The following is a 46,866-nucleotide window of genomic DNA, read 5'->3' on the forward strand; positions in this document are numbered from 1 at the left end:
CCTCGTACTGGCGCCGCGGCCCGGTGACGATGGCGGCGATCGCCGCGGTGGACATGGCGCTGTGGGACATCAAGGGCAAGCTGGCCGGCATGCCGGTGTACCAGCTGCTCGGCGGGGCCTCCCGCAACGGGCTGCGCGCCTACGGGCACGCCTCCGGTTCGGACATCCCGTCGCTGTTCGACTCGGTCCGCGAGCACCTTGAACTGGGCTACAAGTCGGTGCGGATCCAGACCGCGGTGCCCGGGATCAAGGCCGTGTACGGGGTGGCCGCGCAGGCCCAGGCCTCGGGGGAGCGGTACGACTACGAACCCGCCGGGCGCGGTGCGTTCCCGGTGGAGGAGGACTGGGACACCCGGGCCTACCTGCGGCACCTGCCGTCCGTGTTCGAGGCGGTCCGGAACGAGTTCGGCCCGGAACTGCCGCTGCTGCATGACGGGCACCACCGGATGACCCCGATCCAGGCCGCGAAGCTGGGCAAGGCGCTGGAGCCGTACGACCTGTTCTGGCTCGAGGACTGCACCCCGGCCGAAAACCAGGAAGCGCTCCGCCTGGTCCGGCAGCACACCACCACCCCGCTGGCCATCGGTGAAATCTTCAACACCGTGTACGACTACCAGAGCATCATCAAGGAACAGCTGATCGACTACGTCCGGGCAGCGTCCACCCACTTCGGCGGGATTTCGCCGTTGAAGAAGGTCATGGACTTCGCCGCGCAGTACCAGATCAAGTCCGGCTTCCACGGCCCCACCGATATTTCCCCGGTCGGGTTCGCCGCGCAGCTGCACGTGGGCCTGGCGATCCACAACTACGGCATCCAGGAATACATGCAGCACTCGGCCGCCACGAACGAGGTGTTCGAGCAGTCCATGACCTTCACCGACGGCTACCTGCACCCGGGCGACAAGCCGGGCATCGGCGTCGAATTCAACGAGGAAGCAGCAGCCGCCTACCCCTACCAGCAGGCCTACCTGCCCTACAACCGCCTCGTCGACGGAACCGTCCACGACTGGTAGCGCCAGTCCCGCGTTCCTGGGAAGCGGGTGGCTAGGCGCGGGGCTGGAGGCCGGGCACGCCGTCGTCGATCCGGAAGGACGCCTTGGTGCTGACCGCCGCGCCCGGGGTGTTGACGTAGTCCAGCACCCTGAAATATGCCGTCAGGGAATCCTTCGTGATGCTGGTCCGGACGTAGCCGCGCTGGTCGTTGAAGAACTTCAGGTGCTCGTTCCAGGCCATGGTGGGGTCCGTGACGGAGCCAGTGCCGTTGCCGGTGGACGTGACGGACGTGCACACCAGCTCGGAGCCCACCACCGGCGCGTCCGGATTCTTGTAGTCGACCTTGACGTCGTTGGCCCAGTTGCGGTGGACGTCTCCGGTGAGGACGACGGCGTTGCGCACCTTGGCGTCCACCCAGCCCTGGGTGATGCGGCGGCGGGAGGATGCGTAGCCGTCCCAGCCGTCCATTGATACGTCGTCGATGTCGGCGGCCTGGTTGCGGTCCCGCTCGGCGAAGAACACCTGCTGGCCCAGGAGGTCCCAGCGCGCCTTGGACTTCCGGAAACCGTTCAACAGCCACTGCTCCTGATCGGCCCCGGTGATGGTCCGGTTCTCCGCCAGGCGTTCCTTGACGTTCTTCCGCCAGCCGTCCCCCGCCAGCTGGTCGTCGCGATACTGGCGGGTGTCCATCATGTGGAAGTTGGCAAGCTGGCCCCACTGAACCGTGCGGTAGATCTTCATATCTGCCCCGGCGGGCATGGACGGTGCGCGGAGCGGCATGTTCTCGTAGTAGGCCTGGAACGCGGCGGCCCGGCGCTTCCTGAAGTTGGCCGCGGTGTCGTTCAGCTGGGCCGGGTCCGCGTTTTCCGGGACCTCGTCCGCCCAGTTGTTATCCACCTCGTGGTCATCCCAGACCACCAGCCACGGCGCCGCCGCATGCGCAGCCTGCAGGTCGGCGTCGGCCTTGTACTGGGCGTGGCGCTGGCGGTAGTTCTCCAGCGTCACCGTCTCCGGGCCCTCGTGGTCCCGGACGTTCCCGCCGCCGGTCACGTAGGAGCCCTTCTTGTACTCGTACTGGTAGTCGCCGAGGTGCAGCACCAGGTCCGGCTGGTCCTCCGCGAGGCGGCGGTAGGCCGTGAAGAAACCGTGCTCGTACTGGGCACAGCTGGCGAAGGACATGGACAGGGCGGCGGGCGTCTCGTACCAAGCCGGGCTGGTCAGTGTGCGCCCAACAGGACTGACATGGCGGCCGGCGCGGAACCGGTAGAAGTACTCACGCCCGGGCTTCAGGCCGCGCAGCTCCGCATGGACAGAGTGGGCGCTTTCCGGCAGGGCCTGCTCCACGCCGCGCTGCACCACGTTCCGCATCGCAGGGTCCTCAGCAACCTCCCAGGCCACGGCGACCACGCGGGAGGGCATGCCGCCCAGCCCGTCTTCCGCGAGCGGGTTGAGCGCGAGCCGGGTCCAGAGCACGAAGCCGTCGGGCCAAGGGTCGCCGGATGCGACGCCGAGGGTGAAGGGATCTGTGGGGAGGCTCGCCTCTGCGTTCCGGGGATCGGCGACGGCGGTGCCGGGCAGGGCGATGACGAGGCCGGCGCCGAGGCTGCTGGTGATGAGTGTTCTGCGAGTGATGTCCATGGCCCCGAACCTAACGGGGCAGCTTGGACAGGCGAGGACGCGCGAGTGAATCGCGAGTGAACGGTAACGCGCCTTCCGGGTAAGCGGCCGGATTGCACCTGGAAGGCTGCGCTTACTTGGAAGGCTGCGCTTACTTGGAAGGCTGGGGCACTTCGCAGGTCAGCTTGGGGTTGGCGCCCATGTAGTTCAGCGGCCCGGCGGCGATGGTGATCGCCACGGTTCCGGCCTCCGTGCACGAGTCCGGGGAGCCGCCGAAGTAGCCCCGCTGAAACGCGGCAAATACGCCGATGATCAGCCAGATGACCACAAGCAGTCCGATGATCCTCACGGCAGCCTCCGTAGCCCCGTTGCCACTTCAATGTGTGACTAATTATCCACCGGGCCTGCCAATCAGGACAGTGCTACCGGAACGGGCCCTGCCGTTCTGCGGAGGGCTCGGGCCCCCGCATCCGGTCAGCTGGGTTCGGTGGTGTCCACCGGTGTTTCCTCGACGTCGGGCGTGTCCTCAGCCGTGGCAATCTGGCTGCTGCTGGGCGTTCCGGCCCGCGGGCTGTCCTTGCCCTCTTCCGGTTCGAACGTGTTCGGCTCGCCCGCGCCCACCGCGACGCCGTCGCCGGAGTCGGGGACGCCATCCCCTTGGGTCTGCGGTGAAGTTCCGCTGTTCTGGTCTTCCTGGCCGGTTCCTTCAGCGCTCATGTCGTCTCCTGAGACCTCGTGGGGCTGGAAGTTTCACCGTAACAGCGGGGAGTGGCATCTGTAAGGGGGCTTAGGATTTCACTTCTAAGGCAGTTTTCCTCAGCGAACACAGGCGGTCTTTCAGGTGGCAGAAGAATCAGCGGACAAGCAGGGCTGGTGGCGCGTCTTTCACGACAAGTTCGTGGTTGAAGAACGCTACATGGAACCCAGCGCGCGGAAAGCGCTCTACGTGACGGCGATCGTCCTCGCCGTTGTGGGGGCAGCCGTCTTCTTCTTCGCACTCTCCGGTGTTCAGGACCATGACGGGTTGGCCAGTGCCGATGACGAGGCCTGGAGGTGGCTCCTGACGACGCGCTCGCAGGTGCTGACCATGGTGATGATTGTCCTGGCTGTAATCTTCGGGCCCGTGGCGCTGCCCATCATCGTCCTCGTTGTCACGGTGGCATGGGGCATCCTGGCGAAGCATGCCTGGCGGCCGATTCTATTGGCGGCAGCAATGCTCACCGGCGTGGGACTGGCGCAGCTCATCGGCAGGTCGGTCGACAGGCAACGCCCTCCCGTGGACCAGATGCTGTTCGGCGCAGACCACACCTTTTCGTTTCCGTCGGGCCACGTTCTGGGGGCCTCGGACTTCCTGCTGATAACGGCGTTCCTGGTCTTTTCCCGCCACCGGAGACCAAAGACAACAGTGGTCGGTTTTGTCTGCGCCATCATCGGCGTGATCCTCGCATCCGTCAGCAGGCTGTACCTTGGCTATCACTGGGTGAGCGACGCCGTGGCTTCCGTGGCACTCTCGCTGGTGGTGCTCGGTGCCGTGATAGCCGTCGACACCTGGCGCACCGCCCGGGTACCGGGCGAAGAAGTTACGGGCGAGCTTTCCAAGGCCGACGCCCCGGACTGAAAGCATGGCCACCGAAGCCGATGTCCGCAGGATCTGCCTTGCACTGCCGGGCGTGACGGAGCGCGTCAGTTGGAACCAGCCAGCCTGGTTCGCTAGAACCCTGATGGCCCGCATCTGGGAGACGGACGTGCTGACGGTCAAAACCGCCGAGCGCGAGGCGCTCACGGGCACGGACCCGGAGACGTATTTCTGGACGCCGCACCATGAGCGTTCACCGCAGCTGGTCCTCGTCCGGCTTTCAAGGGTCGACGGCGGCCTGCTCGCCGAGCTGCTCGAGGATTCCTTCCTGCTCGCCGGCGGCCGGCTGTAGCGGCAGCGATCAATCGCCGTCGTCCGGGCGGGCGTTCCGGGCCCTGGCAAGCTTCAGTTGCCGCCGGAGACGGGTGTTGTCCATTTCCAGTTCCAGCACCTTCGCCACGCCCGCCAGGTTTAGCCCTTCGTCCAGGAGTTCTCCGATGCGGCGCAGGACGGCCAGGTCGGATTCGCTGTACTGGCGGGTGCCGCCGTCGGTCCTTTCCGGTGTCAGCAGGCCGCGGCGCTCATAGAGCCGGATGTTTTGCTGGCCCGTTCCCACGAGCTCCGCCACCACCGAAATGGCGTACAATCCGCGTCCGGTGCTGTCCCGGTTGGCCATATGATTCCCCGTCCAGATTTTTCTCGATTACCCTTGCCCCAGTTTGTCACCGGTGCTATAAAAAATCTATACCCATCACCATAGATGCCGGTGATGGGTGGCTCTAGAACCTACATGCTGAAGGGAGTGGGAAATGATGCTAATCCGTACCGACCCGTTCCGCGAGCTGGACCGTCTCACCCAGCAGGTCTTCGGAACAGCAGCCCGTCCGGCGGCCATGCCTATGGATGCGTGGCAGGAAGACGGGGAGTTTGTGGTGGCCTTTGACCTGCCCGGGATTTCGCCGGACGCAGTGGATCTGAACGTCGAAAGGAACGTCCTCACTGTCCGGGCAGAGCGCCGGGACGCCACCCAGCCAAACGTCGAAATGGTGGTTTCCGAGCGGCCACGCGGCGTCTTCAGCCGGCAGCTCATTCTCGGTGACACGCTGGACGCGGACAACATCAAGGCCAGCTACGACGTTGGAGTGCTGACACTCCGGATCCCGGTCGCCGAGCAGGCGAAGCCACGGAAGATCGAGATCGAAAGCAAGGGCCAGCTGCATCAAATCGGGACGTAGCCGGCCACCGCGCTGGCAGGGGCGGCCTTCGCCTGCCCGAAGGCCGCCCCTGCCACGGCAACAGCAACAACCCACTTAACAGGCTTCAGTGATGACCACACCCGCACCGGACTACTATGCGGTGCTGCAGATTCCGCACCGCGCGTCGCAGCAGGAAGTCGCCCGCGCCTACCGCACGCTGATGCGCCGCCACCATCCGGATCTCGCCAACGGTGAAGCGGTACCAGCCGAACTGCAACTCGTCATGCAGGCCTTCTCCGTGCTTCGGGATCCGGAGCGCCGGGCCGCCTATGACCGTGAGGTCCTTCGTGCCGGGGCTCCCGACCCATCCGCCGGCCAGCCCCACAGCATTCCAGTCCACGTGGTCCAGCACCGTGAACCGCCGCTGCGCGTCACCCCCGTCCGGTGGGAGAGCGGACCGTGGGCCTGAACCCGACCTGAACGTCAGAGGAGAACCACAGCCATGAGCGATTGGCGCCGCTACGACTCCCACCTGATCCCGGCCTTCCATGAGCGCTTCGAGCAGCGCTGGGGCAAGGGCACAGCGCCGTTCCTGGACCCCGAGGCCCATGAGGAGCCACTTCCCCGTGCACAGTGGATCAATCCCACAACCGGTGCTGCCCTTGCCGTGGTGCCCATCTGGTCCGACGACGACCGCCAGCACCGTACGTTCGGAGTGTTCTACCTGCCGCCGGCCGGGGACATTTGGGTGCTTCGCCCTGGCCTCACCCAGTTCCTTGAGCCTGGCGAGGCCGGCTCTTCGAACCTGGTGGGCCTGCGGAATGACGCCTTCCGCAAAGCCGTGTCCCACGCCAACGAATTCCTCTTCGGGCCGCCACCGCTGGTGGACTGACCTGTAACTGGACCGGCCCGCAAGTGTGCCCGCAAGCTAACTGACAAGTAGCTGGACTAACCCGGCCCGGCGAAACCAACGCTGCCAAAGTCGGGCCCGGGAAAGAATCCTGGCCGGGGGAAACCCGGCCCGCCAATTCCCGGCCCAGGGAAGCTAGGGCCGCCGAAGCTGCCCTGCCCGTCCCCGCCGCCGGCGGGGCCGCTGCCCAGCAGGCTCCTGGTGAGGGTCTCGCCGTCGGCCATCAGTTCTTCCACCGCCCCGAGCAGGTGACTGTCCGACACGGGTGCGCCGTCCAGTGCGGCGCGCACGACAGCGCGGCGGACCAGTTCGCGCGCGAACGAGGCCGTTGTTCCTTCGGTACGGGCGGCGGCCTCCCGGACAGCCTCGGGACTGAACGGAATGCCGCGCGCATACAACGTCACCAGCCCGACGCGCTCGTCCGCGGCCGGCAGCGGAATATCCACGGCGAGGTCCACGCGGCCGGGGCGCTGGGCAAGGGCACGTTCGAGCATGTCCACGCGGTTGGTGGTGAGGACGAATGCGACGTCGGCGTCGTGGTCCAGGCCGTCCATGGCGTCCAACACCTCGAACAGCAGCGGCTGCGGCCCGTGCCCGAAGCTCCGGTCCTCGGCGATCAGGTCGCAGTCCTCAAGCACAACGATCGATGGCTGAAGGGCCCGGGCCATGGCGGCCGCCTCGGAGATCCTGGCCAGGGAACCTCCGGACAGCAGGATTGCGGTGATGCCGGCACTTTGGCTCAGCAGGTACCGCACCGTGTGGGTCTTGCCGGTCCCCGGTTTGCCGTACAGCAGGATGCCCCGCTTGAGGTGCTGGCCGTACTCGTTCAGCGACTCCCGGTGTGCGGCGATGCCGAGGGCGTGATCTGTCACTTTCTGGAGCAGCCCCTGGGGCAGAATGACGTCGGATGCGGTGAGCTCCGGCCGGGCGTGGAACGTCACGCCTCCGGTGCTGGGCCCGTACTCTCCCATGACCAGGGATATGACCTGGCCCTTCAGGACGCTGCCGCGCTGCATTCGCCGGCGGAACTCGGAGAGGAAGTCCGCGGCGTTCTTCGCATCGGCAGCCAGAACCTCAAGGCACGCCGTCTGCCGCCCGTACCGTGGCGCCGCGTCCCGCTGCAGGACAGCAACAGGGCTGCCCGCATGCCTGAACAGCCACAGGCCCAGCGCCACGGCCTGCCGCTGTTCATCCGGTCCCACAGCCAGGTTGATGTAATCGGGCTGCGACAACGGAAACTGCGGGAAGAACTGCGACTGCTGCAGCATGTCGCTCAGGGACTGGTGGTGGCGCTGGTCACCGCCACCTATGCCCACCAGCCGGAACTCCGGGTCCTCGGCGGCGAGCTCGGCCATCAGGATGTCTGCGTCCACGAACCGGTGCGCCGGCACCTCCTCCACCACCACAGCAAGTGATTCTGCCGGCACGGCCAGATGTTCGGTGATTGCTGTCAGTAGCTGCCGTCCGGCCTTTACGCGGTGCTGCCCGGACTGGGCGATCTGCACCAGCTGCGCGAAATCATCGATGAACTTCCCCAATTTTTCATCCATGCCGCAGACCCTACCAGCGCCGGTCAAGACCACCCCGGTTGGTGGCCGGACTGCGCCCGGCCTCCCTTCCGGGGCCCCTCGTCAGGGGCCCCGGCCTGTGCCATTCTGGGGGGTACCGCAGTCCAGAGGTACCGCCGTCGTCTTGAGCTGTTAATGGACCGGAGCTGTGGAAGGACCGGAGCCGTCGAAGGAGAAGGCCATGTTTGCGCCCAAGGTTTCGTTTTCCAGCTTCAGCGTTGACGACGTTGCGCGCGCCCGGGAGTTTTACGGGCAGACGCTGGGCCTGGCCGTGTCCGACGGCGCAATGGGCACGCTGGAGCTGTCCATGTCCGAGGGCCACAGGATTTTTGTCTATCCCAAGGACAACCATGAGCCGGCCACCTTCACCGTCCTGAACCTGGTGGTCGACGACGTCGAAGCGGCCGTTGACGAGCTCAACGCGGCTGGCGTCCACACCAATATCTACGACGATCCCGGCCTCCCCACGGACGAAAAAGGAATAGCCCGGGGGATGGGCCCGGATATCGCGTGGTTCAAGGACCCGGCCGGCAACGTGATTTCCGTGATTAATCCGGGCAGCGCGGCGCCCTGAGCGGTAGACTCCGGCAATCTGAAGTTTTTGGCCCACCGGCCTTTCACAACGTCACAGAGGTCTAGCGATGCATCCTTCCGCCAAAGAATTGGCCGCCATGGTTCCGACCGGATTCACCCTGGGGGTGGCTACAGCCGCGTTCCAGATTGAAGGGGCGCTCGATGAGGACGGCCGGGGACCCGCCGGCTGGGACGTCTTCGCCGCCAAACCCGGGACCATCGTGGACGGCCACAGTCCCGCCGTGGCGTGCGACCACTACCACCGCATGCCGCAGGACGTGGCCCTGATGAAGGAACTGGGCGTCGATTCCTACCGGTTCTCACTGGCATGGCCGCGGATCCAGCCGGACGGACGCGGAGCGGTGAACCGGGCCGGCCTGGACTTCTATGACCGGCTGCTGGATGAGCTGCTGGCCAACGGAATTTCGCCGATGGTCACGCTCTACCACTGGGACACTCCGCTGGCTCTCGATGAGGACGGCGGCTGGCTCAACCGGGACACCGCTTACCGGCTGGGGGAGTTCGCCGCCATCGCCGCGGCCGCGTACGGGGACCGGGTGGCCCGCTGGGTGACCATCAACGAACCCGCCACTGTGACCACCAACGGCTATGCCCTGGGCCTGCACTCCCCGGGGAAGGCCGACTTCGCCAACGGCCTGCCCACCGTACACCACCAGCTGCTCGGCCACGGCCTGGCCCTGCAGGCCCTTCGGGCTGCGAAGGTACCCGGCGAAATCGGAATGACCAACGTGTACTCGCCCGTGGTGCCCAACTCCGGCAACCCGCTCGACTGGATCGGTGCCGGAGCCATGGATGTGGCACAGAACCGGCTTTATGCCGATCCGGTGCTCACCGGAAAATATCCGGACCTGATCCGGGCGGCGAAGTTCTTCTCGTCCTTCGACCATCCGGACGAGGACATGGCCGTCATCTCCCAGCCGCTGGATTTCTACGGCATGAACTACTACATGCCCACCCGGGTGGCGGCGGGCGGTGGCGACAGCCCGGTTCCGGCGGCGATGGCGGAGGCGATGGGGGATGACCTCAAGGACGCCACGCCCGGTGCCCCGCTGCACATCGAACCGTGGCCGGACACCGAAACCACCGCTTACGGCTGGCCCGTGAAACCGGAATATATGGCCGTGGCGCTCAAGGAAATGGCCGAACGGTACCCGAACCTTCCGCCGGTGATCATCACCGAAGGCGGGGCGAGCTTTGTGGACGTTAAGATCCGCGACAAGTCCACCAACCGGACCTTCATCCCCGACGAGCGGCGGCTCCGCTACCTCTCCGACCACCTCGGCACAGCGCTCCGCGCCACGGCCCCCGGCGGCGAGGCCGAAGCGATCGACCTCCGCGGCTATTACGTCTGGTCCTTCATGGACAACTTCGAATGGTCGGGCGGGTACAAGCAGCCGTTCGGCCTGGTGCACGTGGATTTCGAGACGCAGGTGCGCACGCCAAAGGCCTCGTTCTATTGGTTCCAGGAACTGCAGGAGGAACGGAGGCTGGCGGCGTCCGCGGATGCCGCCGTCGCGGCTGCGGCAGCAGAGCCGGACGGAGCCGTGGCTGATGGAATGCTGACAGACGCAGGGATGTCCGACGGCGGAACGTCCGACGGCGGGCCGGTCACCTAAAGCAGTTGGTCACCTAGAGCAGTTCGGGCACCTAGAGCAGTTCGAGCTCCCTGAGCTGGCGGGCTATGCCCGCCCCGTCGGGGGAGTAGATCCACGGCACCGTTGAGGCGCTGTGGTCCCCGTCCTCGGAGTGGCCGCCGGCGAAGACGGCCTCGCTCACGGACAGTTGCCTGATGGCGATGGCTGCCACATTGTGCGCGTTGTGCTGTGTGAACTGCGAGTAGATCTGCTCGTCATGCTGGCCGTTGTCGCCAATCAGCAGCCAGCGCATGTGCGGGAATTCCGCCGCCAGCCGCTCAAGGTTGCGGCGCTTGTGCTCCTGGCCGCTGCGGAACCACCGGTCCTGGGTCAGTCCCCAGTCCGTGAGCAGCAGCGGGCCGGCCGGATACATGTTCCGGGTCAGGAACCGTGCGAGCGTCGGCGCTGCGTTCCAGGGGCCGGTTGAGAGGTAGATGACCGGCGCGTCGGGATGCTCAACCGTGAGCCGGTCCAGCAGCACCGCCATGCCCGGGGTGGCCATCCTGGCCCGCTCGCTGAGCACAAAGGTGTTCCAGAGCGCCAGGAACGGCCGGGGCAGTGCCGTGACCATGACGGTGTCGTCAATGTCGGAGACAATGCCGAACTGGGTACCGGGGGCAATTACAAAGATGCTTGCTTCCGCCGGTTCAGCGCCTGCGGAACGCAGTACGGCGGTGTGCCAGCCCGGCGCCAGGGATACCGGAATGTCGATGTCCACCAGCCCGCCCCGGTCCGCCTTAACCTTCGTAACGGTTCCGCCGATCTCGATCTCCACCTCGGAGCCGGGAATGGGAACGCTGGTGAAGGCGCGCCAGCCACGCACATTCTCCGTGCCGTTCCGGGCGGCATGGTCGGCGCGGCTGCCGGGCACCGGCTTGCTGGCCAGCACCACCCTGCCCAGAACGCGAACCCACTCCGTGGAACCATAGCCCTGGTACGCGACGGTCTTGGGTTCGAACTTCCAGCGCCGCGCGGTCTTCAGGCGCGCCGTATTGATCGCATCCGAGAGCCAATGGGCCAGGCGGAAGACGCGCCTTCCTGACAAACTCGTCCCTGCCAACGGTGATTCCTGTGACGCCATGTCCATGCCTTCACTCTGCCACAGGGCAGGGGCCCATGGGTTGCCGTCCTGCTCTCTGTTACTCCCCGCCGTCTCCCAGCATGCCGCGCAGGGTGGCGGCGTTACGCACGGCGTTGCCGCCGCCGTCGTTGTTGAAATACGCGAAGACTTCCCGTCCGGAGCCGCGCCACTCCCGGATTCTGTCCGCCCACCAGCCCAGTTCCTCGTCCGAGTAGGAGCCGCCGTACAGGTGCTGGTGGTCGGGCCCGTGCAGCCTGACGTAGACGAACGGGGCGGTCGCCTGCAGGTTGCAGGGCAGGTTGGCACCACTCATGACGGTGTACGCGGCCCCGTGCCGTTCCAGCAGCCCGTACACATCCGGCTGCTCCCAGCTCGGATGGCGGAACTCCACCGCCACCCGGATCCACCCGGGCATGGCGCCGAGGAAATAGTCCAGGCGGGCATCATCCCTCGCCATGCCGGGAGGCAGCTGGACTAGCAGCACGGCGCGCTTGTCGCCGAGTTCGTGCCAGCACCGCGAGATCCGTTCAATCCAGACTTCGGGAGCGTACAGCTTCTTGCCGTGGGTGAGGCCGCGCGGGGCTTTGACGGACAGGGCAAAACCGGCCGGCAGCCTGGTCCGCCAGCCGGCGAACGTGGTGTCACGCGGCCAGCGGTAGAAGCTGGCGTTGAGCTCCACTGTGCTGAACCGTGCCACGTAGTGCTGCAGCCGGTCACGGGTGGGAAGCCCCGGCGGGTACAGCACATTTTCCCAGTGGTCGTAGCTCCAGCCGGACGTTCCGATGTGCACCGTCACCTGGCGGCCGTCACTCGAAGTGGGTTGCCACGGGCCCGCCGCCGGCGGATTCCACGATGGCGGCCGCGACGTCGCGCAGCTTCAGGTTGCGCGTGCTTGACGCCGACTTGATGAGGTTGATGGCGTCCTCCTGGCTGCAGCGGTTCTGCGCAATGATGATCCCGACGGCGGTATCGATGATGGTCCGCGACTCCATCGCCCGCCTCAGGTTGTCGGCGTTATCGTTGCGCTGGGCCAGCAGGACCGCGAGCCGGAGGCCCTTGGACGCCTGGCGGACATAGCTGATGGCGCTCTCCACGGCGGCGGCGTCAAAGACGTTCGGCTTCTCGGAATACATGTTCAGCCCTGCCCGCGCGTCGTCGCCGGGCAGGTCGAACGGCACCGCCAGGACTGAACGGATGCCGTTCCTCAGCACGGTGTCGTTATAGTCGGGAAACTCCGAATCGAGCTCGAAGTCCGGCACATGGACCAGGACACCCTCCCGGCAGGAGCGAAGGCAAGGACCATCACCAAACTGGTACTGGATTTCGTCCACTGCCTGGGCGTGCTCGCTGCTGCTGGCCACGGTGGCCGCCGAACGGTGCCGCAGGAGAGTGATTCCGCAGTAAATCTGCCCGCGCGGCCCGGACATGCTCTCCGAAGTGAACCGTGCCAGCTCGTCCAAAAAATCCTGGACATCCTGCGTGTCCAGCAACAGGTCCTGGACATGCCCCACCACATCGGCTTCGTTCAAGCGACTATCCACGCGAGGCTCCACTTCCGCCCGTCACACCGGCTGCCGGAGTACTGGGCAAGGCTGGCTGGCAGGCTCCGGCGGCCGCTCCGCCTAAGTTCAGGCTACACCCGGCCGCCCCTCGTGCCGCGAGGCCTGCTGTGGCACTGTAAGGGCATGGTACGCATTGAAGATTATGCGGTGGTCGGGGATCTGCACACGGCGGCCCTGGTCAGCACTGAGGGTTCCATTGACTGGCTGTGCCTGCCGCGGTTCGATTCGCCGGCCTGCTTCAATGCGCTCCTGGACACCCCCGAATCCGGCCGCTGGCTCCTCGCCCCGGCAGCCGGGGGCGGCTGCACACGGCGCCGCTACCGCCGGCACACCCTCATCCTGGAAACCGAGTGGGAAACCGACGACGGCGCCGTCCGGGTTATCGACTTCATGCCGCCCCGCGACGAGGTGGCGGACATCGTGCGGATCGTGGTGGGGCTGCACGGACATGTCCGGATGAGAAGTGAGCTGGCCCTGCGCTTCGACTACGGCCACATCATGCCCTGGGTGCGCCGGGACAGCCACGGTCTCCACGCCATCGCCGGTCCTGATTCTGCCTATCTGGTGACCACTGCCCCGCTGCGGGGCGAACGCATGCACACCGTCAGCGACTTCACCGTGACGGCCGGCGAACGGGTGCCGTTCGTGCTGACGTGGGCGCCTAGCCATGTGCGCCGGCCCCGTTCCGTGGATCCGGAAGAAGTTTTGGACTCCACCGAACGTTTCTGGCAGGAGTGGGCAGACAAATGCAAGGTATCCGGGCCGTACAAAGATGCGGTCCAGCGCTCGCTGATAACCCTGAAGGCCCTCACGTACGCGCCCACCGGAGGCATCGTTGCGGCCGTGACCACGTCGCTGCCGGAGCAGTTGGGCGGGCCGCGGAACTGGGATTACCGCTTCTGCTGGTTGCGTGATGCCACCCTGACACTTCAGGCGCTGCTAGCCGCCGGCTACACCTCCGAGGCGGCGGCCTGGCGCGACTGGCTGCTGCGGGCCGTGGCAGGCGATCCCGCCGACCTGCAGATCATGTACGGGATCCACGGCGAACGCCGGCTGCCGGAAATGGAACTGCCGTGGCTGGCGGGTTATGAGAATTCCTCGCCGGTGAGGGTGGGCAACGCCGCCGCGGGCCAGCTGCAACTGGACGTGTGGGGTGAAGTGCTGGACTGCCTTGCCCTGACCCGCAACTCGCTGCTGAAGCATACCGACGAAGCCTGGGACGTCCAGGTGGCGCTGATGGAATACCTCGAAGGCGCCTGGGACCAGCCGGACAACGGGCTGTGGGAGATGCGCGGTCCGCGGCGCCATTTCACGCACTCCAAGGTGATGGCATGGGTGGCGGCGGACCGGATGGTCAAGGGGGTCCGGGATTCCCGGCTTCCCGGCCCGGCAGACCGCTGGGAGGCGCTCCGCGACACGATCCACGCCGAGGTCATGGCGAACGGCTTCGACGCCGGCCGGAACACCTTCACGCAGAGCTATGGGCGGCCCGAACTCGATGCCAGCCTGCTCCTTATTCCGCGCGTCGGCTTCCTCCCGCCCGACGATCCCCGGGTGATCGGCACCATCGAGGCCATCCAGCGTGAACTGACGGAGGACGGTTTCGTGCTCCGGTACCGGCCCCAGGCGAGCGACGACGGCCTGCCGGGGGATGAGGGGGTGTTCCTCGCCTGCTCCTTCTGGCTGGTAGAGGCGCTGCTTGGGGCAGGCCGGCGCAGGGAGGCCACGGAACTGTTCGAGCGGCTGCTGTCGCTGCGCAACGACGTTGGCCTGCTGAGTGAGGAATGGGGCGTCCAGAGCGGGCGGCACCTGGGGAACACCCCTCAGGCGTTCAGCCATTTCGCGCTGGTGACCAGTGCCTTGGAACTGAATCAGCACCGGCCCCGCCGGAGCGACAGGCCGCTCCCGTCCAAGGCCGGCACTGCCTGAGGGGCCCGCGCTGACCGAGGGGTCAGCGTCGTCGGCCTTGTTCGAGGAGTATTTGGGTGACACCTCTCACCTTTGGCGTTAGGTAAGTATACTTACTAAACACGTCACCCAAGGGTGAAGAAGGAGGAGAGCCAAATGGCTGGATATTTCGAGTTGGTGGACGCTCCCGACGGCGGTTACAGGATCCGGCTGCTCGACGGAACGGGGGCGCTGATGGCGGTGTCCGTCACCTTCCCGACGAAGCGCGCAGCAGTTGCCGGGGTTGCCCAGGCCAGGGAGATTGCCGGTACGGGCCTAATCCGGGACTGCTGCAAGGATGCCGTGAAGCGGCCGGCACAAAAGCGCCATGCCTGGCCGGTCCGGCAGCCAGTGAAGTCCATGGCGGGTGCAGGTCACGGGTCCCGGAAGACCGCACCGCAGCGGGTGCCCGCGCCACGGCTGGCCGAGCGCTGAGGTCGGCTGGAGTGTCAGAGGGCAAAGAGTGGCAGGATCAATTGTCGCAGGGGCAGCGCAGGGAGAAGGGTGTCCTGTTCGATGTTGACGGGACCCTGATCGACTCCGCTTATATTCACACCCTTGCCTGGTGGCAGGCGTTCCGCCAGTCGGGCTTCGATGTGCCCATGGCCCGGATTCACCGCTGTGTGGGGATGGGCGGGGCGCGCCTGGTCGACAATCTGCTGCCGGACTCCCGGAACAAGGACGTGGACGAGGCTATTCTGTCCGCCCATTCCGGGATCTTCGGCACGTACTGGCCCTCGCTCCGCGCCTTCGACGGTGCCCGCGACCTGCTGGCCAGATGCAGTGAGAGTGGACTGGCGGTGGCCCTGGCCTCGTCCGCGAGGGAGCAGGATCTCCAGGCGCTCCGCTCGGCGCTGGCGGCGGATGACTTCATCGACGCCGCTACGAGCTCCAATGATGCGGAAAACAGCAAGCCTGAGCCGGACATCCTTGTGGCGGCACTGGAAGCCGTCGGGCTGGAGGCCTCCGGGGCCGTCTACGTGGGCGACGCGGTGTGGGATGTCATGGCTGCCGGCAAGCTCGGCATCCCCACCGTTGCCCTCACCTGCGGCGGTACCAGTGAGGCGGAGCTCCGCGAGGCGGGGGCCGTTGAGGTCTACGATGGTCCGCGGGAGCTTCTGGACAACCTGGGCGGCAGCGTGATCGGGAAACTGCTGGCCGGCTAGGGGATCAGGGCTTGAGGCGTCCGGGCTTGAAGGGTCGTAGCGCAGTCAGGCCCCGGCCGTGTCCCCACTGGATTCGGTGTTCGTGGCCCCAGTGGTGGTGGACTCGGTGTTCGTGAACCCGCCACCCCGGGGCTCGTCGGCGTAGGTTCCCTTGTTCCACGACACCGCGACCGCCACGGAGCCGTCGTCGTTCCGGACCACCTCGGTGAGCACCTCCGAAACCGCCGCCCCCATGGCGAGGATTTTTGCTTGGTAGGTGGTCACCAGTTCCTCGAGGCTCGCCTCTGTCCATTCGCCTGGCCGCATGCGCGTTGAGATTTCCACCGGTTCGGGCTGGTACAGCGACATGATGGGCGCCTTTCCTTGGGGGCAAGAACAGTTCCTACGCTAGGAGCGTTCCGCGGCTGAAACAAGGGAAAAGGCAAGGAGGCTTACCTCCGCTTCCGGGGGCTAAATGAAATTGCTAAGCATACTGATCTTCACAATGCGACCGGGGCACGTTACGGTCGAAAGGACGCGACGTGCAGCTACAGGAAGGCACTCCATTGAAGGCACTGACTTGGCAAGGCAAGCGCTCGGTGAGCGTGAAGGAGGTACCGGATCCGGTCATCAAGGAGCCCACGGATGCGATCGTGAGAATCACGTCGTCCGCGATCTGCGGCTCGGATCTCCACCTGTACGAGGTGCTTGGCCCCTACATGCACAAGGACGATGTGCTGGGCCATGAACCCATGGGCATCGTGGAGGAGGTGGGGAGCGCCGTCACCAATCTGGCGAAGGGAGACCGTGTGGTCATTCCCTTCAACATTTCCTGCGGCCACTGTTACATGTGCTCGCAGGGCCTGCAGTCGCAGTGCGAAACCAGCCAGGTCCGGGAAAAGAATTCCGGGGCCGCGCTGTTCGGGTTCTCGGAGCTGTACGGTTCCGTTCCCGGCGGACAGGCGGAGTACCTGCGGGTGCCATTCGCGGACTACGGCCCCGTCAAGGTGGGGCAGGAGCTGCCGGACGAGCGGTATCTGTTCCTCTCGGACATCCTTCCGACCGCCTGGCAGGGCGTGAAATACGCCGATGCTCCGGCCGGTGGCACGCTGGCGGTCTTCGGGCTGGGCCCGGTGGGGCAGTTTGCCTCCCGGATCGGCACCTACTTGGGCCAGCGCGTGATCGGCGTGGATCCGGTTCCGGAACGCCGCGAGATGGCGGCGCGGCACGGCGTCGAGGTCCTGGACTATGCGAAGGGCGTGGCCGACGAACTGCGCGAGATGACCGGCGGCAGGGGACCGGACGCGGTGGTGGACGCCGTCGGCATGGAGGCGCACGGCTCGCCGGTGGCCGCATTCGCGCACCAGGCTCTGGGGCTCCTTCCCGACAAGGTGGCGCAAAAGGCCATGGAAACCGCCGGCGTCGACCGCCTCGCGGTGCTGCACACAGCCATTGACGCGGTCCGCCGCGGCGGCACGCTGTCCCTGAGCGGAGTCTATGGCGGCACGGCCAGCCCCATGCCGCTGCTGACCATGTTCGACAAGCAGATCCAGCTCCGGATGGGCCAGTGCAACGTCCGCCGGTGGACGGATGAGCTGCTTCCGCTGGTGGAGGACGACGCCGATCCGCTGGGTGTGATGGATCTGGTCACCCACACCGCGGGGCTGGCCGACGCCCCCGGGCTCTATGAGAAGTTCCAAAAGAAAGAGGACGGCTGCATCAAGGTGGTCCTCAAGCCCTGACTTTCAAGTGGGACACCGGGATATATAGACACCGGGCTTTAGCAGCGAGGTCCGGGACGGCGGCTGGCGGGCGACTCACCCGCCAGCCGCTTTCCGTTGCGGGGACTTGTCCGGCGGCTCGCCGACGGCTCGCGTCCTACTGCTCGCGCCACTCGTGGCCGGTGATGTGCGAGCCGGCCTGCGGCCCCATTTGGAGCATCCCGCCGTCGACCGCCCACGACGCCCCGGTGACATAGCTCGACGCCGGAGAGGCAAGGAACGCGATGACCGCAGCTACCTCCCGCGCATCGCCGGGCCGCCCGAGGGGAACGCCGGGCCGGTCCTTGGTGTGGGGATCTTCATCGGTCTGGCCCGTCATCGGCGTCGCGATTTCGCCTGGGGCCACGGAGTTAGCCGTGATGCCGTGGCTGGCCAGCTCCAGTGCAATGGTCTTGATCAGCCCGCCCAGCCCGTGCTTGGACGCGTCGTAGGCGGACGAGCCCACCCGCGGCTGCGTTTCATGAACGCTGGTGACGGCGATGATGCGCCCGCCCCGCCCGGCGTCGACCATTCGGCGGGCTGCCGCCTGGATGCAGAGGAAGGCGCCGTTGAGGTTGGTGTCCAGGGTCTTGGCCCAGGTTTCATAGTTGAGCTCGAGGAACTTGGTGCCGTCGCCCGTGCCGGAGTTGTTGACGAACACGTCGACGCCGCCCAGGTTCTCCGCGAGTCCGTCGATGACACCGGCGCACGCCAAGAGGTCCGTGGTGTCGAGCTGCCCGATCACCGCGTTCCGGCCCGCGGCACGGACTTCCTCCGCCGTCTGTTCGGCGCCGACCCGGTCCGAATGCCAGGTGACCCCGATGTCCAGGCCGGCCTGGGCCAGTGCTACCGCGGTGGCGCGGCCGATCCCTGAGTCGCTGCCGGTGACGATGGCCGTGCGGGGCGAGAAGTCGGGCGAGAAATTCATGGTGCGTCCTTCCGTGTGTCCCTCTTTATAGGGTCAGGCTGCCGCATCCACGACGCAGAAGCGGTTCCCGTCCGGGTCTTCCAGCACGATGAAATCCGGGTCATCCGGATACGAGTCCCAGTCCACCCGGGCTGCCCCGAGCTCGACGAGTCGTTCCACCTCGGCTGCCTGGTCATCGGCGTAGAGGTCCAGATGAAGGCGCGGATGGGACTGCACCGGAGTCTCGCTGAGCATGAGGGCGAGCCGGGCGCCGTCGCCTTTTTGCGGGACGAGCACCACCCACGTCTCGTCGCCGTCCTCCCGGGGGATGTAGCCGAGGGCGTCGCACCAGAACGCAGTGGCGCGGGCGACGTCGTCGACGCCGAGGACAGTCGTTCCGATCGTCAGCATGCCTTCATGCTTCCCTGCACGCAGTTGTGACGCAAGGGTTCGCGGAAAGCCGGAGTCGCCGGAGACGCGCGAAATCGCCGGAAGCTTCCTGTGTGTTCCAGCGTACTGGCAGGCTTCCGGCGATTTCGGCGGCAGTGAGGTCCGCGGTGGGTGCGGACTAGGTGAGGCGGACCTGGCGGTTCATGTCCTTGTAGAGCAGGTAGCGGAACTCGCCCGGGCCACCGGCATAGCAGGCCTGCGGGCAGAAGGCGCGCAGCCACATGAAGTCGCCTGCCTCCACCTCCACCCAGTCGTTGTTGAGCAGGTACATGGCCTTGCCCTCAAGGACGTACAGGCCGTGTTCCATGACATGCGTCTCCGGGAAAGGGATCACGCCGCCGGGCTGGAAGGTGACGATATTGACCTGCATGTCGTGGGCCAAGTCGCTGGAGTCCGTGAAGCGGGTGGTCTTCCAGACGTCGTTCGTATCCGGCATCGACGTCGGCTCAACGTCCTTCTCGTTGGTGACAAACGACTTGGCTTCATAACCCTCAAGCCGCTCGTAGGCTTTGCGGATCCAGTGGAAGGACACGACGTCGTCGGAGACATTCTCCAGGCCCCATTCCGAACCGGCGGCCAGGTAGGCGTAGCCGCCCTCCTCAAGCTGGTGCAGTTCGCCGTCGAGGGTGAGGCTGACCTTGCCGCGGGTCACGAAGATGACGCCTTCGACGCCGGCCTCGAACTCGGCCTTGGGTGCGCCGCCGCCCGGGCCGATCTCAACAATCAGTTGGGAGAACGTGGTGGCGAAACCGGAAATGGGGCGGGCGATAATCCAGGAGCGGGTGTTGCTGAATCCCGGCAGGTTGCTGGTCACGATGTCGGTCATGACGCCCTTGGGAATGACCGTGTAGGCCTCGGTGACGATGGCCCGCTCAGTGGTCAAGTGGGTCTGCGGCGGCAGTCCGCCGTCGGGGGAGTAGTACTTTCCCATGGGGAGATTCCTTACTTAGGAGTTGGAAGTGGTGGCCAGCCGCGGGTGGGCCAGGGCAGTCAGCTGGGGGATCCCGACGGCGGCGAGTGCCTGGACCTCTTCGGCCCCCACGGCACCACACTGGACGCCGCGCAGCACGAACGCGGCGAGCGCGCGGGCCGTCGCCGGCTCGTCCATGACCCCGCCTTCCGTTTGCTCCACGTAGTTCCGCAGCCGGGCCGCCGCGGCCGGCATGCCCTGGCGGTAGAACGCATACGTTGCCGTGAACCTGCTGGGCAGCTGGGCCGGGTGCAGGTCCCAGCCCTGGTAGAAGCCGCGCTCCAGGGAACGGCGCACCAGGCGGCCGTGCAGCTGCCAGGCGTTTTCCACGTTGTCGCCCACGGGAATGATGTTGGTGGATCCGTCGGACAGCCGGATGCCGGTGCCGGCCACGGCCAGCTGCATGACCTCCTTGGCGAAGTCAGCCACCGGGTGTTCCATCGACTGGTACTCGGCGGAGATCTGCAGGGACGCGGAGTAATCGTACGTGCCGTAGTGCAGGCCGCTGATCCGGCCGGGGACGGCATGCGGCAGCTGTGCCACCGGGGACGTCCCCTCCGGGCCGAGGATGAGCTGCGGCGTCTCCACCTGCACCTCGAACCGGAGCCGGCCGGCGGGGAGCGAGTGGACCTCCTCGAGCCGGGAGACCGCGTAATCCATGGCCTGCACCTGGGCCACGGTGGTGACCTTGGGCAGTGTCAGGACCAGGCCCTCGGGCAGTTCGCCCGCCGCAGCCAGGCCGGAGACGAACAGGTCGAGGGTGCGCAGCCCGCGGGCGCGGGTGGGGGCCTCGAAGCACTTGAACCGAATTCCGATGAACGGCGGCGCGGAGCCGGCCGAGACAGCGGCGGCCACGGCGGCTGCCGCGGCAACGGCGGCGGCATCCTCGGCGTCGTCGCCCCGGTCCCCGAACCCGTCCTCGAAGTCGAGCCGGAGGTCCTCGATCGGCTCGCTGGCCAGCTTCGTCTCCACCCGGGAAGCGACGGCTTCGGCGAGCTCGGCGTCCTGGCCCAGCAGCGAACCGAGCCGGGCCAGCCCGCCGTGGGCGGCCGCCGTCGCCAGCGCCTGGGTTCCCCAGTCGGCGGCGAGCGACGGCGTGAAACGGTCAGCGGGGACGTACACGGTGTGGACGGGCTGGCGGGAGCCGTCGTCGCCCGGGTAGCTCTGATCGAGCAGCCGGTCGGTGTCCGCCAGCTGCCCGTCGATCCGGGCCAGGTCCGCCGAGGTCAGCGATGTTTCGGGTACCGCCATGCCTCAGCCCACCAGTTCGTAGGCGGGGGTGGTGAGGAAGTCCGTGTAATCCTCCGAGAGGCAGATGTCGCCGATCAGGGCGCTGGCGGGCTGGTAGTAGCGGGCGAACGCTTCCTCGCCCACCTCGCCGCGCAGCTTGTCGGTTTCCTCGGCGAGGATCCGGGTGACCAGCTCCCGGGTGACCTTGTTGCCGGTGTCCGCGAGGACCACCTCGTTGCGGATCTGCTGCCAGACCTGCGAACGGGAGATTTCCGCCGTCGCGGCGTCCTCCATCAGGTTGTGGATGGCCACCGCGCCGTTGCCGGAAATCCAGACCGCGGTGTAGGCCACCGCGACGTAGAGGTTCAGGCGCAGGCCGGCTTCGGTGACCTGGCCCTCTGCGGAGGCGATGTCCAGCAGCTGGCCGGCGGTGACCGATACCTCCGGGCGCTGCTTGTCCAGCTGGTTGGGCCGGTCACCGAGCACGGAATCGAAGACCTCCTGGCACACGGGCACCAGGTCCGGGTGGGCCACCCACGAGCCGTCGAAGCCGTCGTTCGCCTCACGGGTCTTGTCCGCGCGGACCTTCTCGAAGGCCTGCGCGGTGACCTCGGGTTCGCGGCGGTTGGGGATGACCGCGGCCATGCCGCCCATCGCAAAGGCACCGCGGTGGTGGCAGGTCTTGACCAGCAGCTCCGTATAGGCCCGCATGAACGGCGCCGTCATGGCTACGGTGGCGCGGTCCGGCAGCACGAAGCTGGCACCGGCGTCGCGGAAGTACTTGATGATGCTGAACAGGTAGTCCCAGCGCCCGGCGTTCAGGCCCGAGGCGTGGTCCCGCAGCTCGTAGAGGATCTCGTCCATCTCGAACGCCGCCGGAATGGTTTCGATCAGCACGGTGGCACGGATGGTGCCCTGGCCGAGGCCGAGGAAGTCCTGCGCGAAGACGAACACGTCGTTCCACAGGCGGGCCTCGAGGTGGCTCTCCATCTTGGGCAGGTAGTAGTACGGGCCCTGGCCGTTGAGCACCAGCTGCTTGGCGATGTGGAAGAAGTGCAGGCCGAAGTCCACCAGCGCGCCGACGGCGGGTTCGCCGTCGAGCAGGAGGTGCCGCTCCTCCATGTGCCAGCCGCGGGGGCGGGCCACGACGACGGCCAGCGGTGCGTCGGTGCGCAGCCGGTACTCCTTGCCCTCCGGCGAGGTGTAGCTCAGCGTCCCGGTGGCGGCATCGCGGAGGTTGAGGATGGCGTCGATGACGTTGTCCCACGTGGGCGTGCTGGCGTCCTCAAGGTCCGCGAGCCACACCTTGGCGCCGGAGTTCAGCGCGTTAATGGCCATCTTGGCCGGCGAAGCCGGGCCGGTCATCTCGACCCGGCGGTCCTGCAGCGCCGCCGGTGCCGGCGCAACCTTCCAGTCGCCGTCGCGCACGTCCTTGGTTTCCGGCAGGAAATCCAGGCTGCCGGTCCGGGCCACCTGCTCACGCTTGGCCTTGCGGGCCGTGAGCAGCTCGCCGCGCCGGCCGGCAAAGCGCTTGTGGAGCTCCTCCACGAACGCGAGTGCCTTCGGGGTGAGAATCTCCTCCGCACGCTCGATCGGCCGGGGGTCTGTGACTGTGATAGCCATTGTGGGTCCTTTCTAGGGCTGATTCAGGCGTTGGCGAGAGCTGCTGTGTCTGCCGCAGCAGAAGCTGCTTCTTCTGTTGAGTCTTCCGCTGTTGCCTTCGCGATGCCAGTACCCGCGGCGGCGTGGGCCGCGGCGGCGACTGCTGCCGCGACGTCGGCGGCCACGTGGGGGTCGAAGACGCTGGGGATGATGTAGCTGGCGTTGAGCTCGTCGTCAGCAACCCGGTTGGCGATCGCCTCGGCGGCAGCCACCAGCATCTCCGGCGTGATGTCCGATGCCCCGGCGTCCAGCAGCCCGCGGAAGAAGCCAGGAAACGCCAGGACGTTGTTGATCTGGTTCGGGAAGTCGCTGCGGCCGGTGGCGACGACGGCGGCGTGCTTGGAGGCCACTGTCGGGTCGATTTCCGGCGTCGGGTTGGCCATGGCGAAAACGATGGCTTTGTCCGCCATCGAGGCAACCTGCTCCTCGCCGATCACATGCGGGGCGCTCACGCCGATGAAGACGTCCGCACCCTTGAGGGCCTCGTGCAGCGTGCCGTCGAAGCCTTCCGCGTTGGTGTTCGCCGCGATCCAGGTGCGGTGCTCGTCGTCGTACTTCTCGCCCGAGTGGATGGCGCCGGAGCGGCCGGCGGCGATGATGTGCTGCGCGCCTTGGGCCTTCAGCAGCTGGATGATCGCTGAGCCAGCGGCGCCGACACCGGAAACCACGATCTTGACCTCGGAAAGCTTCTTGCCCACGACGCGCAGGGCGTTGACCAGGGCGGCGAGCGTGACGATGGCGGTGCCGTGCTGGTCGTCGTGGAAGACCGGGATGTCCAGTTCCTCGCGGAGCCGGTTTTCGATCTCGAAGCAGCGCGGGGCCGCGATGTCCTCGAGGTTCACGCCGCCGTAGACAGGCGCCAGGGCCTTGACGATTTTGATGATCTCCTCGGTGTCCTGGGTGTCCAGGCAGACGGGCCAGGCATCGACGTTGGCGAACTGCTTGAACAGCGCGGCCTTGCCCTCCATGACGGGAAGGGCGGCGGCCGGGCCAATGTTGCCGAGGCCCAGGACGGCCGAACCGTCGGTGACCACGGCGATCGTGTTCCGCTTGACCGTGAGGTTCCGGGCGGCGTCGGGGTTTTCCGCGATGGCAAGGCACACGCGGGCGACGCCGGGGGTGTAGGCGCGGGAGAGGTCGTCACGGTTGCGCAGCGCAACCTTCGGGACCACCTCGAGCTTGCCGCCGAGGTGCATCAGGAAGGTGCGGTCGGAGACGTTGCGCACGGTGACGCCGTCGAGCGCGTTGAGCGCGTCCTTCACGCGGTCCGCGTGGTCCTGGTCCGTGGTGTTGCAGGTGACGTCCACAACAAGGGTCTCGTGGTGGGACTCGGTGACGTCCAGTGCGGTGATCGCTGCTCCGGCCGCACCGACGGCGGCCGCCAGCTCGCTGGTGGCCGTGAAGCTCGACGGTGCCTCCACGCGCAGGGTGATTGAGTTTCCGGGGCTCGGGTTCGCCATTGAATGTCCTCCTGGTCGGGCCCATCGCTGGGGTGGGCTCTTCTGCTAAATGTTTTCGTATTATGGAGATTATTATCTACTTTATGGAAACACAAGCCCTGATTGCTTCCATCGACGCGGCCTTGCGCCGTGCTGTATCTTTGGCTGTCTAAGCAACTTTTTTCACGATGCGGATAAGAGTTGTCGTAATCAAGGCAACAGGAGAGTGCTACATGGCTGAAAAGGCCTCCGGAGGCGTGCAGTCCGTTGAGCGCGTCTTTGAACTTTTGGAACTGATCACCGACGCCGGCGGCGACGTCACGCTCAGCGAGCTCTCCTCCTCCACGGACCTGCCCCTGCCCACGATCCACCGGCTGCTGCGTACGCTCGTGGCGCTGGGGTACATCCGTCAGCTGCCCAACCGCCGCTACGCACTCGGCCCGCGGCTGATCCGGCTTGGCGAAGGCGCCAACAAGCAACTCGGTGCCCTGGCGCGGCCGCAGCTGAAGTCCCTTGTGGACCGGCTGGGGGAGACCTCCAACATGGCCGTGCTGGACTCGGACATGGTGATCTACGTGGCCCAGGTGCCGTCGCTGCACTCGATGCGCATGTTCACCGAGGTGGGCCGCCGCGCGCATACGCACGACACCGGCGTCGGCAAGGCGATTCTGGCGCAGCTGGACGATGAGGTGGTGCGCGGCATTGTGACCCGCACCGGCATGCCTACGCCCACGGCCAAGAGCATCGGCGACTTCGACGCCCTGATCGCGGACCTGAACCGGATACGGGAACGCGGCTACTCGATTGACGAGGAGGAGCAGGAGCTCGGCGTGCGCTGCTTCGCCATGGCCGTGCCCAACGCGCCCACGCCCACTGCCATCTCCGTCTCCGGGCCGGTCTCCCGCGTGGACCAGTCCTTCGCCGACCGCGCCGTGCCGCTCCTCCGCGAAGCAGCCCAGGCCATCTCGGACGAGCTCAACCAAAACTGACCCCCCGCCGTCGTTCTTCACTACAGCGCGAACGTGCAGATAATGCCCTCAAATCCGGGATTTGAGGGCATTACCTGCTTGTTCGCGCTTGTTAGTGTTCGGACTTGGATGACGACTGGATGGGGACTTCCTTGCCGTCGCAGTCGATCAGTTTCCCGCCTTCGAAGCGGTCTCCGTCGGCCAGGCAGTGCAGGTCCTCCTCCTTGACCAGGCGTCCGGTGCCCGCCACGAACACTGACTGGTTCTCCGAATTGCCCGCCTTGAGGTGGTTGAAGAGCAGGTTCAGCAGGATGGCCATGACAGCGGCGGAGCTGATGCCGGAGTGGAAGATGGTGCTGAACCAGGACGGGAACTGGTCGTAGAACGCCGGTGCCGCGATGGGGATCATGCCGAAGCCGATGGATGCGGCCACGATGATCAGGTTCATGTTGTTCCGGTACTCCACCTTGGACAGCGTCCGGATGCCGCTGGCGGCAACAGTTCCAAAGAGTACGACGCCGGCACCGCCCAGGACGGGCGTCGGCACCGCTGCCACCACCCGGCCAAGAACCGGAAGGAGGCCGAGAATGACCAGGATGAGGCCGCCGGCGCTGACCACGAACCGGCTCTTGACCCCGGTGATGGCCACCAGGCCGACGTTCTGGGCGAAGGCGCTCTGGGTGAAGGAGTTGAACAGCGGGGAGATGGCGCTGGAGAGCATGTCAGCCCGGAGGCCGTCGCCGATGCGCTTCGAGTCGACCTTGGTGCCCACGATCTCGCCCACGGCGATGATGTCCGCGGAGGTCTCGGTGAGGGTCACCAGGATGACGATCAGCATGGAGATGATCGCTGCGATCTCGAACGTCGGCGGTCCGAAGGCGAACGGCGTGGGGAAGGCGACGATCTCGCCCGTGCCCACCTTGGAGAAGTCCGCCATGCCGAAGGCGAATGCAATGCCGGTTCCCAGCACCATCGCCAGGAGGATGGACAGCCGGGAGATGGCGGCGTTGCCCACCTTGCTCAGCAGCAGGACGATCGCCATGGTGGCGGCGGCCAGGCCGATGTTGGCCATGCTGCCGTAGTTGGGAGCCGCCTTGTTGCCGCCCATCGCCCAGTTGGCGGCCACCGGCATCAGCGTAAGGCCGATGGTGGTGATCACGGTGCCGGTGACAACCGGCGGGAAGAACTTGATGATCCTGGAGAACAGCGGGGTGATGAGCAGCCCGATCAGCGAGGCCGCGATCACGGAACCGAAGACCGACTGAATTCCGCCGCCGCCGTGGACAATCGCCACCATCGTGGAGACGCCGGCAAAGGAGACGCCCTGGACCAGCGGGAGCTGGGAGCCGAAGAAGCGGATGCCGACGGTCTGCAGGATGGTGGCCAGACCGCCGACAAAGAGGCAGGCGGCAATCAGCAGGCCGATGTCCTGGGATGACATGCCGGCCGCGGCGCCGATGATGAGGGGCGGTGCAATGATGCCGCCGTACATGGTGAGAACGTGCTGGAACCCGTAGGCGAAAGTGCTGCCGATCGAGAGGCGCTGATCTTCCGGGCGGGTGGCCGCTGGGCGGCTTTTCTTGGTGATGTTCATGGCAGACTTTCTTGGTTCATGGCAGACGCCTTCGTCTGGCTAACAATGTCTGGCTAACAATTTGAGACTTGTGGCGCGGGGCCGTTTTGCTTGGCGCCGGCCTGGGTGCCGGCGGGCCGGCGTGCCCGGTGGTCGAGCATGTCGGGACCTGAGGATTTCGCTCCCCACCTGCCCCCTAGCCTCGCAAGCTCGGCTAGGGAACCCGGCAGGCAGGGCCCCGGCTAAATCATCGGGGCTCGGTTTAGCAGAAGCCGGCGATGCCTGACCAGGCGGCGTCGGCTGCTTCCGCGTCGTCGCGCAGGACGGTGGCCTCGATGAGTCCGTACGGGCGGTCGGCCGCGAAGAAGACCTCGTTGGGGTTGTCGAGTCCGAACGGCGAGAGGTCCACGAGGAAGTGGTGCTTGTTGGGCATCGAGAACTTGATTTCCTCGATCTCGCTGTGGGCTTCCAGGACCTTGGCCCCCATGTCGAACAGGGTCTGCTGGAGGGCGTGGGAGTAGTTCTCGGTGAAGCCTTCCAGCAGGAGGCTCTTGACGTCGTCATAGCTCTTGTTGAAGTCCAGCGAGCTGAAATCCGTGCCGGCCTTGAAGCGCCAGCGGGCCGAGACGTCGGTGGCCAGGATGCGGTCGGTGGTCTCCGGCAGGGTGGTGTACTTGTCCTTCGGGTACCCGACGAAGCCCGACTGCGTGGACTTCAGGACGGTCAGGTCCTTGAGCCCGGAGATCAGGTGGGTGGCAGCCCCGTCCCGGACCAGGACGGCGGTGCGGACTTCCTGGCCCTTGCGGACGAAGGAGTGGTCGTGTGCGCTGCCGTGCGCCTGGATGCGTTCCCAGGCGTAGGACTCGGCTTCCCAGCGGCCGCCGGTGACCCAGTCGAAGCTGGAGGTGAAGTGCTCGCCGAGGCGCAGCAGGAACGCCTCGGGGGAGCCGACCCCTTCGCGGGCAAAGGCGTAGATGGTGTTCTTCTGGGTGTCGGTGGCCACCACGTGGGCGTTGTCGCCCTTAAGGTGGGCGGCTTCGAAGTCACCGCGGAGCTGCGAGGTGACGTTGAGGTCCTCGATCTCGTGGCGGTCGGTGTCGCGGGTGATCTTGACGACGCGGACTTCGGCCTTGCCGTACTGGTTGTGGCCGAGGACGATCTTGTTGCTCATGGTCTGTTCCCAACTTCCCGTATGTGGAATGAAAGTCCCACATAGAAATTAAGTGCGTGTTTCCCACGCATTTCGTGTGGCGTCGACCCAAACAAAAAATGAGCCGACATCAGTTGATGCCAGCTCATTACGACCCTGCCTGCTGCTCCCAGGTTACGTGACGTGCGCCACGAATTGATTTAAAGCGTAGCGCAGCATTCCGGTGGTGTACATCACAGATTCAAAAAACTGATTGTGACCGACGACGGCGGGTGGGCGGGCCGAGAGGTCTTGACGGCGTCCACAGGTCATCCGTAAGATTTCACATATCAAAAACTATTTTCCGCTATACGGAAAACATCTTGGCGGATCAGCACAAGAAACGAGGAGGAAGAGATGGACTCGCAGGATAAGAACAACGTCGCGGAATTCCCGGCACCCGGCCAGGAGCTGTACCTGCCGTTCGGCGCCACGGATCCCGACTTCTACATACCGGCGGACTGTGACCGGCGCTCCGGCGGCCTGTCGCGGTGGCTGCGGGCGCTTCCGGTCTTCGGCCGGCGGCCGTAGCCCTGGGGCGGCCGCTGGCGACGCGGAAATCGCCACACGACGCGCAAATGGTCCTGCGACACCAGAATACAGGTGTGGCCGGACCATTTCTGTGTCGCGGGACAGTTTCTGTGTCGCGGGACAGTTTCTGCGTCCTCAGGCCGGCGGCGGAGAACCAGGGCGGCCCGGCCATTCCTTGCCGGCCCACGGGTCGTAGTCGGCGATTAGCTCCTCCTGCGGCGGGCGCTCCGCCTCGGGGACATGCTGCAGGTTCACCCGCACCCGGTACCAGAGCGAGCTTGACCCGCGCATTCCGTCGACCATCACGTCGGCCGCATGCAGCGAGGGCACCACATCCGCGTGCAGGGACTTCCATTCGTCGAGCGCGGCGAGTGCCTCCGGTTTGGTTTTGGTGCGGGCCACCTCAATGAGCGGCATCACCGACTGCCGGCGGCCGGAGCCGTTGCCGCGCGGCGCCTTCTCGGCGGGGCCGAGCTCGGCAGCCAGGGCGAGAAGCCCGTCGAGCCTGCCGACGGCGTCGTCGATGCCGGTGTGGGGGTCGCCCACCTTGGCAAAGCGCTCCGGCACGGTGAGTACCGTGAACTGTTCCGGCCGGGCGGAGCGGACCTCGTCCCAGGTGAGCGGCGTCGAGACCCGGGCGTCGGGCAGCGGCCGGATGGAGTACGCCGATGCCACGGTGCGGTCCTTCGCGTTCTGGTTGAAGTCGACGAACACGCTCTCGCCGCGCTCCTCCTTCCACCACCGGGCGGTGGCCAGGCCAGGGGCGCGGTTTTCGACCTCACGGGCCAGGGTCTCGGCGGCCAGCCGCACATCGCGGTAAGTCCACTCCGGCGCGATGCGCACCAGAATGTGGAGACCCCGCGACCCGCTCGTCTTCGGCCAGCCCACGAGCCCGACGTCGTCGAGCACATCCCGCGCCACATACGCGACGTCCACGATTTGGGACCAGTCGACCCCCGGCATCGGATCGAGGTCCACCCGCAGCTCGTCCGGGTGGTCAAGGTCCTCGGCGCGCACCGGATGCGGGTTGAGGTCGAGGCAGCCAAGATTCACCACCCACGCCAGGCCCGCGGCATCCCGGATGACCGCCTCCTCCGCGGACGTTCCCGACGCGTAGTGCAGCGTCGTCGTGTCGATGAAATCGGGGTGGTTGTCGGGCACGCGCTTCTGGAAGAAAGCCTCCGCGTCGATCCCCTTCGGAAAGCGCTTGAGCACCATCGGCCGGCCGCCTGCGCCGCGGAGCGCACCGTCCGCGACGGCAAGGTAGTAGCGCACCAGGTCGAGCTTCGTCAGCCCGGGCTCAGGAAACACCACCTTGTCCGGGCTTGAGATGCGGACTTCGGTGCCGGCAATGTCCAGGATCTCGGCCGGCGTCTTCGACGGAGTCATGCCGCCACGCTAGCAGTTGGCGGGCCTCCATTTCGATGGTTCCATGCCCACTCGACGTTTCGCAGCATCGTGTGCGCAGGGAACCGTCGAAACGGCGGGGCGTCAGCCGTTCACCAGCCGCCGCGCTGCCGCCGAATGCTCCGCGATGAGGCCGGCCACGTCCAGTCCCGGAATCTGCCCGTCGACCACACGCCACTCGCCGCCCACCATCACGCGGTCCGCGCGGTCGGCGGCGCACAGCAGCAGGGCGGCGAGGGAATCGTGGCTGCCGGAGAACCGCAGGTCGTCCAGCCGGAACAGGGCGAGGTCCGCCTGCATGCCGGGCGTCAGTTGGCCGAGGTCCGGCCGCCCCAGTACCGCCGCCGAGCCGCGGGTGGCCCAGCCGAGTGCGCGCTCCACCGGCACGTGCGCGCCGTAGCGCAGCCGTTGCAGGTACAGCGCCTGCCGCGCCTCGAGAATCATGTTGGACGCATCGTTCGACGCCGATCCGTCCACTCCGAGCCCCACGGGCACTCCCGCTTCCTCCAGTTCGAGCACCCGGGCGGTGCCGGACGCGAGGCGCATGTTCGACGTCGGGCAGTGGGCGACGGCGGTTCCCGCCGCTCCCAGCCGGGCAATTTCAGCGTCGCTGAAATGGATGCCGTGGGCCAGCCACGTCCTGTCCGTCAGCCAGCCCACACTGTCCAGGTAGTCCACGGTGCGCAGCCCGAACGTCTCAAGGCAGAACTGCTCCTCGTCGAGGGTCTCCGCGAGATGGGTGTGCAGCCGGACGTCATGCCGCTCCGCCATCGCGGCGCTCTCGGCCATGATCTCCTTGGTGACGGAAAACGGCGAGCAGGGCGCCAGCGCAATCTGGATCACGGCGCCGTCCCCGCGCTCGTGGTACTCGCGAATCAGCCGTTCGCTGTCCGCCAGCACCGTCTCCGGTGCCTGTACCGTCGACTGCGGCGGCAGCCCGCCGTCGTCCTCTCCCAGCGTCATGGAGCCCCGACTCAGCGTAGCCCGCATGCCGAGGCGTCGGACAGCGCCGATTTCGACGTCGACCGCGTCCTCCATGCCTGCAGGGAAGAGATAGTGATGGTCGGCGGCGGTGGTGCAGCCGGAGAGCAGCAGCTCGGCGAGGGCCACGGTGGCTGCGAGTTCAAGGTCCCGCGGGGTCAGCCGGGCCCAGACCGGGTACAGGTTCTGCAGCCAGGGGAACAGGGAAGCATTGGCCACCGGACCCCAGGCGCGGGTAAGCGTTTGGTAGAAGTGGTGATGCGTGTTGATCAGGCCGGGCAGCAGGACGTGGCTCCCGGCGTCGAAGGTCTCTTGGCAGGGAGCGGAGGGCGTCTGGCCGGCGCCAAGCACCTCCACAATCCTTCCGCCGCTCACCACCAGTCCGCCTGAGGCGTCGAGGCCGTTGGCGGTGAAGGCCGCCAGCGGGTTCCGGATCCAGAGCCGGGATTCGGTGGGGAGCGTTGATGGGATGGCAGGGAGCTGGGTCATGAGGGTCCTTGTCTGAGCGTGCTGATACTTTCCAGCTCAGTGGTCCTGTCTGCTGATCCAGGGGACATGCAGCCCGCGGGCGGCACGTCGGCACCAGCGTAGGGCGGCCTCGGGAGGACGGTCAACGGGCGCGGTTTGTGACAGGCCTTGAAGTGGAGGCCCGGAAGCAGCCATCCGTGAGCCGTCGGAAACACGCATTTCACATTGCGAAATTAAGTTTCCAGAAACTATGGCGCGGGCCACATTCCGGTGCTAATCTCGAGTTGCCAAAGGCGGGCACCCGGACTCCGGGGAAGCTATCTACCAGGCGCAACTTAACCTTCAAAAGCACATGCTGAAGCCTGGTAACCGTCGCACTTGGTCCTTTTCCGTTCCGCCCGCGGGGTACCGGCTTCCACAGCAAAGGGAGTCGCATCATGAGTACCACCGTCACGGCCGAGGCATTCCTGGCCAGGTCCATCCGGTTGGCAACAGCCAACGTCCTGAACAGCGGCGGCCCGTTCGGCGCCGTGATCGTCACCGCCGACGGTCAGGCGTTCGACGGCGTCAACCGGGTCACCGCCGACAACGATCCCACCGCCCACGCCGAGGTCACGGCCATCCGCCGCGCGTGCAGCGGGCTTGGGACCTTCGACCTCCGCGGGGCCACCCTCTACAGCAGCTGCGAGCCATGCCCCATGTGCCTCGCCTCGGCGCTCTGGGCCCGCATCGACCGCGTGGTCTTCGCCGCGGACCGGCACGATGCGGCCTCCGTGGGCTTCGACGACGCCGTCTTCTACGAGTACTTCGACAACGAGGACCGCCACGCCCTGATGCCGGTCTCCAAACTGGAGCTCGGCCACCCCGAAGCCCCGGCCATCCTCGAGCCGTTCAACACCTGGAACACGCTCGACTCCAGGATTGACTACTAGGGCCCGGTGTCTGACATGACTATCCTGGACAATACCGCTGAACAGCAGGCTGCGCTTCCGGGTGCAGGGCAGACGGCGGCACCCGAAAAGAACCCGGCAACCGGCAAAGCACAGCGGAGCAGCAGCCCCAAACCCCCGGCGTCGAACTCGTTCCTTGACCGCTTCTTCCACATCACCCGGCGCGGTTCCACCGTGGCCCGCGAGGTGCGGGGCGGACTGGTCACCTTCTTCACGATGGCCTACATCGTCATCCTGAATCCCCTGATCCTCGGCGGCTTCAGTGCCGACAACGCCCCGACCGACGTCGCCGGCGGCTGGCTCTCGGCGGCGCAGGTGGGCGCCGTCACCGGGCTGACGGCCGGCGTCATGACCATCGCGTTTGGCCTGATCGCCAACCTGCCGTTCGGCCTGGCCGCGGGACTGGGCATCAACTCCTTCCTCGCGGTGGCGGTGATCCACGAGGTCACCTGGCCCGAGGCCATGGGCCTGGTGGTCATCAACGGCATCCTGATCGTACTGTTCGGTGTCACCGGCGCGCGGACCGCGATCTTCAGGGCCGTGCCCAAGGAACTGAAGGCCGCCATCACGGTGGGCATCGGCCTGTTCATCGCCTTCATCGGCTTCGTTGACTCGGGCTTCGTCAAAGCCACCACCGGCGGCCCGCCGGTCCAGCTCGGCGACAACGGCTCCATCACCTCCATCCCCACCATGGTGTTCATCGTGGGCCTGCTGGTCATGGGCATCCTCGTCGCACGGAAGGTCCAGGGCGGCCTGCTCATCGGCATCGTGGCCACCACCGTTCTCGCCGCCGTCGTTGAGGCAGTCCTGCACATCGGCCCCGCCAGCAAAACCAACCCCGGCGGCTGGCACCTGAACACGCCGGTGCTGTCGGGCCACCTCGTCTCCGCACCGGACCTTGGCCTGGTGGGCCAGTTCGACCTGTTTGGCGCCTTCGGCCGGATCGGCGGCCTCGCCGCAACGATGCTGGTGTTCACGCTCGTGTTCACCAACTTCTTCGACGCCATGGGCACCATGACCGGGCTGGCGAAGAGCGCAGGCGTGGCGCACAAGGACGGCACATTCCCCCGGCTCAAGTCCGCCTTCATCGTCGAAGGCGTGGGCGCAGTTGTGGGCGGCGGCACGTCGGGCTCCTCCAACACCGTGTACATCGACTCCGCTGCGGGGATCGGCGAGGGGGCGCGCACCGGGCTCGCCTCGGTGGTCACCGGCGCGCTGTTCCTGGGCTCCATGTTCCTCACCCCGCTCACCAGCGTGGTGCCGCTCGAGGTGGCAGCTGCCGCCCTGGTGGTGGTGGGCGCGATGATGATGGCGCAGATCCGCGAGATCAAGTTCACCAAGTTCGCCGTGGCACTGCCGGCCTTCCTGACGATCGTCACCATGCCGCTGAGCTACTCGATCGCGAACGGGATCGGCGTGGGCTTCGTGAGCTGGGCCGTGATCGGCGCGGCCTCCGGCAAGGCGAGGAAGATCCGTCCGCTGATGTGGGTGGTGACGGTGGGCTTCGTGGTCTACTTCGCGCGGGGTCCGGTCAGCGCACTGCTCGGGGCGTAGGGACGCGGAAAAAGCCCCGCGACGCGCAAATGGCCGGAGGACACGGGAGTCCGCGCATCCCGGGACCGTTTGCGCGTCGCTGGGCCGGACCGGCGTCGAACGCTTTCAACTACCAAGGATAGGAACGAGAATGGGCACCATCGCACGGGAAGAGGGAGTGCTGCCATGCTGAATCTGATGCCTTCTCTGGCCGGCTGGCGCCCGGTGGCCGCCGGCGAACGCTGCGCCATCGCCACCATCATTACTGCAAGCGGCTCCGTGCCGCGGCCGCCCGGGACTTCCATGCTGGTGTCCGAGTCGGGCGAGATCCTCGGCAGCCTCTCCGGCGGCTGTGTTGAGGGAGCCGTGGTTGCCTCGGCGCTGGAAGTGATGGCCGACGGCGGCACCCGCCTTGAGGCTTTCCGCTTCAGCAGCGAGGACGCGTTCGCCGTCGGGCTCACCTGCGGCGGTGAGCTGGCGGTCCATATTCAGCCCCTGGACGGCAGCGCCGCGGGGCTCGGGGCCCTCCGGAAGTTCGCGGGCGGGGACCCCGAACGGCCGCTGGCCCTGATCCGGCGCATCGACGCGCCGGCGGGCAGGACTGTGGCCGGCAGAAACCTGTCCGGCAAAACCCTGTCCGCCAGCGCATTGGGGGGTGCCGGGACCGCGGCCGAGGTGGCCGCCCAGCCGCCCGCCGCCGTCGTGGTTCCTGATCCGGGGAGCTTCCTGGCTGCGGAATCGGCGGAGCTCGCGGTACTGCTGGGGCTGGACGCTATGAACCTGGGCGCTGAGTCCCGGAAGGAAGCACTCCTCGCTGCCGCTGCCCAGCTCGAACCGCTGCTGCGCGGCGGCCGGACCGGGCTGGTCCGGCTGGCGCCGCCGCAGGGCTGTGGCGTTTCTGTCCGGGGCGCCCGCGGTGCGGAGGGTGGGGTGACGTCGCCCGAGCCAGTGACCCTGCTGGTGGAGAGCCGCATGCCACAGGCCCGGCTGCTGGTGTTCGGCGCCAATGACTTCGGCGCGGCGCTGGTGCCGGCCGCCAAGCTGCTCGGCTACCGCGTCACGCTGTGCGATGCCCGGCCGGCGTTCGCAGCGCAGGAGCGCTTCGCCGCAGCGGACGAGGTGGCCACCGACTGGCCACACCGGTACCTCGCCGCGGAAGCCGCCGCGGGGCGCATCGACTCCCGCACGGTGATCGCCGTCCTGACCCACGATCCCAAGTTCGACATTCCCCTGCTGCAGGAAGCGCTGGAACTGGACATTGCGTTCGTCGGCGCGCTGGGCTCGCGCCGCAGCCACTGGCAGCGCATCGACGGGCTGCTCGAGGCAGGCGTCGCACCGGAGCGGCTGGCCCGGCTGCATTCGCCCATCGGCCTGGACCTCGGCGCCGTCACACCGGCGGAAGTGGCGGTCTCCATCACCGCCGAGCTGATTGCGGCGCGCACCGGTTCCGCCACCTGCCCTCCGTTGCGGGACGGCAGCGGACCCATCCATTCCCTTCAGGCATCCCAGGAGATCGCATGGACATGAACACCATCGAGGCGGTGGTCCGCACCACCGACCCCGCCGACTGGCGCGAGGGCGACGCCTGGCTCGCGGGCGGCACCGTCCTCTTTTCCTACGGCAGCACCGCCTTCGGCCCCGAGCCGCTGCGGCGTCTGCTGGACCTCGGCTCCGCCGGCTGGCAGCCCGTAACTGTGACCGCGGACGGCATCGAACTGGCCGCCACCTGCACCGTCGCTGAACTGTACGCGCTCCCGGAGAAGCTGGCAGAAGCGGCCACCGGCACGACGGACTGGCCCGGCCTGGACCTCATCCGGCCCTGCTGTGACTCGTTCGTGGCGTCCTTCAAGGTCTGGAACATGTCCACCGTGGGCGGCAACCTGTGCACATCCCTGCCGGCCGGGCCCATGATCTCGCTGTGCGCCGGGCTGGACGGCACGGCCACGGTCCTCGGCCCGGGAGGCTCCCGCCGGGTACTGCCGGTGGCCGACTTCATCACAGGGGACGGGCAAAACGCGCTGGCACCCGGCGAGCTGCTCCGCAGCGTCAGCCTGCCGGCGTCGGCCCTGTCCTCCCGCGTGGCGTTCCGCCGGCTCTCGCTGAGCAACCTCGGCAGGTCGGGGGTGCTGCTGATCGGAAGGCTCGACGGCGGGGGCCGGTTCACGCTGACCGTCACCGCCGCCACAAAACGGCCCGTGCAGCTCCGGTTCGGATCCCTGCCGGATGCGCCGGAGCTGGCGGACGAACTTGGGGCCGCCATCCCGGCGGACCTGTACCACGACGACATCCATGGGCTGCCCGCGTGGCGCCGCGACATGACCCACCGTCTGGCCGAGGAAATCCGGGCAGAACTGGGACTGCCGGCCGGAGCGCCTGCAGCAGTGTCCGGCGACTTCTGGCCACCGCAGCAGACACAGCTGCCGGCCCGGCCGCAGACGCAACAGACGAAGAGAGGGGCCTGAGCATGGCCATGGAAATCAACGGCGCGCCCGTTCAGGCGCAGCCGCGCCCGGGCCAGTGCCTGCGCACGTTCCTTCGGGAGCAGGGCAACTTCGGCGTGAAGAAGGGCTGCGACGGCGGCGACTGCGGTGCCTGCACCGTGCACGTGGACGGCACACCGGTGCACAGCTGCATCTACCCGGCCGTGCGCGCCGAAGGCCATGCCGTCACCACCATCGAAGGCCTCGCAGCCACGAGCGAGGGAGCTGACCTGCACCCCATGCAGCAGCAGTTCCTGGACCGCCAGGGCTTCCAGTGCGGCTTCTGCACCGCGGGCATGGTGATGACGGCAGCCACCTTCGACGACGCCCAAAAGGAAAACCTGCCGCGCAACCTGAAGGGAAACCTGTGCCGGTGCACCGGGTACCGGGCCATCGCGGACGCCGTCTGCGGCCACGAAGGCCATCCTGCCCCGGAAGGCCCCGGCTCGGGAATCGCCGGCCAGGGGCAGCCCGCGCCGGAGCCCGGCCGGCTGGGCGACGACGTTCCGGCCCCGGCCAGCCGCGCGGTGGTCACGGGGCAGGCGCGCTACACGCTGGACGTCCCGCCCGAGGCGCTGCCCGGCCTGCTGCACATGAAACTCGTCCGCTCGCCGCATGCGCACGCCCGGGTCCTGTCCGTCGACACCTCGGCTGCCATGGAGGTGCCGGGAGTCGTGGCCGTGCTCACCGCCGAGGACGCCTCGGACCAGCTATATTCCAGCGCCCAGCACGAGCTCTACACCGACGACCCCGACGACACCCGGCTGCTGGACACCGTGGTGAGATTCCGCGGACAGCGGGTGGCCGCCGTCGTCGCCGAATCGGTGGGCGCGGCGGAGGCGGGCGTCCGTGCGGTCCGGGTGGAATACCAGGAACTCGAAGCGGTGTTCACCCCGCAGGACGCCATCCGGCCCGGTGCCCCCGCAGTGCACGGCGACAAAGATGCCGGCACAGCGCGGATTGCCCAGCCGGAGCGGAACATCGTGGCCGAGCTGCACTCCGAACTGGGCAGCGTCAGCGACGGCTTCGCGCAGGCCGACTTCATCCATGAGCAGACCTACAGAACCCAGCGCGTCCAGCACGTGGCGCTGGAAACCCACGCTGCGATCGCCTCCGTTGACGACGGCGGCCGGCTGCAGGTGCGCACCTCCAGCCAGGTTCCGTTCCTGGTGCGCCGTACCCTGTGCCGCGTGTTCGGACTGCCGGAGGACCAGGTCCACGTGGTGGCCGGCCGGGTGGGCGGCGGCTTCGGCGGAAAGCAGGAGGTCCTCACGGAGGACATCGCCGCGCTCGCGGCCCTGAAACTGCGGCGGCCCGTGCAGCTGGAGTTCACCCGGACCGAGCAGTTCACCGCCAGCACCACGCGGCACCCGTTCACCATAAAGCTCAAGGCGGGCGCCAGCAGCGACGGCCGGCTTACGGCGCTGCAGCTGGATGTCCTCACCAACACGGGGGCTTACGGCAACCACGCCCCAGGCGTCATGTTCCACGGCTGCGGCGAATCCCTGGCCGTCTACAAGTGCGCCAACAAGAAGGTGGACGCGCTCGCCGTCTACACCAACACCGTGCCGTCCGGCGCCTTCCGCGGCTACGGGCTCAGCCAGATGATCTTCGCCATCGAGTCCGCAGTCGACGAGCTGGCCGCGGGCATCGGCATGGACCCGCTGGAGTTCCGCCGACGCAACATGGTCCGCGAGGGCGATGACATGCTCTCCACCCATGCCGAGCCTGAGGAGGACGTCCACTACGGCAGCTACGGGCTGGACCAGTGCACGCGCCTGGTGCAGGACGCGCTGGAGCGCGGCCGCGAACGCTACCGGTCCGCCGGGCTGGATGACCTGGGACCGGACTGGGTCACGGGGGAGGGCACGGCGCTGTCCATGATCGACACCGTGCCGCCGCGGGGCCACTTCGCCCATTCCAGGCTCAGGCTCCTGGCCGACGGAACCTACGCCGCCGACGTCGGAACCGCCGAATTCGGCAACGGCACCACCACGGTGCACGCGCAGCTGGCGGCGACGGCGCTGTCCACGGTGGCCGCGCGGGTTGCCGTCCGGCAGTCCGACACTGACCTGATCGAGCACGACACCGGCGCCTTCGGCTCGGCCGGAACGGTGGTGGCGGGCAAGGCCACACTGGCCGCGGCCGAGGAACTGGCCGTGCGGATCCGGGCGTTCGCCGCCGGCATCCGGCAGATCCAGTCGTCCGGATGCGTGCTCGACGGCGACGCCGTCGTCTGCGAGGGAACCAGGGTTCCGCTTACTGAACTGTTCGACGCCGGCCGGCAGGCCGGCGTCGAACTCGAGGCCGAGGGGCGCTGGGGCGGAACGCCGCGCTCGGTGGCCTTCAACGTCCACGGCTTCCGCGTGGCCGTAAACACCGGGACCGGTGAGCTGCGGATCCTGCAGAGCGTGCAGGCGGCCGATGCCGGCGTCGTGGTGAATCCGCGGCAGTGCAGAGGCCAGATCGAGGGCGGGATTGCCCAGGCCCTGGGTGCCGCCCTCTACGAGGAGGTCCGCGTGGACGACGGCGGCCGGGTCACCACGGACATCCTCCGGCAGTACCACATCCCGTCCTTCGCCGACGTGCCGCGCAGCGAAGTGTACTTCGCCGACACCCACGATTCGATGGGACCGCTCGGGGCAAAGTCCATGAGCGAAAGCCCGTTCAACCCCGTCGCGCCCGCGCTGGCCAATGCCATCCGGAATGCCACCGGCGTGCGGTTCGCCGAGTTGCCCATCGCCCCGGACAAGATCTACCTCGGGCTGAAGGAGGCGCGACTCGTTCCTGAGAGCATTCCCGCTGCCAACGTTCCCACTGGCGAGAGCATTTCCGCTGCCGGCATTTCCGCCGGTCCAGGCAACGCGGAGTCACTTTTCGCCCCATGAACCGCGACCGGGCGCGCGAAGTGAGCCCGCGTGGGCTCGGCAACATATAGTCGGGGGATGGAACAGCGCATCTTAGGCAAGACCGGACGGAACGTTTCAGTCGTTGGACTGGGAACCTGGCAGCTCGGCGCGGACTGGGGCAACGTTGACCCGGCACAGGCGCAGGCCATCCTCGCGGCGTCTGCTGATGCCGGCGTGACCTTCTTCGACACGGCGGACGTCTACGGGGACGGCCGCAGCGAACAGGCCATCGGGGCGTTCCTCGCAGACAACCCGGGCACGGGCATCACGGTGGCCACGAAGATGGGCCGCCGGCTGGAGCAGCGCCCGGAGAACTACAACCTCGCCAACTTCCGCGAGTGGGTGGACCGTTCGCGCCGCAATCTGCGGACCGAGAGCCTGGACCTGGTCCAGCTGCACTGCCCGCCCACCGCCGTGTACAGCCGGGCCGAGGTGTACGACGCCCTGGACACCCTCGTCGCCGAGGGCGCCATCCGGAACTACGGCGTCAGCGTGGAACGGACCGACGAAGCCCTCGAAGCCCTGCGCCACGAGGGCACCGCATCCGTGCAGATCATCCTGAACGCCTTCCGGCTCAAGCCGCTGGACGAGGTGCTCCCCGCGGCCAAGGCCGCTGGCGTGGGCATCATTGCCCGGGTTCCGCTCGCCTCCGGCCTGCTGTCCGGGAAGTACACCAAGGAGACCGTCTTCGCTAAGGACGACCACCGCAACTACAACCGTGCCGGGGACGCCTTCGACGTCGGCGAAACCTTCTCCGGAGTGGACTACGAGCTGGGGCTCAAGGCAGTGGCCGAGTTTGAGCAGCTGGTGCCGGAGGGCTCGGGGACCGCGCAGGCTGCGATCGCGTGGGTCGCCGCCCAGGACGGCGTCACGTCCGTCATTCCCGGTGCCCGTTCCGTGGAGCAGGCCCGGGCCAACGCCGCCGCGGCCGCCACAGTGCTCGGCCCGGAGTTCGACGAAGGCGTGCGCTGGATCTACGACCACTACTTCCGCGAGGCTGTCCACCCCCGCTGGTGATCCGTGACCTCATCGATCGAAGACTTTGTTAACCGGCTCGGCGCCGTGAAAACCGGGCCGGGCTGCAACAACTTCTTCGACCATTCGGTCCCAGCCAATGCCCTGCGCCGGCGGAACCTGGCGACCTATCTCGGGGACATGCTGGACCGGGCACCGAGGGTGCTCCTGGTGGGCGAGGCGCCGGGCTTCCGGGGCATGCGTATTACCGGTGTTCCCTTCACCAACCGCACCATGTTCCAGGGACCTCCTAATTCCTTTGGGATGTTCGGTTCCGGGCAGGGGTACGTGCTGCCGCCGGAGGCTGCCGGCGTCGCCGCCGAGCCGACGGCCACGGTCATGTGGGAGGTGCTGGCCGAGCTCGACTTCCTTCCTCTGCTGTGGAGTGCCTGCCCCTGGCATACGCATGTTCCGGAACAGCCGCTGTCCAACCGCACGCCAACACCCGCGGAAGCGGCGCTGGGCACCCCGTTCTGGCAGGCCCTGACCGAGATCTTTCCCGTCGAAACCGTGGTGGCCGTGGGCAACGTGGCGCACACGAGCCTCCGCCGCAGCGGCATGGACGTGCCGAAAATCAGGCACCCTGCCCACGGCGGAAGGGCCCGCTTCAAACAGGGGCTGCAGGAACTGTTGACCTAGCCCAGCAGGTGCAGCTGGTCCGGGGTATCGAGGTCTTCGCCGCCGGACTGGTCCGTGCAGTCCACCAGGTCGATCAGCTCCGGGTGCGTCTGCAGGAAAAGCCGGGCACCGGCGTCGCCCTTTGCAGATGCGGAGGCCCGGGCCCGCAGCGTTGCATCGAGCAGCAGCGGGTGGCCGCGGCGGAGCTTCCCGGAATCATCGGCGTAGGCCGCGGCCGTCACCCGGCCCGGATGGTGCGACCGCAGGAGCCGCGCGACAGTTTCCGCCGTCAGCCCCGGCTGGTCCACGAGCGCCACCAGCACGTGGTCTTCGTGGCGCGCGCTATTTAGTCCTGCCTGGAACGAACTGCCCATTCCGCCGGCCCACTCTGGGTTCTCCACCACGGTGTGCCGGGCGAGATCCGTCCGCCCTGCGACGTCCGCGGCGCCAGCGCCCAGCACCACCACAACCTCGCGGCAGCCGCCGTCGAGCAGCACGTCGGCGAGGACCTCCACAAGGGTGCGGCCCCGGAACGGAAGCAGCGCTTTCGGGCCCCGGCCCAAGCGGGTGCCGGCACCCGCTGACAGCAGTACACCGGTGGTGGACGGAAGGAAGGAAACCATGCTTACCACCTTAAGGCGCAAAGACTACCCGGTAGTAGGGGTGGTTGGTTCAGTGAATGGCGGCTAACGTCGAACACGTCGTGTTGGCAATTGGGGGTCGTAATGGCGGCTGCAACGGTGCAGTTGTCGGAAGGAGCATCTATGGCAGGCACATTCGTAATCGAGACAGCAGGCGCGGGGCAATACCGCTTCAGGCTGACGGCGGATGACGGAACCGTGGTGGCGGTTTCGCCCAGCTTTTCCAACATCAAGGCAGTCACTGCCGGCATCACGGCAGTCCGCGAGAGCGCAGCGACAGGCTTCGTCGTCGACCGCAGGCGTCCCTGACCTAACGCAAAGAAGCACGACGGCGGCCCCCACCATCAGGTGAGGGCCGCCGTCGATGCCTTTATGCGTCAAGTTCACGTTTGGCTCAGTTGGTCAGTCCGGACGTGGTTGCGAGCACGAAGCTGCAGAACTGCTGACTGCGTAACCGATCAGCCGGGGATGTGGAGATTGCTTTCCTTTTCGGCCGATCCAGTCGAGGATGTCCTTCATTCTGTTGTGGCGGGCGGTGTGTTTATCGGTACCAGCCAGCCGACGGATCGTTCGAAGTTGGAAGCGAGTGTCCCCGTTCCCGGTCCAGTGCTGCCAAGGGTGGAGAGGTAGATAACACCGGCTTGGGCGCCTACCGTGTCGAGTCGTTCCCTTGCCCAAACCTTGGCCTCTTTCAGGCTCTTCATGGGAATGGTTTCCCTGGTTGTGTCGGAATCAGTGAGCTGGATATCCAGCTGATAGTCCCCTTCTTGTGGATGTCGGGGCAGGTAGAGGGGTTTGTTCTCGTCGCGCCTGCTGATTAGGACTTGCGCGGAGGCCTGAAGAATTGCAGGGTCCACCAGGTTCTTACCGTGTGCATACTTCTCCCTCCTCATCCGCGAAACTACGCTCTCCACGGTGTCCTCATCGCTGACCGCGCAGGCAGGTCCGGCGACGTCAGCTTCTGAACCACCGAGACTTTTCAGATACAGCATGAATTGTTCGGAGCTGGACTGGTTGCAGTTCATGCACCCTCCCTGAGGGTAGTAGCGCGGCGTGTGCCGACACAGCCAACACTAGGCCCGGCGGACCCCTTGGCACCTGGAGTTCCCCAAGAAAATCGTTCCTGCGGCTTTGTTCATCCCGCCGATGGGCTGAAGCAGTCGAAGGGCGGCATGGGAGCGCATAGTTGGACCATGACACCTTTTGATTCCCGGAGTTTTTACACGCGTGGTGACTCCTTCAGCGTTGGGGCTTCACAGGAACATGTCGAGCGGGCGCTCCTGGACTTTGGGGCGACGGATGTTCGTTGCAGTCAGCGCGGACACCTCAGCGCCATCGCGTTCAGGGCCCGCGGAAGGCAGTTCCGCATGGTCATCTCTTTGCCAGAGCCCGACGGAATCCCTGCTGCCCCGGGTGGCGCCGCGGAGGTCCCTGGCCGGGAAGCTACAGCAAAAGTCCTGGAACTCAATGCCCGCAGGTTTTGGCATGCCTTCGCCCTATCGACTGAGGCCAAACTCGCAGCGGTGGCAGCCGGGGTTGCTACGCTCGAATCGGAATTTCTCGCCCATGTGGTTCTCCCCGGGAACCGTACCGTGATCGACGAACTCGAACCAGTGATCGCGTCGGCCTACCGGTCCGGGCAGCGTCCCTGGATCAGCAACGCTGCTGGGCGGGGGGCGGATTAGTTGTACTGCTCAGGGGATAAAGACCCCTATCAGCGGTCTCTCCGGCACCTGCCGGTCCCGGCGGCTTCACCCGTGGATCCGCATGCCATTGTTCCCGAAATCGCTCTGCCCCGTCCCGGCACCTTGCGGTTCTGTTCCTCGGCAAGGAACAGCATCACGTGTGGTGAAGAGGTAGCTGCTGACGCTTGCTTGATTCCCGCGTTTCCAGCATCACAGCCCGAAGGGTCATCAGGGCCATCTTCCAGCGCCCGGAATGGGGGAGCGTCACAACTTCGAGCCGGCCGCTACAACCGAGCGAGGTCGAGCAACCGCTCGCCCAACGTGGGCATTGGGGTGACGCAGCCTTCTAGGCGGGTATCGGGTAGTGGGGGTACTCCGGCTGCCGTTGCTGGAACTGCAGCACGTCCTGGTTCAGGACCACGCCCTCGCGGATTTCGATCGCGCGGCTGATGGTCTCGTTTCCCGTCCAGGCTGTGGGACCGGTGATCACGGTTTCCAGGAAGGGCAGCAGGGCTTCGCTGATCTCCCAACTGGAGGATTTCCAGAGGTAGGAGGGGCTGTGGTCCACCGCGTAGTAATCGATGTGGTCACCTACCGTGAACATCGGCTCGGCGAAGGTGGTGGTCTTGGCCCAGCTAAAGCCCATTCCCTCATCGCAGGAAACGTCCACGATCAGGCTGCCGGGCCGGAAAGCGTCCAGGTCCTCGGTGCGCAGGTAGGTCAAGGGTGCGTTGGGGTTTTGGAGGGTGCAGTTGACCACGATGTCGCTTTCGGCCAGGAACGGTGCCAGCGGGACCCGCCCGCGTTCGGTGATGACCTCGCTGAGGAACGGCGCCTTGGGGTCGTGATCGAACTGGACAATCCGCACCGAATGGATGGGCGAACCCACGGCGGCCACCCCGCGGTTGGTCAGGACCTGGACGTCATGGATGCCATGGGCGTTGAGGGCGGTGACGGCCCCTCGCGCGGTCGCGCCGAAGCCGATGACGACGGCGCTGAGTCTCCGGCCGTAGTCCCCGGTGGAGCCGGTCAGGGCCAGAGAGTGCAGCACGGAGCAGTAGCCGGCCAGTTCGTTGTTTTTGTGGAAAACGTGCAGCCCGAATCCGCCGTCGCTGGCCCAATGGTTCATCGCCTCGAAGGCGATAAGCGTGAGTTTCTTATCGATTGCCAACTGGGTGATGGCCCCGTCCTGGACACAGTGCGGCCAACCCCAAAGGACCTGCCCGTCACGTAGTTCGGAAAGGTCTTCGGGCTGCGGCTTGGACAGGAGGACGATGTCGGCCTCCGCCAACAATTGCGCGCGCGGGACGATGCGCCCACGAGTGATGCCAGCTGGGAGTCCGACACGCCGAAACGCTCGCCGTAGCCTTCCTCAAAAATCAGCTGCCGCCGGATTTCGGGGGCGATGCGCTTCAGATGCAGGGGGTGTATCGGCAGGCGCCGCTCGTCAGGTTTTCGTGTGCTGGAAAGGACGCCGAGGGTGAGGTAATCGGTCATACCGGTTACTTCTTCCTGGGGCTTGTCGACTTGGCGGCGGTGGCCTTGTCTCCGAAGCCGGGCGGCGGCGCCGACGCAGCCTTCTTGTCTGCGCGTTTTTCCTTGATGGTCTTGGATGATTTTTTGGACGCTGTTTGGCGGGGGGATTTGTCAGCCATGATCGCTCCTGTAGCGGAACCGAAAGGTTCCTGACTTCGAACGATACAGGTACCCTCCTAACGCAGCCTCGGAGGCCGCCGATGCGCCTCCCTGGGATCCTCGCCGTTGGTGGGGGAGCCCGGCAGCCAGCCAGTTGAGTGGAGGGCAAGGGCGCCCTGGATTAGATAACCGCCAGGGCGCCCTTCGCGCTCTCCACAAGAACATGCGTGGCGGCGGGAAGATGCCTGACCTCGCCGTCAATCTGGCAAGGAACGGCATCCCGTGTGGTGAATGCGTAGCTGCTGACGCTTGGTTGATTCCCTAGTCCCAGGGTCACGGCCCGAAGAGTCATCAATGCCATCTTCCAGCGGCCGGAGTGCGGGAGCGATACGACCTCGAAACGGCCGTCATCGGGGCCGACGGACTCGCTGACCGTCCCATACTTTGCCATCCGCGAAATATTGGCCAGGATCAGGCTGTCCAAGCGGGCGGTGGCCCCGTCTGCCCGGACGAGCTCGAACGGGCTCAAGTGAGAGAGTGTGCGGGCGACGGACACAAGTTCGAGGATTTTGCCCTTTCCCCCGCTCTCGATTCCGATTGCCATGAGCGGCGTAAGTCCGAAGCCGATGTAGGAATGTGCGTAGTGGACCTGTACCGGTTGTTCCTTCCCAAACGTTATGCGCAGCAGGTCGATGTGCCGGACCGGGCCGTCCCGGACAGCCTCCGGCAACGGTCTTGCGGGCATGCTCCGGTGATGGTCATTGGCGTTACCTGCCGCGACGACTGTGCACACAGCCTTGCTGTCTGGAACGTCCATCACCCCGTTGACAACCTCGTTGTACCCGCCGTCGCCGCTAACGGAAACAATAAGCGGAGACCCCGTGGCCGCCACGGACCGTGCCAGGTCCCGCGCGTGCCCCGCAAAGTCGGTCGGCAGCAAATCAACCTGCAGATCCGGTGCTCCGGCGGCGAGTTCCCGTTGCAGCTCGTTGATCCTGGCGGTCATACCAGGCTTGCCGGGATTGAAGACCAGCACGGTCCGATCAAAACGTGCTTCATCGAAAGGCGCCTCGTCAGGGCCACTCGCTGTCATCGGCGTTTCAGCCCTATCATTCCCCCAGGTCGTCCGCTACGCGGCGAAGGTCCTGAACCCAGCCGGTTGAACGGCTGGGTGCTCCCGAACTGGCTTCAAAGTTGTCAAGAGCTTCCGCTATGCACTCCAGGGCTTCCGAGATATTGGCCTGGACCGCCGCGTAGCCTTCCTCCGAGCGGGGGTCGGAAGAAGCCGAAGACAGCAGTTGCGCTCCCGACTTGATGACCAGCGAAGCCTCGTACTCGTTCACGCATGCACCTCGTGGCTTCCTCGTGTTGGACGTGCCGTAACTTTTCGTCAGCACAACCATACATCTGCGATACCTGCCCGAGCTTGATCCCAGTATGGCCAAGAAATGCCGTGCTCCAGGGGCCCTGGTGATGCGCTAAGCGACCAGCTGTTGCTCGGTCAGCCATTGGCGATCGGCCGTGGCGAGGCTGTCGTTGCAGCGCATGATTTCCCGTTTGCCTTCACCCTCCGGTTTGGACGGTTAGCCTCCAACACGTCCACCCCCGCGCCGCGGAGAGTCCTGGGGATGGCCACGTGATGGGTGTCGATACCGGCGATGATTTTGGTCCTTGAGCCGGCGGACAGATCGTCAGAAAGACAGTGCCGCCAGGCGCGTCAGTTTTTTGATGAGTCACGCCGGCTCAAGGGCTTTTCCAGTATTACCGCTTTTTGTTGGTGTCAGTTCCCTTGGCTTAGTCTGGGCCCACGCCCGCAGGGTTCCCCGGCCGAGCTTGCGAGGCGAGGGTGATGGTGGGGAAAATCGGGTTTGGGGTCAACCGGCGGCGGCGGTTCAGGAGTCGCCGCTGGCTCCTCCTGTTGTTCCCGCCGTGACGTCCAGGAGTTTGTAGCGGTCCATGGCGTACGACGGCGCGCCCTCCTGCACGTCGCCCCTTGCCGCCAGCAGCTGGAGGGTTTTGACGACGATTGAGTGGGTGTCGTTC

General features: G+C 66.6%; 47 protein-coding genes and 1 pseudogene. 23 read left to right on the top strand and 25 right to left on the bottom strand.

Going from position 1 to position 46,866, the window contains the following annotated elements:
- Window positions 1–1,013: D-galactonate dehydratase family protein (locus G9E11_RS18320; RefSeq protein WP_190608454.1), on the top strand; the 1,013-nt coding region annotated here is incomplete at its 5' end.
- Between the two features lie 31 nt (window positions 1,014–1,044).
- Here G9E11_RS18320 and G9E11_RS18325 read toward each other — a convergent pair.
- The 3 genes from G9E11_RS18325 to G9E11_RS18335 all read right to left on the bottom strand — a co-directional run bounded on the left by G9E11_RS18325 (window position 1,045) and on the right by G9E11_RS18335 (window position 3,327).
- Window positions 1,045–2,631, bottom strand: coding sequence for an alkaline phosphatase D family protein (locus tag G9E11_RS18325; RefSeq protein ID WP_190608457.1), 1,587 nt, complete (start codon window positions 2,629–2,631; stop codon window positions 1,045–1,047).
- Window positions 2,632–2,761: 130 nt separating this feature from the next.
- The gene (locus G9E11_RS18330) at window positions 2,762–2,959 is read right to left on the bottom strand and encodes a hypothetical protein (protein WP_076800319.1); all 198 of its coding nucleotides are present in this window, start codon (window positions 2,957–2,959) and stop codon (window positions 2,762–2,764) included.
- Between the two features lie 125 nt (window positions 2,960–3,084).
- Window positions 3,085–3,327 carry a hypothetical protein gene (locus G9E11_RS18335; protein ID WP_190608459.1) on the bottom strand — a complete coding sequence of 81 codons (243 nt, stop codon included), beginning with the start codon at window positions 3,325–3,327 and terminating at the stop codon, window positions 3,085–3,087.
- A 124-nt stretch (window positions 3,328–3,451) separates the two neighbouring features.
- On the opposite strand from G9E11_RS18335, the gene G9E11_RS18340 reads away from it, so the two are divergent.
- On the top strand, window positions 3,452–4,228 hold the full coding sequence (locus tag G9E11_RS18340) for a phosphatase PAP2 family protein (RefSeq protein WP_414635211.1): 777 nt from the start codon (window positions 3,452–3,454) through the stop codon (window positions 4,226–4,228).
- Between the two features lie 4 nt (window positions 4,229–4,232).
- On the top strand, window positions 4,233–4,538 hold the full coding sequence (locus G9E11_RS18345; RefSeq protein ID WP_190608462.1) for an MmcQ/YjbR family DNA-binding protein: 306 nt from the start codon (window positions 4,233–4,235) through the stop codon (window positions 4,536–4,538).
- 9 nt (window positions 4,539–4,547) lie between these two features.
- On the opposite strand, the gene G9E11_RS18350 is transcribed toward G9E11_RS18345, so the two are convergent.
- Entirely contained in the window at window positions 4,548–4,862 is a 315-nt protein-coding gene (locus G9E11_RS18350) for a MerR family transcriptional regulator (protein ID WP_190608465.1), read from the bottom strand.
- Between the two features lie 136 nt (window positions 4,863–4,998).
- Between G9E11_RS18350 and G9E11_RS18355 the strand changes: the two genes are divergently transcribed.
- The 3 genes from G9E11_RS18355 to G9E11_RS18365 all read left to right on the top strand — a co-directional run bounded on the left by G9E11_RS18355 (window position 4,999) and on the right by G9E11_RS18365 (window position 6,274).
- Window positions 4,999–5,421, top strand: a complete 423-nt coding sequence (locus G9E11_RS18355; RefSeq protein ID WP_111904976.1) for an Hsp20/alpha crystallin family protein — start codon at window positions 4,999–5,001, stop codon at window positions 5,419–5,421.
- 91 nt (window positions 5,422–5,512) lie between these two features.
- Window positions 5,513–5,851 carry a J domain-containing protein gene (locus G9E11_RS18360; RefSeq protein WP_190608468.1) on the top strand — a complete coding sequence of 113 codons (339 nt, stop codon included), beginning with the start codon at window positions 5,513–5,515 and terminating at the stop codon, window positions 5,849–5,851.
- 33 nt (window positions 5,852–5,884) lie between these two features.
- A complete protein-coding gene (locus tag G9E11_RS18365) occupies window positions 5,885–6,274 on the top strand; it encodes a hypothetical protein (RefSeq protein ID WP_190608471.1) in 390 nt (129 codons plus the stop codon).
- A 56-nt stretch (window positions 6,275–6,330) separates the two neighbouring features.
- On the opposite strand, the gene G9E11_RS18370 is transcribed toward G9E11_RS18365, so the two are convergent.
- Window positions 6,331–7,842 carry an AAA family ATPase gene (locus G9E11_RS18370; RefSeq protein ID WP_190608473.1) on the bottom strand — a complete coding sequence of 504 codons (1,512 nt, stop codon included), beginning with the start codon at window positions 7,840–7,842 and terminating at the stop codon, window positions 6,331–6,333.
- Between the two features lie 199 nt (window positions 7,843–8,041).
- Here G9E11_RS18370 and G9E11_RS18375 point away from each other — a divergent pair, with 199 nt between their 5' ends.
- Together G9E11_RS18375 and G9E11_RS18380 are read left to right on the top strand one after the other, a co-directional pair.
- Window positions 8,042–8,434 (top strand): VOC family protein, encoded by a 393-nt coding sequence (locus G9E11_RS18375; RefSeq protein WP_190608475.1) that lies wholly within the window; start codon window positions 8,042–8,044, stop codon window positions 8,432–8,434.
- A gap of 67 nt (window positions 8,435–8,501) precedes the next feature.
- Entirely contained in the window at window positions 8,502–10,070 is a 1,569-nt protein-coding gene (locus G9E11_RS18380) for a GH1 family beta-glucosidase (protein ID WP_190608477.1), read from the top strand.
- A 31-nt stretch (window positions 10,071–10,101) separates the two neighbouring features.
- Here G9E11_RS18380 and G9E11_RS18385 read toward each other — a convergent pair whose 3' ends face one another.
- The 3 genes from G9E11_RS18385 to G9E11_RS18395 are packed head-to-tail and all read right to left on the bottom strand — an operon-like array spanning window position 10,102 to window position 12,698.
- Window positions 10,102–11,175 (bottom strand): App1 family protein, encoded by a 1,074-nt coding sequence (locus tag G9E11_RS18385; protein ID WP_190608479.1) that lies wholly within the window; start codon window positions 11,173–11,175, stop codon window positions 10,102–10,104.
- Window positions 11,176–11,227: 52 nt separating this feature from the next.
- Complete coding sequence (locus G9E11_RS18390; RefSeq protein WP_190608481.1) at window positions 11,228–11,965, bottom strand: DUF72 domain-containing protein; 738 nt, start codon at window positions 11,963–11,965, stop codon at window positions 11,228–11,230.
- A gap of 10 nt (window positions 11,966–11,975) precedes the next feature.
- Window positions 11,976–12,698: a GAF and ANTAR domain-containing protein gene (locus tag G9E11_RS18395; protein WP_194718349.1), complete on the bottom strand. Its 723-nt coding sequence runs from the start codon at window positions 12,696–12,698 to the stop codon at window positions 11,976–11,978.
- 156 nt (window positions 12,699–12,854) lie between these two features.
- Between G9E11_RS18395 and G9E11_RS18400 the strand changes: the two genes are divergently transcribed.
- From G9E11_RS18400 to G9E11_RS18410, 3 genes are all read left to right on the top strand, one after another.
- Window positions 12,855–14,660, top strand: a complete 1,806-nt coding sequence (locus G9E11_RS18400; RefSeq protein ID WP_190608486.1) for a glycoside hydrolase family 15 protein — start codon at window positions 12,855–12,857, stop codon at window positions 14,658–14,660.
- A gap of 135 nt (window positions 14,661–14,795) precedes the next feature.
- Window positions 14,796–15,113: a YegP family protein gene (locus G9E11_RS18405; RefSeq protein WP_190608488.1), complete on the top strand. Its 318-nt coding sequence runs from the start codon at window positions 14,796–14,798 to the stop codon at window positions 15,111–15,113.
- Between the two features lie 41 nt (window positions 15,114–15,154).
- Entirely contained in the window at window positions 15,155–15,844 is a 690-nt protein-coding gene (locus tag G9E11_RS18410; RefSeq protein ID WP_190608490.1) for an HAD family hydrolase, read from the top strand.
- 45 nt (window positions 15,845–15,889) lie between these two features.
- Here the strand turns inward: G9E11_RS18410 and G9E11_RS18415 are convergent, their stop codons facing one another.
- Window positions 15,890–16,192: a hypothetical protein gene (locus G9E11_RS18415; protein ID WP_190608492.1), complete on the bottom strand. Its 303-nt coding sequence runs from the start codon at window positions 16,190–16,192 to the stop codon at window positions 15,890–15,892.
- Window positions 16,193–16,389: 197 nt separating this feature from the next.
- Here G9E11_RS18415 and G9E11_RS18420 point away from each other — a divergent pair, with 197 nt between their 5' ends.
- Window positions 16,390–17,565, top strand: coding sequence for a zinc-dependent alcohol dehydrogenase (locus tag G9E11_RS18420; RefSeq protein ID WP_190608611.1), 1,176 nt, complete (start codon window positions 16,390–16,392; stop codon window positions 17,563–17,565).
- Between the two features lie 136 nt (window positions 17,566–17,701).
- Here the strand turns inward: G9E11_RS18420 and G9E11_RS18425 are convergent, their stop codons facing one another.
- The 6 genes from G9E11_RS18425 to G9E11_RS18450 all read right to left on the bottom strand — a co-directional run bounded on the left by G9E11_RS18425 (window position 17,702) and on the right by G9E11_RS18450 (window position 24,262).
- On the bottom strand, window positions 17,702–18,511 hold the full coding sequence (locus tag G9E11_RS18425) for an SDR family oxidoreductase (protein ID WP_190608494.1): 810 nt from the start codon (window positions 18,509–18,511) through the stop codon (window positions 17,702–17,704).
- Window positions 18,512–18,544: 33 nt separating this feature from the next.
- Window positions 18,545–18,901 carry a VOC family protein gene (locus G9E11_RS18430; RefSeq protein WP_190608496.1) on the bottom strand — a complete coding sequence of 119 codons (357 nt, stop codon included), beginning with the start codon at window positions 18,899–18,901 and terminating at the stop codon, window positions 18,545–18,547.
- A gap of 157 nt (window positions 18,902–19,058) precedes the next feature.
- A complete protein-coding gene (locus tag G9E11_RS18435; RefSeq protein WP_190608498.1) occupies window positions 19,059–19,871 on the bottom strand; it encodes a bifunctional allantoicase/(S)-ureidoglycine aminohydrolase in 813 nt (270 codons plus the stop codon).
- A gap of 15 nt (window positions 19,872–19,886) precedes the next feature.
- Entirely contained in the window at window positions 19,887–21,161 is a 1,275-nt protein-coding gene (locus G9E11_RS18440; protein WP_190608500.1) for a DUF6986 family protein, read from the bottom strand.
- Window positions 21,162–21,164: 3 nt separating this feature from the next.
- Window positions 21,165–22,763, bottom strand: a complete 1,599-nt coding sequence (gene aceB / locus G9E11_RS18445) for a malate synthase A (RefSeq protein WP_190608503.1) — start codon at window positions 22,761–22,763, stop codon at window positions 21,165–21,167.
- Window positions 22,764–22,786: 23 nt separating this feature from the next.
- Window positions 22,787–24,262: an NAD-dependent malic enzyme gene (locus G9E11_RS18450; protein WP_246469048.1), complete on the bottom strand. Its 1,476-nt coding sequence runs from the start codon at window positions 24,260–24,262 to the stop codon at window positions 22,787–22,789.
- A 212-nt stretch (window positions 24,263–24,474) separates the two neighbouring features.
- On the opposite strand from G9E11_RS18450, the gene G9E11_RS18455 reads away from it, so the two are divergent.
- The gene (locus G9E11_RS18455) at window positions 24,475–25,230 is read left to right on the top strand and encodes an IclR family transcriptional regulator (protein ID WP_190608504.1); all 756 of its coding nucleotides are present in this window, start codon (window positions 24,475–24,477) and stop codon (window positions 25,228–25,230) included.
- Window positions 25,231–25,321: 91 nt separating this feature from the next.
- Here G9E11_RS18455 and G9E11_RS18460 read toward each other — a convergent pair whose 3' ends face one another.
- Window positions 25,322–26,803: a nucleobase:cation symporter-2 family protein gene (locus G9E11_RS18460; protein WP_190608506.1), complete on the bottom strand. Its 1,482-nt coding sequence runs from the start codon at window positions 26,801–26,803 to the stop codon at window positions 25,322–25,324.
- A 241-nt stretch (window positions 26,804–27,044) separates the two neighbouring features.
- Window positions 27,045–27,953: a factor-independent urate hydroxylase gene (gene pucL / locus G9E11_RS18465; protein ID WP_190608509.1), complete on the bottom strand. Its 909-nt coding sequence runs from the start codon at window positions 27,951–27,953 to the stop codon at window positions 27,045–27,047.
- 375 nt (window positions 27,954–28,328) lie between these two features.
- On the opposite strand from pucL, the gene G9E11_RS18470 reads away from it, so the two are divergent.
- Window positions 28,329–28,502 carry a hypothetical protein gene (locus tag G9E11_RS18470; protein ID WP_190608511.1) on the top strand — a complete coding sequence of 58 codons (174 nt, stop codon included), beginning with the start codon at window positions 28,329–28,331 and terminating at the stop codon, window positions 28,500–28,502.
- Window positions 28,503–28,637: 135 nt separating this feature from the next.
- Here G9E11_RS18470 and ligD read toward each other — a convergent pair whose 3' ends face one another.
- Both ligD and G9E11_RS18480 read right to left on the bottom strand, forming a co-directional pair.
- Window positions 28,638–29,891 (bottom strand): non-homologous end-joining DNA ligase, encoded by a 1,254-nt coding sequence (gene ligD / locus G9E11_RS18475; protein ID WP_190608514.1) that lies wholly within the window; start codon window positions 29,889–29,891, stop codon window positions 28,638–28,640.
- 102 nt (window positions 29,892–29,993) lie between these two features.
- The gene (locus G9E11_RS18480) at window positions 29,994–31,379 is read right to left on the bottom strand and encodes an 8-oxoguanine deaminase (RefSeq protein ID WP_190608516.1); all 1,386 of its coding nucleotides are present in this window, start codon (window positions 31,377–31,379) and stop codon (window positions 29,994–29,996) included.
- Between the two features lie 416 nt (window positions 31,380–31,795).
- On the opposite strand from G9E11_RS18480, the gene G9E11_RS18485 reads away from it, so the two are divergent.
- From G9E11_RS18485 to G9E11_RS18515, 7 genes are all read left to right on the top strand, one after another.
- Window positions 31,796–32,290: a nucleoside deaminase gene (locus G9E11_RS18485; RefSeq protein ID WP_003806330.1), complete on the top strand. Its 495-nt coding sequence runs from the start codon at window positions 31,796–31,798 to the stop codon at window positions 32,288–32,290.
- 15 nt (window positions 32,291–32,305) lie between these two features.
- Entirely contained in the window at window positions 32,306–33,862 is a 1,557-nt protein-coding gene (locus G9E11_RS18490; protein WP_190608616.1) for an NCS2 family permease, read from the top strand.
- A gap of 165 nt (window positions 33,863–34,027) precedes the next feature.
- Window positions 34,028–35,368, top strand: coding sequence for an XdhC family protein (locus G9E11_RS18495; RefSeq protein ID WP_190608518.1), 1,341 nt, complete (start codon window positions 34,028–34,030; stop codon window positions 35,366–35,368).
- Window positions 35,359–36,303: an FAD binding domain-containing protein gene (locus tag G9E11_RS18500; RefSeq protein ID WP_190608525.1), complete on the top strand. Its 945-nt coding sequence runs from the start codon at window positions 35,359–35,361 to the stop codon at window positions 36,301–36,303. The genes G9E11_RS18495 and G9E11_RS18500 overlap by 10 nt, the downstream gene beginning before the upstream one ends.
- A 2-nt stretch (window positions 36,304–36,305) precedes the next feature.
- Window positions 36,306–39,209, top strand: coding sequence for a molybdopterin-dependent oxidoreductase (locus tag G9E11_RS18505; RefSeq protein WP_190608527.1), 2,904 nt, complete (start codon window positions 36,306–36,308; stop codon window positions 39,207–39,209).
- A 57-nt stretch (window positions 39,210–39,266) separates the two neighbouring features.
- Window positions 39,267–40,247, top strand: coding sequence for an aldo/keto reductase (locus G9E11_RS18510; RefSeq protein ID WP_190608530.1), 981 nt, complete (start codon window positions 39,267–39,269; stop codon window positions 40,245–40,247).
- Between the two features lie 3 nt (window positions 40,248–40,250).
- On the top strand, window positions 40,251–40,883 hold the full coding sequence (locus tag G9E11_RS18515) for a uracil-DNA glycosylase (RefSeq protein ID WP_190608533.1): 633 nt from the start codon (window positions 40,251–40,253) through the stop codon (window positions 40,881–40,883).
- Here the strand turns inward: G9E11_RS18515 and nboR are convergent.
- The gene (gene nboR, locus G9E11_RS18520; RefSeq protein WP_190608535.1) at window positions 40,880–41,485 is read right to left on the bottom strand and encodes a nicotine blue oxidoreductase; all 606 of its coding nucleotides are present in this window, start codon (window positions 41,483–41,485) and stop codon (window positions 40,880–40,882) included. The genes G9E11_RS18515 and nboR overlap by 4 nt on opposite strands.
- A 141-nt stretch (window positions 41,486–41,626) precedes the next feature.
- On the opposite strand from nboR, the gene G9E11_RS18525 reads away from it, so the two are divergent.
- Entirely contained in the window at window positions 41,627–41,812 is a 186-nt protein-coding gene (locus G9E11_RS18525; RefSeq protein WP_102974445.1) for a YegP family protein, read from the top strand.
- 206 nt (window positions 41,813–42,018) lie between these two features.
- Here the strand turns inward: G9E11_RS18525 and G9E11_RS18530 are convergent, their stop codons facing one another.
- Window positions 42,019–42,528, bottom strand: coding sequence for a hypothetical protein (locus G9E11_RS18530; RefSeq protein ID WP_190608537.1), 510 nt, complete (start codon window positions 42,526–42,528; stop codon window positions 42,019–42,021).
- 342 nt (window positions 42,529–42,870) lie between these two features.
- Between G9E11_RS18530 and G9E11_RS21260 the strand changes: the two genes are divergently transcribed.
- On the top strand, window positions 42,871–43,188 hold the full coding sequence (locus G9E11_RS21260) for a hypothetical protein (RefSeq protein WP_246469049.1): 318 nt from the start codon (window positions 42,871–42,873) through the stop codon (window positions 43,186–43,188).
- A gap of 346 nt (window positions 43,189–43,534) precedes the next feature.
- Here G9E11_RS21260 and G9E11_RS18540 read toward each other — a convergent pair.
- The 4 genes and pseudogenes from G9E11_RS18540 to G9E11_RS18555 all read right to left on the bottom strand — a co-directional run bounded on the left by G9E11_RS18540 (window position 43,535) and on the right by G9E11_RS18555 (window position 46,166).
- Window positions 43,535–44,685 (bottom strand): annotated as a pseudogene (locus G9E11_RS18540) (N(5)-(carboxyethyl)ornithine synthase).
- A gap of 5 nt (window positions 44,686–44,690) precedes the next feature.
- Window positions 44,691–44,843 carry a hypothetical protein gene (locus tag G9E11_RS18545; RefSeq protein ID WP_190608541.1) on the bottom strand — a complete coding sequence of 51 codons (153 nt, stop codon included), beginning with the start codon at window positions 44,841–44,843 and terminating at the stop codon, window positions 44,691–44,693.
- Between the two features lie 161 nt (window positions 44,844–45,004).
- Window positions 45,005–45,916 (bottom strand): diacylglycerol/lipid kinase family protein, encoded by a 912-nt coding sequence (locus tag G9E11_RS18550; RefSeq protein ID WP_190608543.1) that lies wholly within the window; start codon window positions 45,914–45,916, stop codon window positions 45,005–45,007.
- 16 nt (window positions 45,917–45,932) lie between these two features.
- Window positions 45,933–46,166 (bottom strand): hypothetical protein, encoded by a 234-nt coding sequence (locus G9E11_RS18555; RefSeq protein WP_311764411.1) that lies wholly within the window; start codon window positions 46,164–46,166, stop codon window positions 45,933–45,935.
- Window positions 46,167–46,866 lie beyond the last annotated feature (700 nt).

It is taken from the genome of Arthrobacter ipis (assembly GCF_014694315.1).
GTDB lineage: Bacteria > Actinomycetota > Actinomycetes > Actinomycetales > Micrococcaceae > Arthrobacter > Arthrobacter ipis.

Bases quoted from the DNA above. Each gene is read 5' to 3' on its own strand.
- G9E11_RS18325 (WP_190608457.1), bottom strand. From the start codon at position 2,631: ATGGACATCACTCGCAGAACACTCATCACCAGCAGCCTCGGCGCCGGC.
- G9E11_RS18335 (WP_190608459.1), bottom strand. From the start codon at position 3,327: ATGAGCGCTGAAGGAACCGGCCAGGAAGACCAGAACAGCGGAACTTCA.
- G9E11_RS18345 (WP_190608462.1), top strand. From the start codon at position 4,233: ATGGCCACCGAAGCCGATGTCCGCAGGATCTGCCTTGCACTGCCGGGC.
- G9E11_RS18350 (WP_190608465.1), bottom strand. From the start codon at position 4,862: ATGGCCAACCGGGACAGCACCGGACGCGGATTGTACGCCATTTCGGTG.
- G9E11_RS18355 (WP_111904976.1), top strand. From the start codon at position 4,999: ATGCTAATCCGTACCGACCCGTTCCGCGAGCTGGACCGTCTCACCCAG.
- G9E11_RS18360 (WP_190608468.1), top strand. From the start codon at position 5,513: ATGACCACACCCGCACCGGACTACTATGCGGTGCTGCAGATTCCGCAC.
- G9E11_RS18365 (WP_190608471.1), top strand. From the start codon at position 5,885: ATGAGCGATTGGCGCCGCTACGACTCCCACCTGATCCCGGCCTTCCAT.
- G9E11_RS18370 (WP_190608473.1), bottom strand. From the start codon at position 7,842: ATGGATGAAAAATTGGGGAAGTTCATCGATGATTTCGCGCAGCTGGTG.
- G9E11_RS18375 (WP_190608475.1), top strand. From the start codon at position 8,042: ATGTTTGCGCCCAAGGTTTCGTTTTCCAGCTTCAGCGTTGACGACGTT.
- G9E11_RS18380 (WP_190608477.1), top strand. From the start codon at position 8,502: ATGCATCCTTCCGCCAAAGAATTGGCCGCCATGGTTCCGACCGGATTC.
- G9E11_RS18385 (WP_190608479.1), bottom strand. From the start codon at position 11,175: ATGGACATGGCGTCACAGGAATCACCGTTGGCAGGGACGAGTTTGTCA.
- G9E11_RS18400 (WP_190608486.1), top strand. From the start codon at position 12,855: ATGGTACGCATTGAAGATTATGCGGTGGTCGGGGATCTGCACACGGCG.
- G9E11_RS18405 (WP_190608488.1), top strand. From the start codon at position 14,796: ATGGCTGGATATTTCGAGTTGGTGGACGCTCCCGACGGCGGTTACAGG.
- G9E11_RS18415 (WP_190608492.1), bottom strand. From the start codon at position 16,192: ATGTCGCTGTACCAGCCCGAACCGGTGGAAATCTCAACGCGCATGCGG.
- G9E11_RS18425 (WP_190608494.1), bottom strand. From the start codon at position 18,511: ATGAATTTCTCGCCCGACTTCTCGCCCCGCACGGCCATCGTCACCGGC.
- G9E11_RS18430 (WP_190608496.1), bottom strand. From the start codon at position 18,901: ATGCTGACGATCGGAACGACTGTCCTCGGCGTCGACGACGTCGCCCGC.
- G9E11_RS18435 (WP_190608498.1), bottom strand. From the start codon at position 19,871: ATGGGAAAGTACTACTCCCCCGACGGCGGACTGCCGCCGCAGACCCAC.
- G9E11_RS18440 (WP_190608500.1), bottom strand. From the start codon at position 21,161: ATGGCGGTACCCGAAACATCGCTGACCTCGGCGGACCTGGCCCGGATC.
- aceB (WP_190608503.1), bottom strand. From the start codon at position 22,763: ATGGCTATCACAGTCACAGACCCCCGGCCGATCGAGCGTGCGGAGGAG.
- G9E11_RS18450 (WP_246469048.1), bottom strand. From the start codon at position 24,262: ATGGCGAACCCGAGCCCCGGAAACTCAATCACCCTGCGCGTGGAGGCA.
- G9E11_RS18455 (WP_190608504.1), top strand. From the start codon at position 24,475: ATGGCTGAAAAGGCCTCCGGAGGCGTGCAGTCCGTTGAGCGCGTCTTT.
- G9E11_RS18460 (WP_190608506.1), bottom strand. From the start codon at position 26,803: ATGAACATCACCAAGAAAAGCCGCCCAGCGGCCACCCGCCCGGAAGAT.
- pucL (WP_190608509.1), bottom strand. From the start codon at position 27,953: ATGAGCAACAAGATCGTCCTCGGCCACAACCAGTACGGCAAGGCCGAA.
- G9E11_RS18470 (WP_190608511.1), top strand. From the start codon at position 28,329: ATGGACTCGCAGGATAAGAACAACGTCGCGGAATTCCCGGCACCCGGC.
- ligD (WP_190608514.1), bottom strand. From the start codon at position 29,891: ATGACTCCGTCGAAGACGCCGGCCGAGATCCTGGACATTGCCGGCACC.
- G9E11_RS18480 (WP_190608516.1), bottom strand. From the start codon at position 31,379: ATGACCCAGCTCCCTGCCATCCCATCAACGCTCCCCACCGAATCCCGG.
- G9E11_RS18485 (WP_003806330.1), top strand. From the start codon at position 31,796: ATGAGTACCACCGTCACGGCCGAGGCATTCCTGGCCAGGTCCATCCGG.
- G9E11_RS18490 (WP_190608616.1), top strand. From the start codon at position 32,306: ATGACTATCCTGGACAATACCGCTGAACAGCAGGCTGCGCTTCCGGGT.
- G9E11_RS18495 (WP_190608518.1), top strand. From the start codon at position 34,028: ATGCTGAATCTGATGCCTTCTCTGGCCGGCTGGCGCCCGGTGGCCGCC.
- G9E11_RS18500 (WP_190608525.1), top strand. From the start codon at position 35,359: ATGGACATGAACACCATCGAGGCGGTGGTCCGCACCACCGACCCCGCC.
- G9E11_RS18505 (WP_190608527.1), top strand. From the start codon at position 36,306: ATGGCCATGGAAATCAACGGCGCGCCCGTTCAGGCGCAGCCGCGCCCG.
- G9E11_RS18510 (WP_190608530.1), top strand. From the start codon at position 39,267: ATGGAACAGCGCATCTTAGGCAAGACCGGACGGAACGTTTCAGTCGTT.
- nboR (WP_190608535.1), bottom strand. From the start codon at position 41,485: ATGGTTTCCTTCCTTCCGTCCACCACCGGTGTACTGCTGTCAGCGGGT.
- G9E11_RS18525 (WP_102974445.1), top strand. From the start codon at position 41,627: ATGGCAGGCACATTCGTAATCGAGACAGCAGGCGCGGGGCAATACCGC.
- G9E11_RS18530 (WP_190608537.1), bottom strand. From the start codon at position 42,528: ATGAACTGCAACCAGTCCAGCTCCGAACAATTCATGCTGTATCTGAAA.
- G9E11_RS21260 (WP_246469049.1), top strand. From the start codon at position 42,871: ATGGTCATCTCTTTGCCAGAGCCCGACGGAATCCCTGCTGCCCCGGGT.
- G9E11_RS18545 (WP_190608541.1), bottom strand. From the start codon at position 44,843: ATGGCTGACAAATCCCCCCGCCAAACAGCGTCCAAAAAATCATCCAAG.
- G9E11_RS18550 (WP_190608543.1), bottom strand. From the start codon at position 45,916: ATGACAGCGAGTGGCCCTGACGAGGCGCCTTTCGATGAAGCACGTTTT.